Below are 43,685 nucleotides of genomic sequence, written 5' to 3' on the forward strand. Positions count from 1 at the left end.
CTGCCGCATCAGCGCAGCGTGCTGCGCCGAGGGCAGCGCTACACACAGCGTCGAGGTGCCGCCCTGCGGCGGCCACTCATGCAGACGCTGATGCTGGAAGCGGTATAGTGCCTCCCCATCCTTCATCAACACGAACTGTCCCAGTCCATGGCCGGCGCAGTATTCCTGCACCATCGGATAGCGCCCCAGCGACTGGTAGCGGCGCAGGCTGGCCATCAGCGCCGGCGCGTCTGCGCAGTGACCCGCCTTTTCCAGTACCAGACCGGCCTGCCGCAGCAGCGGAATCATGGCGTTGGGATCGGCCCATTTCAGCACCACCGGATAGCGAACCTGTTGCGCCGCCACTGCGGCTTCCCGGATGCTGGCCGGATGCCAGGTGCGTGGCACGAACAGGCCGGCATCGCGCGCGGCGGCGTAGGTCAGATCCTTGCGCAGCACGCGCTCCATGCGTTCCCCTTCCGCGAACATCATGCGATAGCCGGGCAACCGCGACCGCGCATTGTTTAGCATGAGGATGTCCGTCTCCGCAATTGCAAACAGCGCGGCGGGGCCGATTTCCTCGCCGAGCCGACATAGCTGCGCCACCACGTCGCCATCACGCAGCATGCCCTGCCGCAGATAGCGTGAACTGAGCCCCAGTGCGCCATCGCTGCGCGCAATACCGTACACGGTAACGCCATGTCGGCCCAGATCGCGAATGATGGCAAGGCCGATCGGCGTGTCGATGCCCAGCACCACTGCCGGCAGCGGCTGCGTGGGGCGCGGCGCCAGCCAGCCTCGGATCATGCGCCGCCAGTGATGCCGCTGTTGTTCGGTCACGGTGCTGATGGCGATGATGCTGGCGAAGACGGCCAGCATGGTACAGACATAAAACCATGGCGTCTGCGGATCGCCATGGATCAGCGCCGCGAAAAACAGGATCAGCGGCTGATGCAGCAGGTAGATGCTGAAGGTGTAGGCCGCAAACCGCTTCACGACCGGCGCAATCCGCTCAAGTGGCGGCGCCAGTGCGCGCATGCCGGCGAAGTGGCAGACCACGATCAGCGCCAGCAGATAGTCGGTGAGGAAGTAGCGCGAGAACGCCAGTTGCCGGTGCCACTCGGTGCCGATACGGGCGCGCAGCCATGCGCTCCCGGTTTCGGTGATGTCGAAATGATGAAACAGCGCATACGCCACGCACGACGCCAGCACCAGCCACGCGCCGGTGACGGGGCGGATGCGCTGCGAGGCCTGCCAGCGGTGCAGCACCACGCCGGCCGTCCATACTGGCGCCAGCAGCAGGATCTTGGGGCCGATCAGCAGTGCGATGCCGGCGCACCACGCCCAGCGGCGGCGAGTGAAGCTATAGGCTGCGAACAGGGCGTAATACCAGAATTCATAACACAGCGACCAGTAAGGCACGTTGGAGAACGACATGATGGACAGTGTCCACACTTCGTTCGTGAAGGTGAGGCTGGTGAGGATGCGCAGCCATGCCTGGCCGTGGGTAGTGGCGCCTTCATAAAAGCGCGGGTCCATGGCGATGCCGATCTGGTCCAGCAAGGGTGTCAGCAGCACGGCGGGCAGCGCCAGCGAGTAAAAGCGCGCCAGTCGGCTCGACCAGTATTCCAGCGGCGTGTTCTCGCGGCTGGCGGTGATGTGGGCGATCACGTAACCGGAAAGGACGAAGAATACGATCACTGCGGCGTGGCCGTGGTCGTGCAGCGGGATCACGGCGCCGCTTAGCAGCCGCAGATTGGAGTGGTACAGCACCACCATCAGCGCGCTGACGATGCGCACCACGTCGAGGTAGATGGAGAACGAGCAGCTCATGGTGCGCTCCGTGGCAGGCAGTGGTGCAGTCTGAGTACGGCCTGGCGGATGCGGGCGAAGCACAGGTCGAAGTAGGCGTCACTTAGCGTGTAGGGATCGTGCAGATGCGGCGTCGGCGGCTGGCACCACAGGCCGAGCAGGGCGATCTGGATGTCGGGACGGCCGGCAAGGTAGCGTTGTAGCGTGCGGGCGTGGCGCGGCTCCATGGCCAACAGCAGGTCGCCGGGCTGGATGCTGAAGTCGCGGATATCGGTGGCGCGATGGGCGTTCAGGTTGACGCCGGCACGGGTGGCGGCGTGCCTGGCAGCGTCGGGCGAGGCGGCGCCGGTGGTGGTGGACAGGCCGATCGAGGCGCATTGCATGCCGATGTCTGCGGCCACGCGCTGCGCATAAGCGCTGCGGCAGATGTTGCCGAGGCAGACGAACACCACGCGCCGCACGCGTTCAGGATGGTGCAACTGGAATGCCGTCAGTCTCCCGGCGCGCAAGTCCGCTCGCGCCAGCCAGGCCCGCACCGCACCGCGCCAACTGCCATGGCGGCGCGCGGGCGCGTAGTCGCTGATCCACATCCGCACCGCGTCGCTCAAGCCGCGAGGTGGGCGCTGTGGCGTCATGGCTTCCTCGCATGCAGTGCCAGCTGGCCGTAGCCGTCGTAGAGCACTTGCGTGGCGAGGCGGCTGGTGGTGTGCAGCAGGCGGCCGCGCAGCAGCGGGTTGTGCGATGAGGCGGATGTCAGCGGTTGGCTGGCGGCTGCGGCCAGGCCGCTGGGCTGGAAGCGCCCCGGATGCGCGGCGAGGTAGGCGCACAAACGTTCCAGCCGCCGCTGGTTCACCGCGTGCCGCCGCGCGGTGCGCAAGCCTTCGCCACGGCTTTGCACGTATTCGAATGGATGGCTGAGGATCACCACTTGTTCCAGTCCCTCCGCGTGCGCCTGATCCAGCAGCCAGCGCATCTCCGCAAAGCTGCTGCCGGCCACCGTCAGCGAGCGCACATGCGTGCCCCAGTCGCGGAAGCTGAGGATAGGGCATTCCAGCACGCCATGCCGCAGATGCCGGCCGGCGTGCAGTTGATAGTCCGGATGGCCGCAATTGAAGACGCTTAGCCCGATGTTGGAGCTGTAGCGTATGCCGGCCTTCGCCAGCACGCGGTACAGCATATCGTCATGCTGCAGATTCCCGGCGCGGAAGGCTTGCGGCGCCGGCAGATCCCATTCCGTAAACGTGGCCAGACCGTGTCGCAGCAGCTTCAGTGTGGATGCTGGATCGCGCCCGGCCAGATCGTCCTGGCGTGGCTGCGCGCGCACGCGCTCGGCCCAGTCGTCATGCTGGAACACCGACCAGCAGGGATGCAGGTGCAACTGCACCTCGTGACCATGCGCGGCGATGCGCTGCGCCAGTGCGCGCATGGGATCATCATGGAAGTAGTAGCGCTGCGCGGTCTCGATAAAGAAGGTGGCCGTTATGCCGTGACGGCGCAGGCAGCCTAGCAGGAATTCCAGCCCCTGCGAGCGGCCGTCGACGTCGCAGCGCACCATCTGCACGCTGGCCGGTCGCAGCGCCGGATCGGCAAACGCGCCGGCGATGCTGAATTCGGTGTCGATGGTGATGCAGACGCGCATGGCTGCCACTCCGGAACGGCGATCTGACCAGTGTAGTCATCGTCACCATCGCGGGCATGCGCTTGATCAAACTCAAGGCGACTCAGTTGACGGGCGTGCCTTTCTTCCAACGTGTCCAGTGGCCAGTGATTTCCTGGATCACCGGACGCGCGGTCAGCAGCAGATTGGCGGTGGATGGTTCGAAGCCGCCCTGGTCGGCGTAGTTGACCAGCACTTCGCTATTGCTCTGGCCTGGATGTGGACGGTCAACGTCCGAGGCCGAGCGCAGGATCAGGATGCGCGCGAAGTCGACCTTGCCGGCGGCCTGGCCACGGCGCAGCACTTCCAGCGTGGCATTGTCTTCTTGCTGCGAGGTGCAGTAGCGCGCCTTGCCGTCGGTGAGTAGGGCCGACCACTCGGCGGCGCGGCGGCCCAGCGTTTCGCCGGCAAACCAGGTGTCGCCGGAGACGGTGTCGCAGCGGGTCACCACCGGCGGCTGGTTGGCGGGGGCGCTGGTGAAGCCGGCGCGGAAGGCTTGCGCCGCCGCCGAGTCGCTCAGTTTGACGTTGCGCGACAGCTGGAAGGCGCGGTCCACCAGCGCGGTATTCAGCTGGAACACCTCGGTGCGGTAGTGCGGCTCGGGCTTTTTGCCGGGGGCGTCGGTCATGATGCCGAAGTAGCCGTAGGGCCAGTTCTGCGGCATTTCGCGGGCGTCGATTTCGTGCGACAGCGAGTAGTCGACGGCGTAGTCGGCCCAGGCGGCGGTGGCCACGGTGCCGTGCTCGGTGCTGATGCCGGCGATACCGGCGATGATGAAGTAGGTGTTGCGCACGTCGAATCCGCTGGCGTACAGCAGGGCGGTCATGCTGGCGGCGGCGTTGCTGTAGCCCATGTCGGTGGTCATCTGGCAAATCTGCTCGCGGTTGCACAGTACCGCCGGATAGCGGGTGGACAAGCCGGGGACCGGGTGTTTCTCGGTCAGCTGCAATCCCTTGATGAAGGGGCCGGCTTCGGCGCCGAACATGTTGACGATCATGATGCGTGGCGCGTACGGCGCGGCGGCAGGGCGCGCGACGGCTGGCGGCGCGCCGGCCGGCCAGTTGCGCACGATGTCTTGCACCAGCGGATTCCCGACCCGGTACAGGTTTTCCAGCGCCGGTGGATAGCCGCCCGATTCGGCGTGCATCGATTCAGCCGCCGTCATGCCTGGCGGCTGGCGGTCGAAGTTGGACGCGGTGCGCAACACCGCCACCCGCTGCAGGTCGAGCAGGCCGGCGTCGGCGCCGCGCTTCAGTGCCGTATAGGTGGCGTTGTCTTCCTGCGCCACGATGCAGTACCTGCCCTGGCCGCCGGTCAGCATGCCGAACCAGTCGCGCGCGCGTTGGCCCAGCAGCTCGCCGTGATACCAGGTGTTGCCGGTCATGGTGTCGCATTGCGTCACTTGCGGCGGTTGATTGGCCGGCGCGGCGGTGTAGCGCGCGCGGTAGCTTTGCGCCTGCGGCGAGTCGGCCAGCGTCACATCGCGCGACAGCGTCAGCGCGCGCTGCAGCAGCGCTTCATTCAGCTGATACATTTCGGAGCCGTAGTGCAGCGGCGGCACGTCGGTCGGGGTTTTCATGTTGATGCCGAGGTAGCCGGTGCTCCAGTCCGGCCCGCGCTCGCGTGCGTCCAGTTCCCACGCCAGATCCGAATCGACCAGATAGCGCGACCACGCGGCGGTGCCGGTGGTGCCCTGGGCCGGGTCGATGCCGCCGATGCCGGCCACCAGGAAGTAGGTCGCGCGCAGGTCGAACTGGCCGCTGTGCACCAACGCGGCCACCGAGGCGGCGGCGTTGGCTTTGCCCATGTCGGTGGTCAGCTGGCAGACGTCTTCGTCATTGCAACGCACCGCCGGGTAGCGCGGCGACAGGCCAGGCACCGGAATGGACTGCCGCAGTTGCAGCTTGTCGTCCCACAGTTTGGCCTCCTGGTCGAACATGCTGATGATCATGACTTTAACGGGCCGTGGCGGCGCGGCGTGGGCATTGCAGGCCAGGCTGGCCAGCAGCAGGGCGGGGAGGGCGCGGAATCGGAACATGGACGCTCAGGTAGTGGAGAGATGAGCACATTGTATGCAATCGGCGTGCCAGCGAACCGCAATTTGTCCAGGACGAACGATTGGCGCCACATTCCTTTGCTCTCAAGTAAAATCGTTGCTATCCAGTCCAGAGGAAAACCATGTCGCAGCCGAGTGTCCTGCCCAGTGTCGACGCCATCGAAGCCGAGCGCTTCCGCCAGTTCATCATGGGCGTGACCGATTATGCCATCTACATGCTGTCGCCGCAGGGCGTGGTGGTGACCTGGAACGCCGGCGCGCAGCGCTTCAAGGGCTACCATCCGGACGAGATCATCGGCCAGCACTTTTCCATGTTCTACACCGACGAGGACAAGGCGCGCGGCCGGCCGGCGTATGCGCTGGAAGTGGCGCGCAGCGCCGGCAAGTTCGAGGACGAGGGCTGGCGCGTGCGCAAGGATGGCAGCCGGTTCTGGGCCAGCGTGGTGATCGACCCCATCGTCGACCCGCAGGGCGAGCTGCTGGGTTTTGCCAAGATCACGCGCGACATTACCGAACGGCACGCCGCCGCCGAGGAACTGGAGCGGGCGCGCGAGGCGCTGTTCCAGTCGCAGAAGCTGGAAGCGCTGGGCAAGCTGACCGGCGGCATTGCGCACGATTTCAATAATCTGCTGAACGTCATCATGAACGGGCTGGAGCTGCTGCGCATGTCGCGCGATCCGGCCATTGTCGCCAAATCGATCGACACCATGACCCGCGCTGGCCAGCGTGGCGCGGCGCTGACGCGGCAGTTGCTGTCGTTCGCCCGCCAGCAGCCGCTGCAGCAAGAGCCACATGACATCGGCCGCGTGATCCGCTCGTTCGAGGCGGTGCTGCGGCGCGCGCTGCCGGACCAGATGCGGCTGCATCTGCAACTGCAGCAGGATTTGCCGCCGGCGATGATCGACCCGACCCAGTTCGAGGCCGGGCTGCTCAACTTGGTGGTGAACGCGCGCGACGCCATGGACGACGGTGGCAATGTGCTGCTGGACGTGAGCACCATTTCGCTCGGTGAGCACGAGGTGGAGCGGCTGCCGGCCGGCAGCTATGTGCGGGTGATGGTGCGCGACGACGGCGCCGGCATGACGGCGGCCACCATGGCGCGCGCGGTCGAACCGTTCTTCACCACCAAGGAGGTGGGCAAGGGTACCGGGCTGGGACTGAGCCAGGTATACGGCATGGCGCAGCAATGCCAGGGCACGCTGACGCTGGAGTCGCGCGTGGGCGAGGGCAGCACGGTGTCGCTGTACTTCCCGGCGTTGCCGCAGCAGGAGCCGCGCGTGACGGCGGGCGGTGGCGCCGGTGCCGAGCGGGTGCTGCTGGTGGACGATCAGCCGGAGGTGCTGGAAACCGCCATCAGCCTGTTCACCCATCTGGGCTACGAGGTGCTGTCGGCCGACCACGGCGCGCAGGCGCTGGAGACGCTGGAGCGGCACCCTGACATCGCCATCCTGTTCAGTGACGTGGTGATGCCCGGCATGAGTGGCGTTGAGCTGGCGACGGCGGCGCGCGCGCTGCGGCCCGGCTTGAAGGTGGTGCTGGCCTCGGGCTATGTCGAATCGACGCTGCGCGAACAGGTGCCGGAAATCGGCAGCTTCGAGCTGATCGCCAAGCCCTACCGTCTTAGCGATCTGATTCGCACGTTGAAGGCGCTGTAGCGCCGGCGCTTAGTTAGGGTCGGCTTCGAGATTGGCGCGGATCAGTTGCAGCAGGGTTTGCAGCTGTTGCAGCTGCTCGCTGCTCATGCCGGCCACGGCGGCGTGCGAGGTTTGCTGGCCCAGCGCGTTCAGGCTGTGGAAGACCTGCTGGCCCTGCGTGCTCAGCGCCAGCCGGGTGATGCGGCGGTCGGCCGGGTCGGGGCTGGCGTCCAGCAGTCCCTGATCGCGCAGGTTTTTCAGCAGGCGCGCCAGTTGCGCCTTGTCGCGGCCGGAGTGGTTCACCAGATCGCCCTGGGTGGCGCCGGGATGGCGGTGGAAAAAGCCCATGGCCTTGTATTCCATATGGGTCAGCTCGTGCGCGTTGTCGCGCAGACCACGCAACTGGCGTGCGCGGTACAAATGCATCACCGAATGGATGGCGTCGAATACTTGGTCGGATTGGTTGACTTTATTAACTGGTTTGCTCATAATGTGGACATTATCAACTAATTCTGGAGTAGATGATGGCTGGACGGATTCAACGTGTGCGACACGAACTCAAACGGCGCGAACTGCAGGTGGCCAAGGTTGACTATTTGGCACCAGAGTATGTCGCCATCACCTTCAAAGGCGAGACCTTACACGATTTTGTCTCGGCTTCCTATGACGATCATGTGAAATTCCTGATCAGCGACGAAGACCGGCGCGATTTCACGCCGCGCAGCTACGATCCGGTGGCGGGCGAGCTGACCATCGAATTCGCGCTGCATGCGACCGGTGCGGCGTCGGATTGGGCGCGCCACGCGTTGGTGGGGCAGAGCGCCTTCATCGGCGGCCCGCGCGGCTCGATGATCATTCCGATGGATTACGCCTGGCATGTGCTGGCCGGTGACGCCACCGCTTTGCCAGCGATCCGTCGCCGGCTGGAAGAACTGCCAGCCGGCGCCAAGGTGCAGGTGCTGGTGGCCGCCGAGGCGGCGTCGCAGCTGCAATTCCGCAGCGAGGCCGACGTGCAGCTGCAGCTGCTGGACGACACGGCCGCGCTGCTGGCCGCGATCCGCGCGCTGCAGTTGCCGGCGGGCGAGGGCTTCTTCTGGTTCGCCGGCGAAGCGGCGGTGGCGGCGCAGGTGCGCGACAGCGTGTTCAACGACAAAGGCCATCCGCGCGACGCGGCCCGCATCTCGGCCTACTGGAAGCAAGGCGCCTCGGGCCACCACGAAGATCTGTAAGCCGCGCTGTTATTCAAGCGGCAGGTTCACCTCTGGATAAAGGTTGGGGAAAAGCATACCCAGCGCATCCAGAGGGAGACCGATACGAACCGGGCCATATGGGGTGTCGCTAACAAGCAAGCCAATTGTCAGGAGTTTGGACAACAACGACCTGGCATTGCGCTCGCCCAGTCCGGTTAGCTGAGCGAACTCGCCACGGGCCAGCGGCCCCAGACCAAAAAGATGTATCAGGGGCAGAATAGCCTCATTTCTAATACCTTTGTCCTGAGTCGACCGGAAGATGACCAACGCCTCGATCCGCTGCTTGATGCCATCCAAAGCCAGCATCTTCGACATATACGACACCTGATCCTCGCAGACGCCCAAGAAATACTGGACCCACTCCAGCAAGCCTTGGGTGCTGAGATTGCCTCGACCATCCAGATCCCCGCGTCTCGGCGAGTCCGCGTTATGCAGTGCAGCGTAATAAGCCTCTGTGGAGCGCGCTAGTCCGCGGCTCGGCGACCACAATCCCTCGGACAATTTCCAAAGCGCGCAGTGGCTCTGCATTCGTGTCGCGCGGCCATTCCCATCCAGGAAAGGATGGACCCAGGCCACGCGGTGATGTGCGCATGCGGTGTGGATCAATACCCGCTCCCAGCCCCGTGCGGTGCCATACACATCGTCCAAGCGTTTAAGGAAAGCGGGCAAAGCCGCAGCGGTGGGGGGCAGATGCCGCCCCACCTGAACTGCACGGTCCCGAACTTGGCCTGGCACAATCACTACGCCATCGTCTGACAAGCGATCATCAGGCGCCAGCCGCTCATACAGCGCCCGATGCGCCTCAAGCAGAAATGCTGAACGAAGCGCCGAGCCGTCGCCGCTCATTGCCTCCAGTTCTTTTTCCGCTTCAATATGAGCAAGCGCGATCCGCTGCAGCCGAGCCTCATCAGGCTTGTGAGAGAAATCATTATGCAAAGCGCGCTCGATGTTGCGCGGATGGGTACTTTGTCCTTCTATCCGGTTGCTGTAGAAGGAATTCATTTGCCGGACCAGCTCGCGCAGACTCGCTCGTGTGGTTTCGTGGGCGGTAGCCGAAAGCTTGATCGAACCCGTGACAATGCGCTCGGTGACTGGGGTGACTGTTTCCAGTTGCCGCTCACTAAGCAAAAGTGGTTCGAATTGATGGGGAGAATCGTACATTTCTGCCGCTTTTTCTACCGCTTTTTCGTGCGTACAAGCCTTTGATTATACTAATAGTTTCTTAATGTTTTTAAGTTTTTCAGGAGGTTTTTTGCCGCTTTGGAACCAAGTAAAAGTGGCCAAAGTTCGGCTTATATGGCTAGTCGCCGCAGGCGCTGTCGTTCCAATTGCTCACGGTCTGGCCGAGATATTCTGGTCGGGCGGAGCAGTTGTTGTGGAGTTGCATGGCCAGCGCCAGTATCAACGGTGGCGGCACTAGAAGAACGCCCAACACGATGCGCCACGCCAGCCCGAACTGTGCCCGCCACAGCTGGAGCAGCATGAGCAGCGCGGCGGTCAGCCAGAAACAGTGCCCACCAGCGCAGCAGGTAGTTCCCGGACTCGAACGCCGCCGCGAGCATGGCCGCCACAAACGACGTCAACCACAGATAGTAGCCGAAGCCAAACTCGATGAATTGGCCTTCGCCATCGTCGTAGGGAATGGCGGTAAGCTTGACCGCGAACAACGCCAGCATCAGTCCGGCGAAGGCGAGCAGCATGGACAACGCCGACTGGCGCTTGCTCAGTAGCAGCGACAGTCCAAACAAGGGGTTCGCAAACCATCCGAAAACGCCGATCAGCACCCCCAGTGGCCCGGTGAGCAAAATCAGGATGCCTGGCTCGGCGCCGCGGGTTTCTCTGATTCCCGTGAAGCACAGCGATAGCGCGTAAATGCCGAGGGCGATCAGCCTTGCGGTGGGGCGTCTGTTGAGCAGGTTCGGGAGGTTGGGCATATGGATAATTGTCAGCGATCTTGCCTGCTTCTCTCTGTGGATTGTATGGCGAAGTAGCCAAAAGACAACAAGTGAATCTGGTTTCATGATTTCGCGATCGCTTAAGTTAGAATGTTTCTAACCAAACCTTGTGAATCGAACATGACTTTTCCTCCCCAGCATATCAGCGCCATCTACGCCAGTGCGATGGGGCCGGGCCATTGGCCGGAGCTGATGCGGACGCTGGGCGCGGAGTTTGGCGCGGATTCGTCGTTCATGTTCACCTCGCACTCGGAGACCGAGCCGGATGCCATTTTGCTGGGGCAGAACACGTCCGCCGAGATGGTGGCGCAATTCCGCGATTATTGGCGCCATGAAGACATCTGGGCGGCGGCAGCGCGCCGGCGTGGCTGGATGAAGCGCGACGTGGTGTTGATCGGCAGCGAACTGGTGCCGAGCGATCAATTGCGCCGCAGCCGCTATTACAACGAGTTCGCCCGCCACTACGGCATGGAGGGCATGCTGGGTTCGGTGTTATTCGATGGCAGCGAGGGCCAGGGCATCCCGTTCACCAATCTGTGCTGGTATCGCCCGCCTGGACATGGCGATTTCGAGTTGCGCCATAAACGACAACTGGCGCAACTGCTGATTCACTTCCAGCAGGCGCTCAAGATTCAGCATCAGCTCAAGTCACTGCACACGCGTTGGCAATTGGGCGGCCCCGCCGGCCGCACGCTGTCGATATTGTTGAACGCGGACGGCCGCATCCTGCATGCCAACGCGCTGGCCGAGCAGGCGCTGGCATCCGGCAGCGGCCTGCTACATTGCGTCAACCAGCGCTTGCGGAGCTTGGGCCGGCGTTCGTCGCCGGCTGTCGATGACGCGCTGGCGGCGTGCCGCGTCAGTCAACGGCCGCTGCAGATGCTGGTGCAGATAGCGCAACGGGACATGTTGCTCAGCGCCGTGCTGCTGCCGCTGCCGGTGGAGCAGGCTTGCTACGCCGGCTGGCAGGACGACCGTCACTTCCTGCTGATGCTGGAGCTGCCGCGCGATAACAGCGAGGAGATGATCGCCAGGGTGGCCGAGATGTTTGGCCTGAGCGGGGCGGAGCAGCGCCTGGCCACCGCGCTGGCCGACGGTCAGACGCTGGAGCAGATCGCGGAAGTACGCTGCGTTTCACATAACACGGTGCGCACGCAGGTGCGCAGCCTGCTGGCCAAGACCGGTTACAGCCGGCAAATCGATCTGGTCAGGATGATGAGCCGGCTGCTGGGCTAAGCTAACGTCGCCGCGTCAGCGCGCGTAATGTCCGGTGGGCAGGCATTTGTAGCTGCCGTCCGGATAATCCTCATAGCCTTCCTTGCCAAAGGAAATGCCGCCGTAGCACGCGGCCCAGCTGTAGTTGCCGCCTGCGCGGATCCGCAATTCCGAACTGCGGCCCGGTCCGAGGTTGTTGGAAAACGCGTAGTACGAGCCGTTCGGCCCGTCGCCGCAGCGTTCCTTGCTGTATTTCATGTCGCCGCACCAGAGGATGAAAATCTGTTCGCTGCAATTGTTGGTCAACGATATTTCGCCGCGTTTCGATTCGACCGAGACGCATTGCTGCGCGTCCTTGCCGGGATTGGCGGCGGCGGCCTGGCCGGCAAACAGCGCGCAGAACAGCAGACAGACGATATACCTCATGGAGATTCCCCTTTCGTTGTGGTTTGTGTAACCCAATTCTGACGGGCGGGGCGGGGGACGGTCATCATGCATTTGCATGAAAAAGAAAGGGCCAGCCCCTTACGCAATAAAAAGGAGCCGGCCCTGGAGGATGCATGGGGCGAACCCCGTGCGCTTCCTGACTTACATCAGAAACTGTGCTTGATACCGGTGATCAGACCGTTCGACGCCTTGCCCGCGCCGACCGAACCGCCCGCGCTCAGCGCCACGGCGGCGGTGCCGTCGTTGCTGATGTGGCCGGCCGCCACGTAGACCGCGCTACGCTTCGACAGGTTGTAGATGCCACGAATCAGGATCTGCTTCGAGTCGTTGTTGGTGGCTTTGTAGTTCAGGGTGGCGATCTGGCCGTCCAGCGTGAAGAACGGGGTCACGTTGTAGGCCGCGCCAATGTAGAACAGGTCGCTGCGCGGCTGGGTGGTCGAACCCTGGTTGTTACGTGCGATCCAGCCGGCGCCGACTTTCCAGTCATCCTGCTTGATCAGGGCGGCGATGTGACCACGGCTGTCGGTCTTGTCGCTGCTGGTCAGGCCGTTGGCGGCGCCGGCGCCACCGTAGATGCGGTCGAACGCGCCGACCAGCGAGAAGCTCTGCGCATCGTAACGCACCATGGTCGACCATTCGCGGCAGGCGATGGCGTCGGTGGCGCTTTCGCCGGCGCAGCTGGTGCCGGAGGCGCCGCCGGCGGTCGAGGTGTCACGGCCCAGCGAGTAGGTCGCACCCAGCGTCACGCCGCTGAAGGTGCCACGGTAGGCCAGCGAGTTGTCGCTGCGGCCGTTCGGGATGAACGAGTCGAGCGAACCCAGACCGTACTGCGATGGACCCAGGATGTCGAAGTCATAGGTCGAGATGTTGAGCATGTTGTAGTTGCGACCCAAAGTCAGCTGGCCCCATTTGCCTTGCAGACCAACCCAGGCCTGACGGCCGAACAGGCGGTTCTGGTTCTGGGCACCGGTGTCCGGCGCGAAGCCGTTTTCCAGCTGGAAGATGGCTTTCAGGCCATCGCCCAGATCTTCGCTGCCACGGAAGCCGAGGCGCGAAGGGAACATGCCGCCACCCAGGGTAGGCATGCGGGTCACGCTGTTGCCGGCCGCGTCCGCGTTGGTGTAGGTCTCGACGGCGGCGTCGATGATGCCGTAAATCGTGACGTTGCTCTGGGCGTGGGCGGCGGTTGCGACAAAGGCGGTTGCTGCGATGGCGATTGCTTTTTTCATGCTTCTAAGTCTCCGTTTGTTTTGGTGCGAGAGGTTGATTTATTTTTTGTCCCAGGTGGCGCTCGAACCCACCGAGTACATCGCTTTGGTGTTGCGGGTTTTTTGGAAGTCTTCCAGCGACTGGCCGCGCATCGCGGCGTAAATGTGCAGGTTGGACACGCCCACCACCGCGCCCAGCTTCTCCAGCAGGAAGAAGATGACGCCGTAGTGGATCATGCCGCGCCAGTCGCGGCGGCTGATCAGGTCGCGCTCTTCGGCGGTCAGGCCGGCGGCGTCGTAGGTCGCGTCCGGATTGTCCTTGAACTGGGCGCGGAACTCCGGCTTGACCAGCTGATGCAGGTATTTGTTGACGCGGTAGGCGCGCACGCTGGTCTCCAGCGTGAACGGATACGTGCCTTCCAGTTCTTCCACGCCGGCGGTCTGATGGCCGATGTGGGCGCGGTGCGCTTCCAGCGCGGCCGCGCTCAGCGCCTTGTCGGCCGGCGCGGCGTTTTCGTACAGCGCCACCGCGATGCCGGTCATCGACGGCAGGTAGTATTCGCGGTGGATGCAATTGACCTTGCTGGCCATGGCGCCGCGCATCGCCATCCACATCACCACTTCCGCGCTTTCCCAGCCGCCCAGCTTGGCGTAGTCGGCGTGGGTCATGTTGAGCAGGGTTTCCGGATCGCTCTCGAACAGGTCGAGGAACTGCTGGTCCCACGGCGTGTTGTTGAAGCCGCAGCGCTCGCCGTGCACCTGGTGCGACAGGCCGCCGGTGGCGACCAGCACCACATTCAGGTCTTCCGGATAGCTTTCAATCGCGCGGCGCAGGCCCTGGCCCAGCTTGAAGCAGCGACGCGCCGACGGCACCGGGAACTGCAACACGCCGATTTGCAGCGGCACGATCTTGCCCGGCCAGCTATCTTCGTGGTCCCACAGGATCGACAGCGGCGAGAAGCAGCCGTGGTCCAGCCCCTTTTCCTGGAAGAAGGACATATCGAACTCATCGGCCATCAGCGACTGGCCGATGTGGCGTGCCAGTCCGGTGTGGCCGGCGACCGGCGGCAGCTTGCGCGCGCCGCCGCCTTCATCGGCCGCCTGGTAGCTCTCCCCGATGCCCAGCGCGAACGCCGAGTAGTGGTCGAAGAAGAACGAGGTCACGTGGTCGTTGTAGATGACCAGCATGACGTCCGGCTTCTTCTCCGCCAGCCACTGCTTCACCGGCTCGTAAGCCTGGAAGATCGGCGCCCATGCGGCGTCTTGCTGTTTGTTGGCGTCCAGCGCGAAACCGATGGTCGGGGTGTGAGAAGAGGCGATGGCGCCGATGATGTTAGCCATGATGAGTCCTATACTTATGCTTGCTTAGCGCTGGCGGTGGCCGCGCGCTGGTTTACCTTGTTGATGATGATGAAGATGGCGGCCAGCGTGGCCGGACCCGCGAGGATCGCGATCACCGCGCTGAAGCCCCAGCCCATCGACAGCAGCACGCCGCCGGCGAACGAGCCGAAGATGGAGCCGAAGCGGCCCATGCCCTGCATCCAGCTGACACCGGTGGCACGCACCGCGGTCGGGTAGCACTGCGGGGCGTAGGCGTTCAGGCCGGTCTGGGCGCCGCTCATGCAGAAGCCGGCCAGCAGCACGAAGGCGGCGAACAGCGACGATTCCACGCTGCCCGACGCCAGCGCCAGGATGAAGATGGCGCCGCCCATATAGGCTGCGGAGATGACTTTGTTCGGGGCCACGCGGTCCATGAAGTAACCGACCAGCAGCGCGCCGACGGTGCCGCCCAGCTGGAACAGCGCGGTGATGTTGGCGGCGCGTTCCATTGGCAGGCCGGCGTCCTTGATCATGGTCGGCAACCAGCCGCTCAGCAGGTAGATCACCAGCAGGCCCATGAAGTAGGTGCCCCACAGCGACAGCGTGGTGCCGCGATAAGCAGCCGACAACAGCACTTTGCCTGGTTGCGAGCCGGTCACTTGCGGTTCGCTGATGGTGAAGGCGGCGTTGGCCGGCACGTCGCCGCCAACCACGCGGCGCAGGGTTTTGCCGATGCGGTCGGCCGGGAAGTTGCGCACCACCAGGAAGCGCACCGATTCAGGAATCAGCAGCAGGTAGATCGGCAGGCAGATCAGCGGGATCGCGCCGCCGGCCAGCAGCACGCCGCGCCAGCCGTGTTCCGGCAGGATGGCGGCGGCGCCGAAGCCGACCAGTGCCGAACCCAGATTGAAGCCGGTGAACATGATGGCGATCAGCGTCGAACGCGAACGCTCAGGCACGTATTCCGACAGCAGGGTGGTGGTGTTCGGCATCGCCGCGCCCAGGCCGAGGCCGGTCAGGAAACGCATGAAGGACAGCGAGGTGACGTCGCTGGCGTAGGCGCTGGCGACGGTGAAGACGCCGAACCAGGCGATCGAAGTCAGCAGCAGTTTGCGGCGACCGAAGCGGTCCGACATCGGACCGACCAGGATGGCGCCGATGGCCAGGCCGATCGGTGCCGCGCTCATGACCACGCCGAAGGCGGCGCGGGAGATACCCCATTCTTTCGTGATGGCGGGCGCCAGGAAACCCATTATCGCGACGTCCATGCCATCGGTGGCAACAATCAGGAAACACAGGGCCAGCAACAGCCACTGGTAGCCGCTAACCTTGCGGCTGTTGATGTGTGCCCGGACGTCGAGCGTATGTCCTATATTCATTAAGTCTCCTGTCTGCTGCTAGGTATTTTGTAAAGGGATGTAAAGCGTGATGACTGTTATCACCACGGCTTCTAACGCCTTGCCAGTGTACGTTTGGACAGGATGTGATGTATTGCTTTTGCTTGCCGTACCGTTTCAATCTGCTTATCGCCAGCGTGCGCTGATAGTTTCTATCTCAGCCAGCAATGCCACCGCGCCCGGCGACAGATGCGCATTCTTGCGGGTGGTGATACCGATGCTGCGTTCCATTCCGGGCATGTCGAAGGGTAGCACCACCAACTGCCCGGTTTGCACCTCGTGGTGCAATTGATGCGCCGATAAGACAGTCAGCATGTCGCTGGAAACCAACAGGCCGCGCAGCAAAGCGAGGTCGCCGGTATCCACCGCCGGCTCCGGCGGGGTGGCGCCGTGGCGGCGGAAGAACTGCTCCAGCGACTCGCGCAACGGGGTGCCGCTGCGCGACAGCACCCACGGGTAGCCGGCCAGATCGTCCAGCTTCAGTTTGCTGCGTTGCGTCAACGGATGCCCTTGGCGCGCCACCAGCGCTGCCTTATCCTCGAACAGCGCGCGGGTGGCGAACACGTCGCCGGCGCCGGCACGCTGGGCGCCGACGATAAAGTCGATGCGGCCGCTGAGCAGGCTGGCCATCAGTTCTTCATACGGGCTTTCCAGCGAGCGGATACGCAGTTGTGGGTGACGTTGCAGCACCGAGGCGATCGCGGTCGGCAGCAGTTGCGAGCGCGCCAGCGGCAGCGCGCCGATGCTGACCACGCCCAGCACCACGCCTTCCAGCGCGGCGATGTCTTCGGGGATGTGACGCAGCTCGGCCAGCACGCGCTCGAACGATTCGGTCCAGCGCCGCCCCATGTCGGTCGGCACCATGCCGTGCGCGGTGCGCAGGAATAGCGGCTGGCCCAGCATGTCTTCCAGCCGCGCGATGGCCTGGCTGACGGCCGACTGCGACACCTCCATGGCCTGGGCCACGCTGGGCATGTGGTGCATTTCTGCCAGCAGGGTGGCGGCCTGCAGGCGGCGCTCGTTGAGCAGCGCTTCGATGCCGCCGACCTTGGTGCCGTGGCGGTCGCGCTGGCGCACCGCCTCGTCGCGCACGGCGTGCAGTTCGGCTTCGATGCGCTCGGCGCGCAGCCGCACCACGTCGCCGGCCGCGGTCAGCAGCATGCCGCGGCCCTTGCGTTCGAACAGTTGGGCGTTGAGGCTTTCCTCCAGCGCCGCCACCGAACGGGCGACCGCCGAGGAGGCGCGGTACAGGCTTTCCGAGGAACGGCGGATGCCGCCGCTGGCGGCGACGGCGTTAAAGGCGTGAAGGTGACGCAGGCTAACCAGGGGCATGGTGATGAAAAAGTAGGCGTAATAAGCAGATTAGAACAAATCAGCGCCCACAACGCAACCACGCCATAGACGCCGGCGCGGATACTTGTGGTCATCCAAACAGTTAATTGGGCCGCACCATGAGCCAAGCACCTGAATCCGATCTGCGCGCCATCCCCTGCATGCTGATGCGCGGCGGCACCTCGCGCGGACCGTTCTTTCTTGAATCCGACCTGCCGGCCGACACCGCCGCGCGCGACCGCGTGCTGCTGGCGGCGATGGGCTCGCCGGACCCGCGCCAGATCGACGGCCTGGGCGGCGCCCATCCGCTAACCAGCAAGGTTGGCATCGTGCGCCGCAGCACCCGGCCCGGCGTCGATCTCGATTTCCTGTTCGCTCAACTGCAACCGAATAACGACACGGTCGACGTGACGCCGAATTGCGGCAATATGCTGGCGGCGGTGCTGCCGTTCGCGCTGGAGCGCGGGCTGCTGCCGATCGCCGACGGCGTCACCACCGCCCGCATCCTGACCCTGAATACCGACATGCAGTGCGACGTCACGGTGCAGACGCCGGGCGGCAAGCTGCAATACCAGGGCGACGCCCGTATCGACGGCGTGCCTGGTACCGCAGCGCCGATCAGCATCAACTTCCTCGACACTGCCGGCTCGGTCTGCCCGGCGCTGCTGCCGACCGGCCTGCACCTGAACCGCATCGCGGTGCCGGGCGACGCCGCAGCCGACACCGCCCCGTTTGAAGTCGACGCCACGCTGATCGACAACGGCATGCCGATGGTGCTGGTGCGTGCCAGCGACTTCGGCATTACCGGCTATGAAGGCGTGGCCGAACTGAACGCCCACACCACGTTGAAGGCGCGGCTGGAAGCGCTGCGTCTCGCGGTCGGTCCGCTGATGGGGCTGGGCGATGTCAAGAGCAAGAATTATCCGAAGATGTGCCTGATCTCCGCGCCGCGCAACGACGGTGCCGTCAACACCCGCTGCTTCATTCCGCACGTGTGCCACGATTCGATTGGCGTGCTGGCGGCGGTCACCATCGCCACCGCCTGTGTGCTGGAGGGCACGGTAGCGCAGGGCATCGCGGTGGTGCCGGCTGGCGACGAGAAGACGCTGTCGATTGAACATCCCACCGGCGAATTCAGCGTCGCGCTGGCGCTGGACCCGAACAACCACGGACAGGTGACGTGCGCGGCCTTGCTGCGCACCGCCCGTCCCATCATGCGGGGCGAAGTGCTCGTTCCCGACCACCTCTGAAAAGGACACCCATGCGCAAACCATTGATTATCGATTGCCACGGCCACTACACCACCGCGCCGAAAGCGCTGGAAGAATGGCGCAACAAGCAGATCGCCAACCTCAACACGCCGGAGCTCGGACCGAAAGTGTCCGAACTGAAGATCAGCGACGACGAACTGCGTGAATCGATCGAAAGCAACCAGCTGCGCCTGATGAAAGAGCGCGGCTCGGACCTGACCATTTTCTCGCCGCGCGCCAGCTTCATGGCGCACCACATCGGCGACTTCAACACCAGTGCCACCTGGGCCGCGATCTGCAACGAACTGTGCGCCCGCGTGGCCCAGCTGTTCCCGGATAACTTCATCGGCGCCGCGATGCTGCCGCAGTCACCGGGCGTGGATCCCGCCAGCTGCATTCCCGAGCTGGAGAAGTGCATCAAGGACTACGGCATGGTCGGCATCAACCTGAATCCCGATCCATCGGGCGGCCATTGGACTTCGCCGCCGCTGTCGGACAAGTCGTGGTATCCGATCTACGAAAAGATGGTGGAATACGGCATTCCCGCTATGATCCATGTCAGCACCAGCTGCAACGCCTGCTTCCACACCACCGGCGCGCACTACCTGAACGCCGACACCACCGCCTTCATGCAGTGCCTGACCAGCGATCTGTTCAAGGACTTCCCTGAGCTGAAATTCCTGATCCCGCATGGCGGCGGCGCCGTGCCTTACCACTGGGGTCGATTCCGCGGCCTGGCGCAGGAAATGAAAAAGCCGCTGCTGACCGAGCACCTGCTGAACAACATCTACTTCGACACTTGCGTCTACCACCAGCCGGGCATCGACCTGCTGACCAAGGTCATGCCAGTCAAGAACGTGCTGTTTGCTTCCGAGATGATCGGCGCCGTGCGCGGCATCGATCCGGAAACCGGCAACTACTACGACGACACCAAGCGCTACATCGAAGCGGCCAACCTGACCGACGCCGATCGTGCCGATATTTTTGAGAACAACACGCGCCGCGTCTTCCCACGCCTGGACGCCGCACTGAAGGAGAAGGGTTTATGAGCACGCCATTGATCAACCAACTGGGCATCGTCAAGCGCAACATCGTGCGCGCCGAGCGCGAACACGTCGACCACCTGGGCCAGTTCGGCAGCGCCACCGTGCACGAAGCCATGGGCCGGGTCGGCCTGCTGAAGCCTTATATGCGGCCGATCTACGCCGGCGCGCAAGTGGCCGGCACCGCCGTCACCGTGCTGCTGCATCCGGGCGACAACTGGATGATGCACGTCGTCGCTGAACAGATCCAGCCGGGCGACGTGGTGGTGGCCGCCATCACCGCCGACTGCACCGATGGCTACTTCGGCGACCTGCTGGCCACCAGCTTCAAGGCGCGCGGCGCCAAGGCGCTGATCATCGACGCCGGCGTGCGCGACGTGCGCTTCCTGACCGAAATGGGCTTCCCGGTGTGGAGCAAGAACATCAGTGCCAAGGGCACCATCAAGTCGACGCTGGGTTCGGTCAACATCCCGGTGCTGTGCGCCGGCCAGCTGGTCAACCCGGGCGACGCCGTGATCGCCGACGATGACGGCATCGTCATCGTGCCGGCCGCCGACGTCGCCCGCGTGGCTGGCGTGGCGCAGAAGCGCGAAGATCTGGAAGCCGAAAAGCGCGCCAAGCTGGCCGCCGGCGTGCTGGGTCTGGACATGTACAACATGCGCGGTCCGCTGGAGCAAGCCGGCCTGAAATACATCGACTGATGCATTACCGTCCCAAGGAGTGGACCATAGGCTTGGTGGGCTATGGTGAAGTAGGGCGGATTCTGGCGGAAGATCTGCGCCGCCAGAACATCGCCGTCTGTGCCTACGACCTTAACCTGAATGACATCATGCGCGCCCACGCCGACCGGCGTGGCGTGATGCTGCACGCATCGCACGCCGAACTGGCGGCGGCGTGCGACCTGGTGATCTCCGCCGTCACCGCCAGCCAGACGCTGGACGTGGCGCTGGCGTGCGCGCCGGGCATGCGCCAGGATGCCTTCTTCCTCGACTTCAACTCCGCCTCGCCCAACGCCAAGCGCGAAGCCGCCGTCCGCATCGACGCCACCGGCGCCCGCTATGTGGAAGGCGCCGTGATGACCTCCATCCCGCCATATCGCCAACGGGTGCCGCTGCTGCTGGGCGGCCCGCACGCCGGCGTGGTGTCGCCGCTGCTGAACGAAATCGGCTTCTCCAGCAAAGTGCATTCCGATCAGGTGGGCGTGGCGTCGGCGGTCAAAATGTGCCGCAGCGTCATGATCAAAGGGCTGGAAGCGATGGTGATCGAAAGCTTCACCGCCGCCCGCGCCTATGGTGTGGAAGACGCGGTGCTCGCGTCGCTGTTCGAAAGCTTCCCCGGCATCGACTGGGAAAAGCAGGGCGCCTACTTCTTCCAGCGCGTGATCGAGCATGGCCGTCGCCGCGCCGAAGAAATGCGCGAATCCGCCCGCACCGTGGCCGACATCGGCCTGGTACCGCATTCCGCACGCGGCACCGCCGAACGCCAGGCCTGGATGGCCGACCTGGCCGGCGACTACGTCTTCGGCGCCAAAGGCGACGGCACGTTCGCCCGCAGCACCGACTGGCGCATCGAAGCCGACCGCATCCTCGCCGCCCTCAAAGAAAAATAACGTCCAGCCAAAGCCCAGCTCGTGTCCACTTCGGGGTCAGGCACCGAAGTGGACACGAGCTGGGCGTTGGCTGGGCGTTGGTTCAGATGCGCAGTGCTTCGACTACCAGCCGGAAGGCGGGTGATGCTTGTCGGCGGCTGGGGTAGTAGAGGTGGTAGCCCGGAAAGGCCGGGCACCATTCGCGCAGTACGCGTATCAGCGTGCCTTCCTTGATGTGTTCTTCGACCATGTCCTCCGGGACGTAGGCGATGCCGTAGCCGGCCAAGGCGGCGCGTAGCCGCGATGTGGTGTTGTTGAACACCCATTGCCCATCCACCCGCACGTTCAGCGGTGTGCCGTTCTTTTCGAATTCCCAGATCATCAGGTTGCCGTGCGTCGGCAGGCGCAGGTTGATGCAGCTGTGCTGTTGCAGGTCGTGCGGCGTGCGCGGTTTGCCGCGTCGCTTGAAGTAGTCCGGCGTGGCCACCAGCGCCATCCGCAGGTCGGGACTGATGCGGACCGCGATCATGTCTTTTTCGATGGCGTCGCCCAGCCGCACGCCGGCGTCGAAGCGCTGGCTGACGATGTTGGTCATGCCGTAGTCGACGTTGATGTCGATTTTGACGTCGGGGTAGTCGTGCATCACCGGCGATAGCCGTGGCCACAGCACGCTGTTGGCGGCGTGTTCGGCGGCGGTGATGCGGATGGTGCCGGCCGGCTTGTCGCGCAATTCGCTCAGTTGCGTCAGCTCCTGGAGGATTTCGTCGAGGCGCGGCGCGGCCGTTTGCAGCAGGCGCTCGCCGGCTTCGGTCGGGCTGACGCTGCGCGTGGTGCGGGTCAGCAGGCGGATGCCGAGGCGTTTTTCCAGGCCGCTGATGGTGTGGCTCAGCGCCGATTGCGAGACGCCGATCTGCTTGGCGGCCTTGGTGAAGCTGCCGTGGCGGGCGACGGCAATGAAGGCCGCCAGGTCGTTGAAGTTTTCCATTGATGAATCGTTCTCATGGGCTTATGCCGATTATAGCGTCTTATCAATGGCTGTGCGCGCGCCTACACTGCTTCCTTGATTGAAAGGACCGCATATGAACAAGCGTGCCATTCTGGCCATCATTCTGGTCAGCTATGTGATGATTGTGCTGGATACTTCGGTGGTGCTGACCGGCCTGCCGAAGATCCATCTTGAACTGGGTTTCAGCGACAGCGGGCTGGCGTGGGTGCAGAGTGCTTACACGCTGACCTTTGGCGGCTTTCTGCTGCTGGCCGCGCGGGCCGGCGATATGATCGGCCGCCGTCGCATGCTGGTGGCGGGGCTGGCGCTGTTTACGCTGGCGTCGCTGGCGATCGGCGCTGCCGCCACGCCTGCCATGCTGGTGGCCGCGCGCGCGGTGCAGGGGCTGGGCGCGGCGATATTGGCACCGTCCACGCTGGCGCTGCTGCAGACTACTTTTACCGAAGCGGGCGAGCGTACCCGCGCCGTGTCGCTGTACAGCGCCACCGCCGGCATTGCCGCCAGCGTCGGGCTGGTGCTGGGCGGCGTGCTGGCCGAGTGGACTTCATGGCGCGTCGGCTTTCTGATTAATCTGCCGATCGGTATGGCGATGATCTGGGCCGCGCTGCGCTACATCAGCGACAATCCGCAGCAGCACGCCAGCGCGCGCTTCGACCTCGGTGGTGCGCTGGCTTCGACCGCCGGCATGGGCGCGCTGGTGTATGCCTTGATCCGCTCCGCGAGCACCGGCTGGGCCGATGCGCTGACGCAGGGCACGCTGGTTGCCGGCGTGCTGTTGCTGGCCGCCTTTGTCGTCATCCAGCGTCGCGTTGCCGCGCCCATCATGCCGCTGCGTCTGTTCACCAGCGCCCCGCGTGCTGCCGCCTATGCCGCCCGCGTGCTGTTCCTGGGTGCGATGATCGGTTTCTTTTTCTTCACCACGCAATACCTGCAAGCGGTGGCTGGTTATCCGCCGTCGACCACCGGCCTGGCGTTCCTGCCGATGACGCTGATGAACTTCGCGGTCGCACTGCAAGTGCCGCGCCTGACGCGCCGCATCGGCAATGCGCGTTTGCTGGCGATCGGTCTCGCGGTCTGCATGGTGGGCATGGTGTGGCTGAGCCGCGTCGTTCCCGGTAGCGCTTACCTGACCGCCGTCGCGTTGCCGATGGTGCTGATCGGCGCTGGCCAGGGCATGGTGCTTAGTCCATTAACCGCAGCCGGCATCGCCGGCGTGGGGGCCGCCGATGCCGGTGCCGCCTCCGGCGTGGTCAACGTCGCTCATCAACTGGGCAATGCGCTGGGGCTGGCGGTGCTGGTCGCGCTGGCCGGCGCCAGCGGCCTGGCTCAGCGCGTCACCACCGCGCTGAGCGCGTCCAGCGTGTTCCTGTTATTGGCGCTGTTGCTGATGGCTTGGCCGGTCAGTGGTAAAAAAGTCGGCATTGAGGTAGCTCAGTCGTAGCAACGGGACGCGCCGCACAATGGAGGCTTACTCAAGGAGGCCGCCATGGATACCGCAATCCGCCCCGCGCTCGCTGACTACTGTTATCCGCCGGCCACCGATATGGCGGCCGTGCGCGCCCACTTCGAACGCGAAGGCTATGTCGTGCTACGCCAGTTGCTGCCGCTATCCGCCTGCGAGCAGGCGCGACAGGCGTTTCTGGAGGAGGTGCTGCCGGCGCGTCGCGCTTACTTCAAGCGGCATGCATCCGGCCGTCACGAGCGCAACGTCTACACCGAATATGGCCACATGAAATACCCCATCCTGAATCTGCAGGACATCGGCGGCAAGCGCTTCCGCCGCTTCCGCCAGTACGGGCTGGAGCTGCTGACCCATCCGCAGGTGCGCGCGCTGATGCGGGAACTGTACGGCGAACCGGCGCGGCTGGTGCACACCATGTACTTCGATGGCAACCAGACCACCTGGGCGCACCGCGACGGCGATTATTTCGATGCCGCCACCGTCGGCCGCATGACCGGCATCTGGATCGCCGCCGAGGACATCCATCCCGACGCCGGCCGCTTCTATGTGGTGCCCGGCAGCCATCGCACGCCAATCGCCGATATCGCTGATCCCAACAGCCCGGACTACCGACGCCAGATGAACGACTTCGTGCTGGCCGGCGGCCACGAATGCGTGGCGCCGTTGATGCGGCAGGGCGACGCCATCCTGTGGTCGGCGCTGACGGTGCATGGCAGCCTGCCGACCGTGAACGGCCGCCACACGCGGCGCTCGTTCACCGGCCACTACGTGCCGGACTCGCTGCCGCTGCGGCGCCATCTGACCGACGCGCCGACTGACCGCTACATCGCCGTCAACAACGTGCCCATCGTGCTGCATGAGCAAAGCCACACGCTGCGTGGGCTGCTGGCCGCCACCATGAAGTCCGACTATCCGCTGCTGTACTCGATGCTGCGCGCGCTGCGTTAGGCTTTGCGGATGAACAGGGACGTCAGCATGCCGATCGCGCAGACGGCGATCACGTAGTAGGCCGGGCCGAGCGCATCGTTCTTCAGCATCAGCGTGACCACCACCGGCGTCAGCCCGCCGAAAATGGCGTAGGACAGGTTGTACGAGAACGACAAGCCGGTGAAGCGCACCTGCGGCGGGAACGCTTGCACCAGCACGCACGGCACGGCGCCGACCACGCCGACGCAGAAGCCGGTCAGGCCGTACAGCGGCAGCAGCAGTTCCGGCTGCGCGCGCAACGTGGTGTAGAACACCCAGGTGCAGATCGCCAGCAGCACCGAGCCGACCAGCAGCACCGGCTTGGCGCCGAGGCGGTCGGCCAGCACGCCGTAGACGATGCAGCCCAGTGCCAGACCGAGCGTGGCGACGGTGTTGGCCACCAGCGAGGTGCGGGCGTCGATGTGGTAGATCTTTTGCAGCAGCGCGGGCGTCATCAGGATCACCACCACGATGCCGGCCGACAGCATCCAGGTCAGCAGCATGGACACGGTGACGGCGGCGCGATGGCCGCGCAGCACGGTCTTGAGCGGCATCTCGGCGGCCAGCGCTTTGCGCTGAGCCATTTCGGCAAACACCGGCGTTTCGTGCAACCAGCGGCGCAGATACATCGCGCCCAGACCGAACACGCCGCCCAGCAGGAAGGGCGCGCGCCAGGCGCCGGCCAGCACTTCATCCGGTTTGTAGGCGGTATTCAGGCCGGTCGCCACCAAGGATCCAAGCAGGATGCCGAAGGTCAGGCCGGCGGTCAGTATGCCGCAGGCATAGCCGGTGTGGCGCGCCGGCACGTGCTCGGACACGAACACCCAGGCGCCCGGCACTTCGCCGCCCACCGCCGCGCCCTGCAGCACGCGCATCGACAGCAACAGAATCGGCGCGGCCAGGCCGATGTTGGCGTAGGTCGGCAGCAGGCCAATGGCCAGCGTCGGCACCGCCATCAGCAGGATCGACAGCGTGAACATGCGCTTGCGGCCCAGCAGGTCGCCAAAGTGCGCCATGACGATGCCGCCCAGCGGCCGCACCACATAGCCGGCGGCGAAGATGCCGAAGGTTTGCAGCGTGCGCAGCCAGTCCGGCATTTCGGGCGGGAAGAATAGCTGGCCAATGGCGTTGGCGAAGAAGACGAAGATGATGAAATCGTAGAATTCCAGCGCGCCGCCGAGGGCGGCAAGGGACAGGGTTTTGTAATCCTGGCCGGTCAGCGGCCGGTTCCCGGCTGCGGCCGGCTCGAAGGTTGCGGTCATGTGGGCGGTGTCTCGTAGGTTGGAATGCTGCGTAGCATACTCATTTGCATCGCATGCGTAAATGTGCTGAGCTGTTTACAACTATTGCAAATTGGAAATTTGTGCAAAAATACATCTAATTTGTCAATATTTCCTCCACATGAAGACAGCAAAGATTCTGCATTTGTCGGACCTCCACTTTGGTTTTAAGCATGACAAACAAAAATGGCAGGCCATCGTTCGCCATGTTAAGGAAACGCATCCGGCATTGATCGTCATCACGGGCGATGTGGTCAATTCTCCTTGGTGGTGGGATCTGCGCACCGCCCGTACCAGGCTCACTGAACTGAAGGCGCTGTTGCCGGCTGATAGCGTGCCGACGGCGAACAAGGCTGCTACGGCTGGCGAAGCGATCAAGCGCGTGGTGTATGTGCCAGGGAACCACGATACGCGCTGGTCGGGATTGATCGATCTGATTTGGTTGGATCTGTTGGGTTTGATGTGTTTTGTCCTGTTTTTTGCAGCGCTATTTTTCGCTCCTGGCTCCGGCGATGCGGCGGGCTGGACGCATTGGCTGCCGGCCCCGTGGACTGCTGGCCTGTTACTGTTGTTGAGTGTCGGCTTTCGGCTGTGTTTTCGCTCGAATTTAAAGGCTTACTTTTGCGATTTCATGCTGGCGGCCCCCACAGCCTATGGGCGCTATGGCGTCGGCATTATCCCGCTCGATTCCACCAAAGGATGGGCTTGGGGCGCGCAAGGGAGCGTAGCGCGGGGCATAGGCAATATGCTGTCAGAAAGCGACGTGGCCAAGGGAGCCGCCGATATCTTCTGGATCGCGGCGGTGCATCATCATCCTCTGCCAATTCCTTTTGACTCGAATTTCGAACCCGTCATGATCATGAATAATGCTGGCACGGTGCTGCATGAACTAACGTATCACAAGGTGCCACTGATTCTCCACGGCCACAAACACCACCAGCATTTCTCTCGCCTGCTGGTGCGTATCGCGGACAAGGAAAGCCAGATCTCGGTGCTGTCAGCGGGCACGCCAACGCATAAAAAGCGCCCATCGCCTAATCGTCATAGTTTCAATGAAATTGTGGTGCAGGATGGGCGAGTGGCAAATATTCAGGTATTTGAGGCGAACGGCGATGAAACCTTCAAGGGTGCATCGCCATTTACTATTTCGGCCAATGAAGGTGCGCACGAGCGCTCGTTTGACTTGAATTCGTCGGGACGTGACCTGATGGCCGAAAGATTGATTTTGACGGTGTCGATAGACGAGTTTTCGCACGCCCGGTATGCCGAGGAGTTTTACCAGTTGCGATCCAAGAAGACGATTTTGGAGCTGCCCTATGTTTTCCCTTTGAAGCGTAAACTTTGCGAGGTGGACGATATCGTCATCGGCACGACGGCAAGCCAAAATGTTAGCCCATCTCATACCTGGAACCGTGAGCGGGACGGTAGTTCCGAGTGCAAAATCGAATTTCATCCTCAGTTGTCGCCGCCAAATCAGGTCAAGCATATCGATTCCAGCGTAGATTTTTATGTGGAGTACCGGGCGACCAACTTCTGTGCGCTGAATTCACGACAAGCTCTGGAGATGCGCGGGAATAATTCTGCGATGGAAGAGTTGACTTATGTGGTGCCGGATAACATTGCAGTGGAAGAATTGCACGTTCAAATCAACTTTCCAACGGGCAGTGCGCTGCCGAATAAACTCTCTTTGCAGCGCGGTCATAAGGCCAGCGGCGGCACCGACTGGGATGAACCGGATTCTGCCAGCATGGTCACTGTCCATTCCGTTCCCATGGCATTTGCGACGATCAACGCGCCCGTTCCAGGTGATCGGTACCGCATCAATTGGGAAGTGCAACGCGTGGCGAGTGCGCAGAATGCCCATAATGAGCTGGCTTACGAAAAGGCATTGTTGCAAGCGGCCCCCATTTCAGAGCAGCGTGTTGAAGAATACGTGAAGCTGGTCGGCCTTCTTGCGATTTCGGCATTCGAGCATTTTTATCCGGACACCATCAAGTTGTATGAGGCGCAGGGGACCGACATTGCTGCGGTTCTACAGCCCGCGATATCCGTTTCAATTTACGCCTATGACAGGCAAGCAAAGGAGCTGCAAGAAGTACACGTGGAGGGGCAATCTGCAGGGCCCGGCTACCTGTACGGTGCTGGTTTGGTGGGGTTGGCTTTTAAGAATCAAACGCCTGTTGCGTACGGCGCCGGATTGCCGAAAAATCATCGCTACAAGGCAACGCCGTTGAAGGATGAGCCGCTGGAGGATCAGTTCGATATTGAGGCCGGTAATGAAGATACCTTGGCCATTCCGCTTTATGCCGCGGATGTGGCGGGGGAAACCGGGCGGCGAGCGGCCGGTGAGCCATACGGTGTTGTTGCCATCGCATTTTCATCAACGCTGGGAGCACTGGTGTTGGATGGCGCGCAATCAGCTCCCAGACTGACAGCTTACGGCTTGGCCGCCTCCGCGATGGTGCGCCAGTTCGTAAAAACGCATATACTGTGATCAGATTTGGAGAAAATTATGTCACTGCTCAACAACCGGATATACAGCCTGGAGATGGGCGAAGCTGATGGGGATTCCGTCCGCGCTGCGATTGAACGTGCCGAAAAAATATGGGAAAAGCGCGGCAGTCTGGTTTCCTACAGCCGTATACGCAAAAACGTACAGGAGCACACTGTTGTGCGTAAAAGCCTGATCGCCGAAGCCCTGGAAAAATAACGTCACAGTATTAACCTTCACACACCCACCCGGCATCCTCGCCCGGGTGCGGCCAGCAGAACAGCCTGTCGTCCATAAGCCTGAAACGTTGCGAAGGCGCGACGTTCTTGGTGCGTCGCAATATGAATATTTCTTTACAAATTCCTACGTTAAGCTAAAGTGCAATGCGATGATAACGCTATCTTTGCGCTGCTGAGGAATTCTGATCGAAAGTTAAGAGGTGTCAATTTACTGCGCCTCTTTTTTAGGAAAACTAATGTTAGCGCTATCTAATCGTGGAGTTTGAATGCAAAGTATTCGTTGGGTGGTGATGGGCGTCAGTGGCTGCGGCAAGAGCACGGTGGGACAGGCGCTGGCGGCCGCGAACGGTGCCGCCTTCGTCGAGGGCGACCAGTTTCACCCGCCGGCCAATGTGGCCAAGATGTCGGCCGGGATGCCGCTCAACGACGATGACCGCGCCGAATGGCTGCTGGCGCTGCAGGCGCAGATCAGCGCGGCGGCGGCGCGCGGCGACGGATTGGTGGTGTCGTGTTCGGCGCTGAAGCGGCGTTATCGCGATTTGCTGCGGCAGGGCGATCCGGCGCTGCGCTTCGCGCATCTGAACGGGCCGAAGGATTTGATCGAGGCGCGCATGCGGGCGCGCGTGGCGCATTACATGCCGACCTCGCTGCTGGACAGCCAGTTCCGCGACCTGGAACCACTGCAGGCCGACGAGGCCGGGCTGACGCTGGATATTGAAATACCGCCCGACGATCTGGTAGCGCGGATCAGGGCGCAGCAGTAAGTAGCAAGACAACACAAAAACTATATGGAGACTCAACATGACTACACTCGCTACCCGTCACACCATCATGCGCCTGGCCGTGGCCAGCGCCTGCAGCTGGATTGCGCTCGGCGCCGCGCACGCTCAGGAGGCGCAGCAAGCGCCTGCTGCCACCGCGCCGGAGGTCTCGGCCACTGAGGCGGAGGCCAAGGTTGATAATGTGGTGACGGTGTCCGGCTCGCGCATTTCGGCGCGCGGCTTCACCCAGCCGACGCCGACCACCACGCTCAGCGCCGACGACTTGGCCAAGACTGCCAAGCCAAATCTGTTCAACGCCATCGCCGAGCTGCCGGCGCTGCAAGGTTCGACCGGCCGCACCACCAGCACCAACAGCACCAGCAGCGGGGTGCAGGGTCTGAGCTCATTGAGCTTGCGCGGCCTGGGGCCGATCCGCACGCTGACGCTGCTGGACGGCCAGCGCGTGGTGGGCGCCAACGTCACCGGCGTGACCGATGTCAGCCAGTTCCCGCAGTTGCTGGTCAAGCGCGTGGACGTGGTGACCGGCGGCGCATCGGCATCCTACGGTTCGGACGCGATCGGCGGTGTGGTCAACTTCATCACCGATAAAAAATTCGAGGGCTTCAAGTTCAACGTCGAGGGCGGCCAGACCACCTATCACGACGACAAAAACGGCACGCTGCAGGCGGCGTGGGGCAAGGCCTTCATGGATGATCGCCTGCACGTGACGGCCAGCGTGGAGTATGGCCGCGAGAAGGGCATCGACTCGCCGGGCTTTGGCGAGGTGGGGCCGAACGGCCGCACCTGGTACAAGAATCCGGCCTATCAGATCCGCCCACTGAGCGCGACCACCGACGGCAAGCCGCAGTACACGGTGATCGAACACGCGCAGCAGTACCAGTATGCGAAGTACGGTCTGATTACCAGCGGTCCGCTGCAGGGCACGGCGTTTGGCCTCAATGGCCAGCCTTACCAGTTCAACTACGGCTCGAACGGCGTGCCGACCGGCACCGGCGCGGTGACCGGCTGCGTCAATCCGTTCTGCGTGGGCGGCGATTTGAGCGGCAGCGTCGGCGCTGGCACCAATCTGGCGATGGATTTGACGCGCCAGGTGGCATACACCCGCGTGGGCTTTGATATCAACCCGGATCACGAGATCTACATGACCGCCAATTTCGGCAAGGTGAAGTCGGAGTTCTCGCCCAATCCCGGCGCGGCCAAGAACGCGAACCTGACTATCCAGTGCGACAATCCCTATCTGCCGTCGTCGATCGCGGCGGCGTGCGCGTCGAATAACATCACCAGCTTCCAGTACGGTACCGCCAACGCCATCTTCCCGGAGAATATCAACGTTCATCCGACCCGCAAGATGCAGCGCCTGGTGCTGGGCGCGGATGGCCGCTTCCCGGTGTTCGGCAAGGAATGGTCGTATGACGCTTATGTTGAGCGTGGCGTCAACTTCACCGACATCATCGTGCATGACATCACGCTGAATGCGCGCTACAACGCCGCCATCGACGCGGTGCGGCTGGCCGATGGCAGCATTGTCTGCCGCAGCACGGTGGCGCGCGCCAATGGCTGCGTGCCGCTGAATATCATCGGCAATGTGGCGGTCGATCCGGCGGCGTGGGCTTACATCGCGCCGCAAAATGGTCCGCAGCAGCACACGCGCCAGCAGCAGGATGTGGGCAGTTTCAATCTGAGTGGCGAGGCGTTCGAGACCTGGGCTGGTCCGATCGCGGTGGCCACCGGCGCCGAGTGGCGGCGCGAGTCGTATCGTGTCAGCGGCGACCCTTACGGCAATGGTGTTACCGCCGATACGCCGAACAACGCCAGCTATCCGGCCGATCCGCTGTTGAATGCCACGGTGGGGAACAACTGGTACGCGGGTAATTACCACAACGCGGCCGGCACCTACAATGTGCGCGAGGCGTATCTGGAGCTGAACGTGCCGGTGCTGAAGTCGGCCAGCTGGGGTGAGGCCAATATCAATCTGGCCGACCGCCAGACCAAGTACAGCACCTCCGGCCACGTCGAAAGCTGGAAGCTGGGCGCCAACTGGAAGACCGGCATCGATGGCCTGCGTCTGCGCGCGGTGACTTCGAAGGACGTGCGCGCGCCCAATCTGAGCGAGCTGTATGCGGCACAGGTGGTGGTCAACAATGTGGTGCAGTATCAGGGCAATACGGTGACGATCCAGCAGCGCACGGTGGGGAATACCAAGCTGCGGCCTGAAATCGCGCGTAACAATATCTTCGGCATTGTGCTGGACCGCCCATCGTGGGCGCCGGGCTTCAGCGCGTCGGTCGATTACTTCGACATCAAGGTCAATGGCGTGATTTCGGCGCTGACGGCGCAGCAGGAGGTCGATCTGTGCGTGGCTGGAAATCAGGAGATCTGCGGCGCGATGTCGCTGAATAATCCGGTAGCGACCAATAACTATGTGACGGTGCAGGCGTTCAATCTGGCTTCGTTGCACAGCGAGGGCTACGATCTGGAAGCGGCTTACCGCATGAATCTGAAGAACTGGAATCTGCCGGGCCGTCTGACCTTCCGTGGTCTGGTCACGCGCAATATCCACTTCCTCACCGATTCGGGCGTGGTCGGCACCATTCCGTCGGAAGGCGCGGGCGCCAATCTGGGCGCGACGCCGCGCTGGAAAGGCTTGCTGTCGCAGTCCTGGGATACCGATAAATACAGTCTGACGTTGAGTGAGCGCTGGATCAGCAGCGGCGTGTACAGCAACGAGTTTATCGAGTGCCAGACCAACTGCCCGGTATCGACGGTGCAGCATCCGACCATTTACAACAACCACATGAAGGGCGCCTTCTATGTGGACCTGGGCGGCACCTGGAAGATCGGCGACAAGGCGACGGCGTTCTTCAAGATCGATAACATCGCCAACGTTGATCCGGCACCGGCGCCGCAGGCCAATCTGAGCTTCGGCATCAACCCGACGCTGTACGATGTGATCGGCCGCGTGTACCGCGTGGGCCTGCGCTACAACTTCTAAGCGATGGCCATCACCAGTCCGTTGGCGGCGCTGCTAGGCGTGTCGCCAGCAGCGTGGTCGCTGGTGGCCGTGGCGTTGGCGGTCGGCGTTTTGACATTGCTGATCGCCTGGGCCAAGGTGCAGCCGCTGCTGGCGTTTGTGGCGGCGGCGCTGGCGGCAGCGCTGTTGCTGGGGATGCCGTTGGAGAGCATTCCGAAATCGATCGACAAGGGCATCGGCGATTTGCTTGGGTCGCTGATTGTGATCGTCTGCCTGGGCGCGGTGTTCGGCAAGCTGATTGCCGATAGCGGCGCGGCGCAGCGCATCGCCAGTTATCTGATCGGCGTGTTCGGCTCGGCGCGGATGCCGGTGGCGCTGACGCTGACCGGCTTTGTGGCCGGCATTCCACTCTACTACAACGTTGGCTTCGTGCTGCTGGTGCCGCTGGTGTTCTCGCTGGTGTACCAGAGCGGACGGCCGGCGGTGGCGCTGGCGGTGCCGCTGCTGTGCGGGCTGTCGATCGCGCACGGTTTCCTGCCACCGCATCCGTCACCCACCGCGCTGGTGGCGCAGTTTCATGCCGAGATGGGACGCACGCTGTGGTACGGCATGCTGGTGGCGGTACCGACGCTGATCATCGCCGGGCCGTTGTTCGCGCTGACGTTGAAGCGCATTCAGGCCACGCCGGCGCCGATGTTCCGCACCGGTCTGCGCGACGAGGCCGAGCTGCCCGGTGTGGTCAACAGCTTTGTCACGGCGCTGCTGCCGGTGTGGCTGTTGGCCGGCGCCACGGCGGCGGGGGCGTTGCCGATTGCCGATCCGGCCCTGAAGACGCTGGTGGGCTTTCTGGCCAATCCGATGATTGTGATGCTGATCGCGCTGCTGGTGGCGGTGTGCACGCTGGGCGTGGCGCGCGGGCAGAAGCTGACGGTGCTGATGTCCGGCGCGCAGGATGCGATGCGCGATATCGCACCGATCCTGCTGGTGATTGCCGGCGCCGGGGCACTGAAGCAGGTGCTGGTGGATACCGGCGTCAGTGCGCAACTGGGTACGCAGCTGGCGCAGTTGCCGGTGCCGCCGCTGGTACTGGGCTGGCTGGTGGCGACTTTGATCCGCATCTGCCTGGGCTCGGCCACGGTGGCGGGGCTGACGGCGGCGGGCATCATGGCGCCGCTGGTGCAGGCGTCGGCCACCGATCCCAGTCTGATGGTGCTGGCGATTGGCGCCGGCAGTTTGATGTGCAGCCATGTCAACGATTCGGGCTTCTGGATGTTCAAGGAGTACTTCGGCCTGTCGCTGCGCGATACCTTCCGTTCCTGGACGCTGATGGAAACGCTGGTCGGCGTGTTCGGGCTGATTTTCGTATTGATCCTTTCTTCCTTTTTGGGATAAACGATGAAACCATTTTTGAATCTGCTGGCTGCTGCGGCGCTGGCGGCGCCGTTGTTGGCGCAGGCTTCCGTGTCGGCCTATCAGAGCATGCCGGACGATCCGCGTGCGATCAAGGTCAAGGCGGTGGGCGATGGCCGCGCCGATGATACGGCGGCGATACAGGAGGCGCTGAACGCGGCGTCCGACCGTGGCGAGGGCGGGGTGGTGTTCCTGCCATCCGGCCGCTATCGCATCACGCGTTCGCTATTGGTGCCGCAGGCGGTACGCTTGTACGGTGTGGGGCCGACGCGGCCGGTGCTGCTGCTGGCTGCGCATACGCCGGGCTTTCAGAAGGGCGTGGCGAATATGGTGGTGTTCACCGGCGGCGATCAGTACACGGTGGGCAAGGTACCGGTGCCGGTGAAGAGTGCGGTACCGTATAGCGAGAACGTGCGCGATGCGAATTCGGCCACCTTCTATTCGGCCATGAGCAATGTGGACTTCGAGATTGGCGATGGCAATCCGGCGGCAGCAGCGGTGCGCTTGCGCACGGCGCAGCATTCGTATCTGAGTCATATGGATTTTCATATCGGCTCGGGACTGGCGGGTGTGTACATGGTGGGCAATGAGAGCTTCGATCTGAAGTTTTATGGCGGCCGCTATGGGATTCTGACCGAGAAGACTTCGCCGGCATGGCAGTTCACGCTGATGGATACCACGTTCGACGGCCAGCGCGACGCGGCCATACGCGGGCATGAGGCGGGGCTGACGCTGGTGAATACGACGATCCGCAATACGCCGGTGGGCATAGAGATCAGCCGTGGCTATGGCGATTGGTTGTGGGGCAAGGATGTGCGCTTCGAGAATGTGTCGAAGGCGGCGGTCGTCATCAGCAATGAGGACAATGTCTATACGCAGGTTGGTTTTGAGAATGCGCTGGCGAAGAATGTGCCGGTGTTTGCGCGCTTCCGCGACAGTGGCAAGACGGTGGCGGGTTATGGACCGGTGTATCGGGTCAGCGAATTCAATTATGGGCTGATGCTGCCGGGACTGGGCAGCGTGGGCAGGTTCGATACGCACGTCAAGGGCGAGGCGTTGAAGGCGATGCCCGTGGCGCGGGCACCGGTGCTGCGGGCGATGCCAGCCACCAGGGAGTGGGCCAGCGTGCGCGATTACGGCGCGGTGGGCGATGGCGTGACCGATGATACGGCGGCGGTGCAGAAGGCGATCGATGCGAACCGGGTGGTGTATCTGCCGCTGGGCTTTTACATGGTGCAGGACACGATACGGCTGCGCGCGGATTCGGTGCTGGTCGGGCTGCATCCTGGTGTGACGCAGCTGGTGCTGCCGAACGGCGCGCCGGCGTATGCGGGGGCGGATGGGCCGAAGGCGCTGCTGGAGAGCGCGAAGGGCGGCGCTGCGATGGTTTCCGGCTTCGGCTTGGCGACCGGCGAGGTGAATCCGCGCGCGACGGCGTTGTTGTGGCGCGCCGGCGCGGACTCGCTGGTGGACGATATCCGGATTCAGGGCGGACATGGCACGCGGCTGTATGACGGCAAGCGCCGCGACCCGTACAAGAAGAATGGCGATTTCGATCCGACCTTGCATTGGGATCGGCAGTATCCGAGCATTTGGGTGACCGATGGCGGTGGCGGTACGTTTGTGGCGTGCTGGTCGCCCAGTACCTTCGCGCAGGCGGGCTTCTATGTGTCGAATACCAGCACGCCGGGCCGGGTGTATGAGCTGTCGGCAGAGCACCATGTGCGGGCGGAGATTGTGCTGGATAACGTCGCCAACTGGGAGTTCCTGGCACCGCAGACGGAGCAGGAGGTGCGCGATGGGATGGATGCGGTATCGCTGGAGATCCGCAATTCGCGCAATATCACGTTCGCCAATTACCATGCGTATCGCGTCACGCGCTCGGTGAAGCCGGCGGTGGCAGCGGTGAAGATGACCAATTCGGAGAATATCCGCTTCCGCAATGTGCATGTGAATGCGGAGAGTGGTTACGCCACGTGCGATGAAAATGGCTGCGATACCTATCTGCGGGCCAGCAAATATCCGTTCGAGAATACGCTGCAGGATTTGACGCGCAAGCAGGAGGTGCGCGAGCATGAGTTTGCGCTGCTGGATGTCGGGCCAGCCGGGCCGGTGCCGAAGGCTGCGGCGACGGCGGTGGCCAAACTGGAAGACGGCTTCTATTCGATCGCCGGCGCGGCGGTGGACCAGCGCGGCAAGCTGTATTTTGCCGACCGCCGTTTCAATCGCATTTACAGCTGGTCCAAACAGCAGGGCTTGACCGTGGTGCGCGATGCGCCGCTGGACCCGGTCAATCTGGCGATCGATAGCAGCGGTGCGATCATGGTGCTGTCGTCGGCGGGCACGGAGGGGACGGTGTACAGTTTCCATCCCGATCAGCCGGCGGGGCCGGTCACCATCATCAAGCCGACGCCGGTGCGGGCGCATGGCGCGGCGACGCGGGTACTGGCGCCGGCGAACTTCTGGCAGAACGGCGAGTTCCGCGATCAGCTGAATTTCGATACCTATGAATTTACCACGCTGGCCGAGATGTTCGCGCGTGACGTGGCCAAGCCGAAGCCGCGCGAGTACGTGTCGCCCGATGGCAGTCTGGTGCTGCCGGCCTACCGCGTGTTCCGCCAGGGACCGGCCGATCATCTGGGCTGGCGCTGGTCGGATACGCTGGACTCGTATGGCCTGGTGGCGGCGGGCGGCAATGGCCGCGTGGTGTTCACCAACGGTTCCGAGAATCGCAGCTTCAGTGGCGTGATCGGCGCTGGTGGCGGCATCAGCGATCTGCGGCCCCTGGCCAATCGCGGCGGCGAAAGCGCGGCGCTGGACAGCAAGGGTAATCTTTATGTCGCCAATGGCCAGGTGTTTGTTTATGCGGCGGATGGCCGGGAGATCGGCCGCATCGATGTGCCGGAGCGTCCGTTGCAGCTGATTTTCGGCGGCGCCGATGGCCGTACGCTATTCATCCTTACTCATCACGCGTTGTACGCGACAGGAGAGTTTCATGCGCAATAAGATCGCAGTTTTACTGCTGGCGCTGTGCGCGCAGGCCGGCGCGCAGCAACTGCTGTGGCCAGACGGCGCGCCGGGCGCTGAAAAGCGTCACGGCGAGGCCGAGAAGGTCGAGAACAGCTATGTCAGCAATATCCACGATCCCTCGCTGACGGTGGCGCGGGCGAATCCGCGTCACGCCAACGGTGCCGCCGTCATTATCGTGCCGGGCGGCGGACATCGGATGCTGGTGTGGCAGAACGAGGGCATGGTGGCGGCCAAGTCGCTGAACCGCGTTGGCGTCACCGCGTTTGTGTTGAAGTACCGGCTGGCGCGCGATGGCGGTTCCGGCTATTCGATCGAGAACGATGCGGCGGCCGATCTGCGGCGCGCGCTGCGCTGGGTGCGCGCGCATGCGGTGGAGTATGGCGTCGATCCGCAGCGGGTCGGTGTGATGGGCTTTTCGGCCGGCGGCGAACTGGTGTCGCTGGTGGCGGATAATCCCGAGCCGGCGCCGCCGGCGCGGCAGGATGCCGTCGACAAGCAGAGCGCGCGGCCGGACTTCCAGATCCTGGTTTATCCGGGACCGCTGGGCGTGCCGGCCAAGGCGGTGGCGGGCGCGCCGCCAGCCTTCATCGTGGCCGGTTCGAACGACAAGTGCTGCATGCCGCCGGCGCTGGCCTTGTATCAGCAGCTGGTGGGCGCGAGCGTGTCGGCCGAGTTGCATTTGTATGCCGATACCGATCATGCGTTCAACATGGGCCAGCGCTCGGAGCGGCTGTCCGACGTGCACTGGCCGGACCGGGTGGCGGACTGGCTCAGCGATGGCGGCTGGTTGATCCCGCGCAAGGGCGAGTCGCCGCAAGGTGTGCCGGCGCCGTAGTTAGTTGCATCGCCGCCACGGAAGTGCGTTACCGTACGGCACGCGCTGGAGTAGAATCCGAGAATTGGATTTTGTCCACCAGGAGGCAGCGATGTCTACCAAGCAAACTTTCCGCCCAGACTATCAATCGTCCGAGGTGGTGGAGGCCGGCATCGAGCTGGCCAACAAGGTCGGTCCCGAGAGCGCGGCCGAGTACCTCAGCCATCGCGGCGTGCTGGAAAGCGTGATCAAGCGCGTGATTTCCGAGCCCGAGCACCGGCGCAACCCTGGCCGGTTGCGGGTGCGCGACGAGCGCTCGCTGGAAGAGGGCTCGCGCTCGAATAAATTTATGCCTTGAGGAAACTCAGCAGGCGGCGCAGCTGGAATTGTCCGGCGCGCCAGGCCAGTTTCAGTCCCAGCGGCGCCAGCCGCAGGCGTTGCGCGTGATTGCGGTAGATGATCACGTCGCTCAAGTCGCGCCCTTGCGCGCCCAGATGGAACTTGTAGGGTTCCTTGCCCCAGCCGAAATTCATTTGCCTGAAACCACGTTCGACGCAGTGGGAACACATCAGGTAGGCACATAAAAATCCCAGCCGGTACACATCGTAGCGCGTGTCGTGCGCCAGGAAGCGCGCGCTGACCACGCCGCCGTTGTGGTAGCAGATCGAACCGGCGCAGCATTGCCCGTCGATGCTGACCACGCCCACCAGACCGCAGCGCTCCAGCATCTGCCGGATGCGCTGTTCCTCGCCAGAGTCGATGGCGATGGCATCACGGCGGCCAGCCAGGCGCTGGCGATGCAGTTGCAGGATGGCGCGCACATGCTGCGGGTCGATCTGGCCCTGTTCGGTCACCTGGAACGTGAACGATGGATGTTCGCGGCGGATTTTATTCAGACGGTTCTTCAGCAGCGAACGGGTGCGCGCGCCCAGGCTGTCCAGATAGGCGTCCGTGCTGGCGGGCAGCATCAGCACGCTGTCCTGTTCGCAGATGCCGCGCTGGAGCAATGGCTGGCCGGCCGATGGCGGCATGTCGACCGCGCGCAACAGCACGGCGGCCGGCGGCGGGGCGTGCGCAAACACATGACGGGCGAAGCGTTGCGCCTCGTCGACGGTGAGCGGAATGCCTTCGTTCAGCACGCGCACGATGGCGCCGTCGTGGCGGTACAGCAGCAGCGCGGTGGTGCGGTTGGCATGGCGCGCCACGTAGGTGCTGGCCTGGTCGGCCAGGCCATACACCTCGAAATGCGCCAGCGACGAGTAGCGGCCGGCGTGCAGGCGGCTCAGCTCGCGTTCGGCGTAGTCGGGAATGTGGTCGGTGTAGCTGTGGCATTCGACGCGGTCGGATGCGGTGGAGATAAGAATCGGGTTCATGCGATCTCCTTTTTGCGTAGAGGATTCTCATTCTAGGCAGGGCGATGGCGGCTGGCGTTTATGCGCGATCAAGTGCGCGCGGGCGCACGTTTGACGATGCTCTATTGACGCCAGTGGCATGCGGCTACGCTGAGGGACGTTTTTTCTGCAAGGAGTTTCCTCATGGCCGCGACTTATCCTTCGGTATTGGTGTTGGGCGTGGTGCCGTCGCTGACGTGGTCGGTGGCGCGCTGTTTGCGTCGCGCCGGGCGCGCGCCGGTGGTGCTGGCCTGGCATGCGTGTGCGCCCATCATGTGGAGCGGCGACTGTCGGCGCTATGTGCGCTGGCACGGCTTGCGGCGCAGTGGCGGCGTGCTGGACGCGGCGGCGCTGACGCATGTGTGGCAGTTGTGTGAAAGCGCGCGCATCGACGCGGTGATGGGGGCGGATTACGACACCGCCTTGCTGCTGGCGCAGGCGCCGGTGGCCGAGCGCGCGCGCATTCCGGTTTGCGCGGTGCCGCCGGCGTCGACCATGATGACGCTGAATGACAAGTGGAATTTCACCCGCTATCTGTCGGCGATCGGGCTGCCGGTGCCGGATAGCGCGCGGGTGGATCTGGGGGCGGGCTTGCTGGCGCACGGCTTGCTGTATCCGGTGATTACCAAGCCGCTGGATCGCTGGGCCAGCGTGGGCTTCCAGGTGCATCGGACGCCCGAGGCGCTGGAGCGCACGCTGGCGCGCGGACGGGTGACGGCGGGCTTTCCGCTGATCGCGCAGTCGTATGTGCCGGGCTGGGATGTGGGGGCGTCGTTTCTGGCGCGGCGCGGCGAGGTGCTGGCGTGTTCGGTGTTTCGCCATACGCGGCGCGGTGAGCGGACGTTTTATCCCAGCGTGCGGGTGCGCGATTATGTGCGGCGCTTTGTGGCGGCCTGCGATTACAGCGGAGTCGGGCATCTGGATCTGCGCTACGATCCGGCGCTGGACAGCTATTTCATTCTGGAGTTGAATCCGCGCTTTTGGGCGTCGTTGCTGTATGCGGAGCGGGCGGGGCTGAATTATCCGGATTTGCTGCTGCGTGCGGAGGAGGGCACGGCAGCGGAGCCGGCGTTCCCGCGCTCGGGACGGGTGCGGCTGCCGGCCTATGAGCGCGGCATGACGCTGGCGACGCGCTGGTTCAGCAGCGCGTACGAGCGTTCCACCGGAGCGCGGCTGTAGCTACGACGCTCCATCCATGTGTCCTCAGTCGCGGCGGGTGGAAATCCAGGCGCGCTGGCGGCGCAGCAGGTAGCGCAGGTAAAGCGGGATTTTGGCGAGGATGTAGCGGGCGATGGCGGGCAGGCGTTTCGCCGGCAACAGGTCGCGGCCGTGTTTGGCCCAGGTGGCGAGCAGGGACAGTGCGAGTGCGGCGGCAGGCAACAGTGCCCATGGCGTTGTGATCAGTGCCAGGATGGTGGCGAGCGCGGTCAGCATCAGCAGCAGGCTGAGTGGTGGAATGCACAGGTCCAGCGCGAGTGTGGCGTAGGCCCAGTCGCGTTGCCGGATGGCGCGGTACAGATGGCTGGGCGCTGTGTGCAGCAACAGGTGCAGGTGGCCGTGTTCCCAGCGGGTGCGCTGGGCGCGGGTGCCGGCAGGGTTGTCGGGGAAGCGACTGTGCAGGATCGCTTCATGGCAGTAGACCGGGGCGTGGCCTTGTGCGGCCAGGGTGAGGCCGAGGGCGAGGTCTTCCGCGAGGTGGTGCTGGAGGTCGATGGTCTGCAATTGCGCGTAGGGGATGGCCATGCCGCTGCCGGTCAACTGGCAGGCCATGCCGAGCCGTTCGCGGCCCAGCGCGCGCAGGCTGTTCTTAATACGCCAGGCGAATTCGGCGATTTGTTGTTGCGGCACGGTTTGGGCGTGCATCAGATAGCGGGCTTGTGCGGGACGGTTGGTGCTGGCGCAGCGGGTGGCCAGACGGTCGAGGGCGCCGGCGTCCAGCGTGCAGTCGGCGTCGATGCAGATGACGATGTCGGGCGCTGTGGCGGCGCCGGCCAGCCATTGCAGGCCGAAGGCGAGGGCGTAGGCTTTGCCGCGTCTTGCGCTGTCATGGCGTTCGATGACGGTGGCGCCATTGGCGCGGGCGATGGCGGCGGTGTGATCGTCGCAGTTGTCGGCAATGACCAGCAGGCGGTCGGTGGCGCTCAGCTGGGACCGGATGGAGCGCAGCGTGGTGGCGATGCCGGCGGCTTCGTTGTGGGCGGGGACCAGGACGGTCAAGGCGGGGCGATGGTAGTCTGGTCTCGCCTGTGCTGGTCGCGTCGGCGGCGGTTGGCGCGCGGGCAGGGCGGTCAGCAATTGGAGGCATAGCAGCACAATCGGCAACGCCAGTATCCATAACGGCAGCGTCATGGCGTGCGCGCCGCGCAGTGCTGGCGGAAATGGTCGCTGAGGGTGGCGACTTCGCGTTCCAGGCTGTGCTGGCGGGCGACGTCTTGCCTGCCTTGCTCGCCCATGCGCGCGAGCGTGGCCAGTGGCGTGGCGAGCAACTGTGTCAGCGCCAGTGCCAGCGCATCGGTATCGCCGGCCGGCACCAGCCAGCCGTTGCGGCCTGGCCGCACCAGTTCGGGAATGCCGGCCACGTAAGTGCTGAGCACGGGCCGGCCGAGCGCCATCGCCTCCATCAGCGCGACGGGCAGACCTTCGGCAAAGCTGGGCAGCACCATGGCGCGGGCGTTGAGAAGAGCGGCGCGGATCTGCTCGCCGCTCAGCCAGCCGCTGATGTGCAATACGTCGTCAAGCCCGAGCCGGGCGGACAGCTGTTGCAGCTCACCGCGCAGCTCGCCGTCGCCGGCCAGCAGCAGTTGCAATGCGATGCCGGCGTTGCGCAGGCGGCTGGCGGCTTCCAGCAGCAGGAGCTGGCCTTTTTGCTCGCACAGGCGGCCCACGCACACCAGCAGCGGCGCGTGTGGCAGCGTGGCGGGCGTGCTGTCGCCATAGCCTGCATCCAGCCCGCAGCGGATGATGATCACTTTATGCCATTCCGCGTGCGGCAGTAGCCGGTACAGCTGGCTGCGGCCGAAGGTGCTGATGGCGACCACGAACGCGGCGTGGCGGATTTTGTCGCGCAGGTGCAGGCTGGCGGCATGGTCGAATTCTTCCGGGCCATGGACGGTGAAGCTGTAAGAGATGTCGGCCAGCGTGGCCGCCAGCATGGCCACCTGCGCGGCATTGGTGCCGAAGTGGGCATGCAGGTGGCTGGCGCGCAGCAGGCGCGCTACCTGGCAGGCTTCGACCAGATATAGCAGGTGATAGGGCCAGGGCCGCAGACTGCGTCCGGCCATGCGAACCGTCAGCGTCAGGGCGCGCGCAAAGCGGCGCGGATGGCGCGTCAGCATGGCGGCGGTTGCTGTGAGCAGTTTGACGACGCTGCCGTTGCCGAGGATGTAGGTGGTACGGGCCTGCTCGTCACGGTCGGCGGGATCGGGCAAAGGTTCGCTGCAGGGACGCAGGGCCATGCGCTGGACTTGCCAGCCCTGCCGTTCCAGTTCGCGGATCTCGCGGCGGATGAAGCTGTGGCTGGTCTTCGGATATTGATTCAGCAGGTAGGCTAGCATCACGCCTCCCGGACGGCGGCGCTGCCGACGAAGAACCAGAAATACCAGTTGAATGACAGGTAGTACAGCATGTTGTCGGACCAGGAGGTCAGCAGATAGGCCAGCACCATCGCCAGCGCGATCACCGCCGCCGGCCAGCTGGGCGCGACGCGCCATAGCCTGGGCAGCAGCCGCAGGAACAGCCAGCCGTAGGCGGCCAGGCCGATGAGACCGGTCTCGAAGTAAAGCTGGATGTAGACATTGTGCGGATCCCAGCTGTCCTGGCCCGGCAGCGGGAAGAAGCGCGGCGAGTAGTCGCGGAACGCCTCCAGGCCGTAGCCGTAGAGCCAGTGCTGGCCGTCCATCCAGCGCAGTCCAGCGCGCCACAGCAACACGCGCCAGGCGTAGGAGTTGAGTTGACCTTCGTTGTCGTAGGCGCCGGCGGCGATGTCGGTCAGGCGGGCGCGGACGTCGTCGTTCAGCACCAGTAGCGCGGGCGCCAGCAGGACCGGCAGCAGCAGGCGGCGGTCGGCCAGCAGACCGTAGAGGGCGAACAGCAGCAGGCAGCCGGCCCAGGCGCTGCGAGTACGGGTGCAGATCAGCAGCGTTAGCAGCAGCGGCAGATAGGCCCACAACAGCCGGCTGGGGGCGGCGCTTTGCAGGTAGAGTATCAACGCCAGCATCAGCAGCAGGTAGAAGGCGAAGATATTGGGATGGCTGAAGGTGGCTTGCAGCCGTTCGGCGCCGCCGTTGAGCGCGAGCTCGACGATGCCCCAGCCGACCGGCAACAGCGAGGAGCACAGCAGCAGGCGCAGCCAGCGCAGCCGGTCCTGGCCGGTGCGGATCAGCCAGAATGGCAGCGCGAACGCGGCGCAGTAGGAGGCTTGCACCAGCAGCAGGCGCAGCGCGCCGCTGGCGTCCGGCGCGATCGCCACCGAGGCCAGGCCGGCCAGCAGAAATGGCGTCCACATCGGCAGCACCACGGCGGCCAGTGGTTGCGGGCGCAGCAGGGCGAAGCGGAGCGCGGCCAGCAGCAGCAAGGCGTTCAGCAGGGCGCCCGGCCCCATGCCGCCGCCCTGATCGCGCAGCGCTTCCAGCAGCGGATCGCAACTGGCGCGCACCAGCAGCAGCACGCCGCACAGCCGCGCCGCCCACGCCGGCCAGCGC

Annotated in this window: 36 protein-coding genes and 1 pseudogene (1 of these 37 cut by a window edge); 18 read left to right on the forward strand and 19 right to left on the reverse strand. The window is 63.9% G+C overall.

Annotated elements, in window-relative coordinates; translation table 11 throughout:
- The 5 genes and pseudogenes from GJ699_RS26450 to GJ699_RS34750 all read right to left on the reverse strand — a co-directional run.
- Window positions 1-1,812: the 5' portion of an acyltransferase family protein gene (locus tag GJ699_RS26450; RefSeq protein ID WP_154382032.1), read on the reverse strand. The gene continues 483 nt to the left of window position 1, outside the view; the window shows 1,812 of its 2,295 coding nt (coding positions 1-1,812); its start codon is at window positions 1,810-1,812; the stop codon falls past the left edge of the window.
- Window positions 1,809-2,426 (reverse strand): arsenate reductase/protein-tyrosine-phosphatase family protein, encoded by a 618-nt coding sequence (locus tag GJ699_RS26455; RefSeq protein WP_229262306.1) that lies wholly within the window; start codon window positions 2,424-2,426, stop codon window positions 1,809-1,811. Before GJ699_RS26455 ends, GJ699_RS26450 begins: the two co-directional genes overlap by 4 nt.
- Window positions 2,423-3,430, reverse strand: a complete 1,008-nt coding sequence (locus tag GJ699_RS26460; protein WP_154382034.1) for a polysaccharide deacetylase family protein — start codon at window positions 3,428-3,430, stop codon at window positions 2,423-2,425. The genes GJ699_RS26455 and GJ699_RS26460 overlap by 4 nt, the downstream gene beginning before the upstream one ends.
- An 82-nt stretch (window positions 3,431-3,512) precedes the next feature.
- Entirely contained in the window at window positions 3,513-4,445 is a 933-nt protein-coding gene (locus tag GJ699_RS26465; RefSeq protein ID WP_267877744.1) for a purine-nucleoside phosphorylase, read from the reverse strand.
- 60 nt (window positions 4,446-4,505) lie between these two features.
- A pseudogene (locus tag GJ699_RS34750) lies at window positions 4,506-5,423 on the reverse strand (purine-nucleoside phosphorylase); the annotation flags it as partial.
- 203 nt (window positions 5,424-5,626) lie between these two features.
- On the opposite strand from GJ699_RS34750, the gene GJ699_RS26470 reads away from it, so the two are divergent.
- Window positions 5,627-7,159, forward strand: a complete 1,533-nt coding sequence (locus GJ699_RS26470) for a PAS domain-containing hybrid sensor histidine kinase/response regulator family protein (protein WP_154382036.1) — start codon at window positions 5,627-5,629, stop codon at window positions 7,157-7,159.
- Between the two features lie 9 nt (window positions 7,160-7,168).
- Here GJ699_RS26470 and GJ699_RS26475 read toward each other — a convergent pair whose 3' ends face one another.
- On the reverse strand, window positions 7,169-7,627 hold the full coding sequence (locus GJ699_RS26475) for a MarR family winged helix-turn-helix transcriptional regulator (RefSeq protein WP_229262307.1): 459 nt from the start codon (window positions 7,625-7,627) through the stop codon (window positions 7,169-7,171).
- A 56-nt stretch (window positions 7,628-7,683) separates the two neighbouring features.
- Here GJ699_RS26475 and GJ699_RS26480 point away from each other — a divergent pair, with 56 nt between their 5' ends.
- Entirely contained in the window at window positions 7,684-8,367 is a 684-nt protein-coding gene (locus tag GJ699_RS26480) for a siderophore-interacting protein (protein WP_371867676.1), read from the forward strand.
- Between the two features lie 9 nt (window positions 8,368-8,376).
- Here GJ699_RS26480 and GJ699_RS26485 read toward each other — a convergent pair whose 3' ends face one another.
- Both GJ699_RS26485 and GJ699_RS26490 read right to left on the reverse strand, forming a co-directional pair.
- A complete protein-coding gene (locus GJ699_RS26485; protein ID WP_154382041.1) occupies window positions 8,377-9,549 on the reverse strand; it encodes a Fic family protein in 1,173 nt (390 codons plus the stop codon).
- A gap of 131 nt (window positions 9,550-9,680) precedes the next feature.
- Entirely contained in the window at window positions 9,681-10,409 is a 729-nt protein-coding gene (locus GJ699_RS26490) for a hypothetical protein (protein ID WP_154382043.1), read from the reverse strand.
- Between the two features lie 54 nt (window positions 10,410-10,463).
- Here GJ699_RS26490 and GJ699_RS26495 point away from each other — a divergent pair, with 54 nt between their 5' ends.
- Entirely contained in the window at window positions 10,464-11,579 is a 1,116-nt protein-coding gene (locus GJ699_RS26495) for a helix-turn-helix transcriptional regulator (protein ID WP_195763656.1), read from the forward strand.
- 15 nt (window positions 11,580-11,594) lie between these two features.
- Here the strand turns inward: GJ699_RS26495 and GJ699_RS26500 are convergent, their stop codons facing one another.
- The 5 genes from GJ699_RS26500 to GJ699_RS26520 all read right to left on the reverse strand — a co-directional run bounded on the left by GJ699_RS26500 (window position 11,595) and on the right by GJ699_RS26520 (window position 17,262).
- A complete protein-coding gene (locus GJ699_RS26500) occupies window positions 11,595-11,984 on the reverse strand; it encodes a hypothetical protein (RefSeq protein WP_154382047.1) in 390 nt (129 codons plus the stop codon).
- Between the two features lie 167 nt (window positions 11,985-12,151).
- Window positions 12,152-13,234, reverse strand: coding sequence for a porin (locus tag GJ699_RS26505; RefSeq protein ID WP_154382049.1), 1,083 nt, complete (start codon window positions 13,232-13,234; stop codon window positions 12,152-12,154).
- A 39-nt stretch (window positions 13,235-13,273) separates the two neighbouring features.
- Window positions 13,274-14,554, reverse strand: coding sequence for a gallate dioxygenase (locus GJ699_RS26510; RefSeq protein ID WP_154382051.1), 1,281 nt, complete (start codon window positions 14,552-14,554; stop codon window positions 13,274-13,276).
- A 14-nt stretch (window positions 14,555-14,568) separates the two neighbouring features.
- Window positions 14,569-15,912 (reverse strand): MFS transporter, encoded by a 1,344-nt coding sequence (locus GJ699_RS26515; RefSeq protein WP_154382053.1) that lies wholly within the window; start codon window positions 15,910-15,912, stop codon window positions 14,569-14,571.
- A 144-nt stretch (window positions 15,913-16,056) separates the two neighbouring features.
- On the reverse strand, window positions 16,057-17,262 hold the full coding sequence (locus GJ699_RS26520; RefSeq protein WP_154382055.1) for a LysR family transcriptional regulator: 1,206 nt from the start codon (window positions 17,260-17,262) through the stop codon (window positions 16,057-16,059).
- A gap of 119 nt (window positions 17,263-17,381) precedes the next feature.
- Here GJ699_RS26520 and GJ699_RS26525 point away from each other — a divergent pair, with 119 nt between their 5' ends.
- From GJ699_RS26525 to GJ699_RS26540, 4 genes are read left to right on the forward strand one after another with little or no spacing between them, the layout of a single operon-like run.
- Window positions 17,382-18,512, forward strand: coding sequence for a 4-oxalomesaconate tautomerase (locus tag GJ699_RS26525; protein ID WP_154382057.1), 1,131 nt, complete (start codon window positions 17,382-17,384; stop codon window positions 18,510-18,512).
- Between the two features lie 23 nt (window positions 18,513-18,535).
- The gene (locus tag GJ699_RS26530; protein WP_154382122.1) at window positions 18,536-19,561 is read left to right on the forward strand and encodes an amidohydrolase family protein; all 1,026 of its coding nucleotides are present in this window, start codon (window positions 18,536-18,538) and stop codon (window positions 19,559-19,561) included.
- An 11-nt stretch (window positions 19,562-19,572) separates the two neighbouring features.
- Window positions 19,573-20,256: a 4-carboxy-4-hydroxy-2-oxoadipate aldolase/oxaloacetate decarboxylase gene (gene ligK, locus GJ699_RS26535; RefSeq protein ID WP_371867677.1), complete on the forward strand. Its 684-nt coding sequence runs from the start codon at window positions 19,573-19,575 to the stop codon at window positions 20,254-20,256.
- Window positions 20,256-21,164, forward strand: coding sequence for a DUF1932 domain-containing protein (locus GJ699_RS26540; RefSeq protein WP_154382061.1), 909 nt, complete (start codon window positions 20,256-20,258; stop codon window positions 21,162-21,164). Before ligK ends, GJ699_RS26540 begins: the two co-directional genes overlap by 1 nt.
- 82 nt (window positions 21,165-21,246) lie before the next feature.
- Here GJ699_RS26540 and GJ699_RS26545 read toward each other — a convergent pair whose 3' ends face one another.
- Entirely contained in the window at window positions 21,247-22,128 is an 882-nt protein-coding gene (locus GJ699_RS26545; protein ID WP_154382064.1) for a LysR family transcriptional regulator, read from the reverse strand.
- A 94-nt stretch (window positions 22,129-22,222) separates the two neighbouring features.
- Between GJ699_RS26545 and GJ699_RS26550 the strand changes: the two genes are divergently transcribed.
- Window positions 22,223-23,590 carry an MFS transporter gene (locus tag GJ699_RS26550; RefSeq protein WP_154382066.1) on the forward strand — a complete coding sequence of 456 codons (1,368 nt, stop codon included), beginning with the start codon at window positions 22,223-22,225 and terminating at the stop codon, window positions 23,588-23,590.
- A gap of 45 nt (window positions 23,591-23,635) precedes the next feature.
- Window positions 23,636-24,559, forward strand: coding sequence for a phytanoyl-CoA dioxygenase family protein (locus GJ699_RS26555; RefSeq protein ID WP_154382068.1), 924 nt, complete (start codon window positions 23,636-23,638; stop codon window positions 24,557-24,559).
- Here GJ699_RS26555 and GJ699_RS26560 read toward each other — a convergent pair.
- The gene (locus GJ699_RS26560) at window positions 24,556-25,839 is read right to left on the reverse strand and encodes an MFS transporter (protein WP_154382070.1); all 1,284 of its coding nucleotides are present in this window, start codon (window positions 25,837-25,839) and stop codon (window positions 24,556-24,558) included. The two genes, GJ699_RS26555 and GJ699_RS26560, sit on opposite strands and share 4 nt — an antisense overlap.
- A gap of 139 nt (window positions 25,840-25,978) precedes the next feature.
- Between GJ699_RS26560 and GJ699_RS26565 the strand changes: the two genes are divergently transcribed.
- From GJ699_RS26565 to GJ699_RS26600, 8 genes are all read left to right on the forward strand, one after another.
- Window positions 25,979-28,351: a metallophosphoesterase family protein gene (locus GJ699_RS26565; RefSeq protein WP_154382072.1), complete on the forward strand. Its 2,373-nt coding sequence runs from the start codon at window positions 25,979-25,981 to the stop codon at window positions 28,349-28,351.
- 18 nt (window positions 28,352-28,369) lie between these two features.
- Window positions 28,370-28,567 (forward strand): hypothetical protein, encoded by a 198-nt coding sequence (locus tag GJ699_RS26570; protein WP_154382074.1) that lies wholly within the window; start codon window positions 28,370-28,372, stop codon window positions 28,565-28,567.
- Window positions 28,568-28,853: 286 nt separating this feature from the next.
- On the forward strand, window positions 28,854-29,351 hold the full coding sequence (locus tag GJ699_RS26575) for a gluconokinase (protein WP_229262308.1): 498 nt from the start codon (window positions 28,854-28,856) through the stop codon (window positions 29,349-29,351).
- A gap of 37 nt (window positions 29,352-29,388) precedes the next feature.
- The gene (locus GJ699_RS26580) at window positions 29,389-32,361 is read left to right on the forward strand and encodes a TonB-dependent receptor plug domain-containing protein (protein WP_229262309.1); all 2,973 of its coding nucleotides are present in this window, start codon (window positions 29,389-29,391) and stop codon (window positions 32,359-32,361) included.
- A 3-nt stretch (window positions 32,362-32,364) separates the two neighbouring features.
- The gene (locus tag GJ699_RS26585) at window positions 32,365-33,732 is read left to right on the forward strand and encodes a gluconate:H+ symporter (RefSeq protein ID WP_154382076.1); all 1,368 of its coding nucleotides are present in this window, start codon (window positions 32,365-32,367) and stop codon (window positions 33,730-33,732) included.
- A gap of 3 nt (window positions 33,733-33,735) precedes the next feature.
- The gene (locus GJ699_RS26590; protein WP_154382079.1) at window positions 33,736-36,756 is read left to right on the forward strand and encodes a glycosyl hydrolase family 28-related protein; all 3,021 of its coding nucleotides are present in this window, start codon (window positions 33,736-33,738) and stop codon (window positions 36,754-36,756) included.
- Window positions 36,746-37,615: an alpha/beta hydrolase gene (locus tag GJ699_RS26595; protein WP_154382081.1), complete on the forward strand. Its 870-nt coding sequence runs from the start codon at window positions 36,746-36,748 to the stop codon at window positions 37,613-37,615. Before GJ699_RS26590 ends, GJ699_RS26595 begins: the two co-directional genes overlap by 11 nt.
- 91 nt (window positions 37,616-37,706) lie before the next feature.
- The gene (locus GJ699_RS26600) at window positions 37,707-37,952 is read left to right on the forward strand and encodes a hypothetical protein (protein WP_154382083.1); all 246 of its coding nucleotides are present in this window, start codon (window positions 37,707-37,709) and stop codon (window positions 37,950-37,952) included.
- Here GJ699_RS26600 and GJ699_RS26605 read toward each other — a convergent pair.
- Complete coding sequence (locus tag GJ699_RS26605) at window positions 37,942-38,967, reverse strand: GNAT family N-acetyltransferase (RefSeq protein WP_154382085.1); 1,026 nt, start codon at window positions 38,965-38,967, stop codon at window positions 37,942-37,944. The genes GJ699_RS26600 and GJ699_RS26605 overlap by 11 nt on opposite strands.
- Window positions 38,968-39,129: 162 nt before the next feature.
- Here GJ699_RS26605 and GJ699_RS26610 point away from each other — a divergent pair, with 162 nt between their 5' ends.
- Entirely contained in the window at window positions 39,130-40,164 is a 1,035-nt protein-coding gene (locus tag GJ699_RS26610; RefSeq protein ID WP_154382087.1) for an ATP-grasp domain-containing protein, read from the forward strand.
- 24 nt (window positions 40,165-40,188) lie between these two features.
- Here GJ699_RS26610 and GJ699_RS26615 read toward each other — a convergent pair whose 3' ends face one another.
- From GJ699_RS26615 to GJ699_RS26625, 3 genes are all read right to left on the reverse strand, one after another.
- Window positions 40,189-41,334: a glycosyltransferase family 2 protein gene (locus GJ699_RS26615; protein ID WP_154382089.1), complete on the reverse strand. Its 1,146-nt coding sequence runs from the start codon at window positions 41,332-41,334 to the stop codon at window positions 40,189-40,191.
- Window positions 41,331-42,539 carry a glycosyltransferase gene (locus tag GJ699_RS26620; protein WP_154382092.1) on the reverse strand — a complete coding sequence of 403 codons (1,209 nt, stop codon included), beginning with the start codon at window positions 42,537-42,539 and terminating at the stop codon, window positions 41,331-41,333. The genes GJ699_RS26615 and GJ699_RS26620 overlap by 4 nt, the downstream gene beginning before the upstream one ends.
- Window positions 42,539-43,685, reverse strand: a 1,147-nt coding sequence (locus GJ699_RS26625) for an O-antigen ligase family protein (protein ID WP_154382093.1), incomplete at its 5' end; no start/stop codon positions are given. The genes GJ699_RS26620 and GJ699_RS26625, both read right to left, overlap by 1 nt.

This window comes from Duganella guangzhouensis (assembly GCF_009674535.1).
Classification (GTDB): domain Bacteria; phylum Pseudomonadota; class Gammaproteobacteria; order Burkholderiales; family Burkholderiaceae_D; genus Rugamonas; species Rugamonas guangzhouensis.

What these genes read in the sequence shown, in the direction of transcription:
- GJ699_RS26575 (WP_229262308.1), top strand. Translation starts at nt 28,854, where the DNA reads ATGCAAAGTATTCGTTGGGTGGTGATGGGCGTCAGTGGCTGCGGCAAG.
- GJ699_RS26560 (WP_154382070.1), bottom strand. Translation starts at nt 25,839, where the DNA reads ATGACCGCAACCTTCGAGCCGGCCGCAGCCGGGAACCGGCCGCTGACC.
- GJ699_RS26570 (WP_154382074.1), top strand. Translation starts at nt 28,370, where the DNA reads ATGTCACTGCTCAACAACCGGATATACAGCCTGGAGATGGGCGAAGCT.
- GJ699_RS26500 (WP_154382047.1), bottom strand. Translation starts at nt 11,984, where the DNA reads ATGAGGTATATCGTCTGTCTGCTGTTCTGCGCGCTGTTTGCCGGCCAG.
- GJ699_RS26505 (WP_154382049.1), bottom strand. Translation starts at nt 13,234, where the DNA reads ATGAAAAAAGCAATCGCCATCGCAGCAACCGCCTTTGTCGCAACCGCC.
- GJ699_RS26555 (WP_154382068.1), top strand. Translation starts at nt 23,636, where the DNA reads ATGGATACCGCAATCCGCCCCGCGCTCGCTGACTACTGTTATCCGCCG.
- GJ699_RS26605 (WP_154382085.1), bottom strand. Translation starts at nt 38,967, where the DNA reads ATGAACCCGATTCTTATCTCCACCGCATCCGACCGCGTCGAATGCCAC.
- GJ699_RS26475 (WP_229262307.1), bottom strand. Translation starts at nt 7,627, where the DNA reads ATGAGCAAACCAGTTAATAAAGTCAACCAATCCGACCAAGTATTCGAC.
- GJ699_RS26550 (WP_154382066.1), top strand. Translation starts at nt 22,223, where the DNA reads ATGAACAAGCGTGCCATTCTGGCCATCATTCTGGTCAGCTATGTGATG.
- GJ699_RS26615 (WP_154382089.1), bottom strand. Translation starts at nt 41,334, where the DNA reads ATGACGCTGCCGTTATGGATACTGGCGTTGCCGATTGTGCTGCTATGC.
- GJ699_RS26520 (WP_154382055.1), bottom strand. Translation starts at nt 17,262, where the DNA reads ATGCCCCTGGTTAGCCTGCGTCACCTTCACGCCTTTAACGCCGTCGCC.
- GJ699_RS26465 (WP_267877744.1), bottom strand. Translation starts at nt 4,445, where the DNA reads ATGATCGTCAACATGTTCGGCGCCGAAGCCGGCCCCTTCATCAAGGGA.
- GJ699_RS26610 (WP_154382087.1), top strand. Translation starts at nt 39,130, where the DNA reads ATGGCCGCGACTTATCCTTCGGTATTGGTGTTGGGCGTGGTGCCGTCG.
- GJ699_RS26545 (WP_154382064.1), bottom strand. Translation starts at nt 22,128, where the DNA reads ATGGAAAACTTCAACGACCTGGCGGCCTTCATTGCCGTCGCCCGCCAC.
- GJ699_RS26470 (WP_154382036.1), top strand. Translation starts at nt 5,627, where the DNA reads ATGTCGCAGCCGAGTGTCCTGCCCAGTGTCGACGCCATCGAAGCCGAG.
- GJ699_RS26590 (WP_154382079.1), top strand. Translation starts at nt 33,736, where the DNA reads ATGAAACCATTTTTGAATCTGCTGGCTGCTGCGGCGCTGGCGGCGCCG.
- GJ699_RS26495 (WP_195763656.1), top strand. Translation starts at nt 10,464, where the DNA reads ATGACTTTTCCTCCCCAGCATATCAGCGCCATCTACGCCAGTGCGATG.
- GJ699_RS26490 (WP_154382043.1), bottom strand. Translation starts at nt 10,409, where the DNA reads ATGAAACCAGATTCACTTGTTGTCTTTTGGCTACTTCGCCATACAATC.
- GJ699_RS26515 (WP_154382053.1), bottom strand. Translation starts at nt 15,912, where the DNA reads ATGAATATAGGACATACGCTCGACGTCCGGGCACACATCAACAGCCGC.
- GJ699_RS26455 (WP_229262306.1), bottom strand. Translation starts at nt 2,426, where the DNA reads ATGACGCCACAGCGCCCACCTCGCGGCTTGAGCGACGCGGTGCGGATG.
- GJ699_RS26585 (WP_154382076.1), top strand. Translation starts at nt 32,365, where the DNA reads ATGGCCATCACCAGTCCGTTGGCGGCGCTGCTAGGCGTGTCGCCAGCA.
- GJ699_RS26460 (WP_154382034.1), bottom strand. Translation starts at nt 3,430, where the DNA reads ATGCGCGTCTGCATCACCATCGACACCGAATTCAGCATCGCCGGCGCG.
- GJ699_RS26510 (WP_154382051.1), bottom strand. Translation starts at nt 14,554, where the DNA reads ATGGCTAACATCATCGGCGCCATCGCCTCTTCTCACACCCCGACCATC.
- GJ699_RS26580 (WP_229262309.1), top strand. Translation starts at nt 29,389, where the DNA reads ATGACTACACTCGCTACCCGTCACACCATCATGCGCCTGGCCGTGGCC.
- GJ699_RS26565 (WP_154382072.1), top strand. Translation starts at nt 25,979, where the DNA reads ATGAAGACAGCAAAGATTCTGCATTTGTCGGACCTCCACTTTGGTTTT.
- GJ699_RS26540 (WP_154382061.1), top strand. Translation starts at nt 20,256, where the DNA reads ATGCATTACCGTCCCAAGGAGTGGACCATAGGCTTGGTGGGCTATGGT.
- GJ699_RS26600 (WP_154382083.1), top strand. Translation starts at nt 37,707, where the DNA reads ATGTCTACCAAGCAAACTTTCCGCCCAGACTATCAATCGTCCGAGGTG.
- GJ699_RS26620 (WP_154382092.1), bottom strand. Translation starts at nt 42,539, where the DNA reads ATGCTAGCCTACCTGCTGAATCAATATCCGAAGACCAGCCACAGCTTC.
- GJ699_RS26595 (WP_154382081.1), top strand. Translation starts at nt 36,746, where the DNA reads ATGCGCAATAAGATCGCAGTTTTACTGCTGGCGCTGTGCGCGCAGGCC.
- GJ699_RS26485 (WP_154382041.1), bottom strand. Translation starts at nt 9,549, where the DNA reads ATGTACGATTCTCCCCATCAATTCGAACCACTTTTGCTTAGTGAGCGG.
- GJ699_RS26525 (WP_154382057.1), top strand. Translation starts at nt 17,382, where the DNA reads ATGAGCCAAGCACCTGAATCCGATCTGCGCGCCATCCCCTGCATGCTG.